Consider the following 55,916-nt stretch of genomic DNA (forward strand, 5'->3'; position numbering starts at 1 on the left):
ATGCTGTGCCCGAAGAGCACCAGCGGCGTGCTGCGAAGAGGAGGCAGATGGCGGACCACCTCCTTGGCGAGGCCCTCCACCGTGGTGACGAACTCCTCCTGTGAGCGGTCCTGGCGCCCGGGGTACTGGATCGCCGACAGGTCGTACCGCTGGGGCAGATGAGCGGCGAAGGGGTGGAAGAAGGTGGCCGCGCCCCCGGCGTGCGGGAAGAAGAGCACATGTGCCGTGGGCTCCGGCACCCGGCGCAGGTCCCGGACCCAGCGGTTCACCCCGTTCACACGTACTCCTGTCGTTCTTGTGGTTCCTGTGGCTCTTGCCGTTCTTACTTACTTACGGTTCCGGTCGTTCCTGACGTTTTTGTGGCTCCCGTGGTTCCTGTCGCTTGCGACGAGGACGCGAATGCGCCGGACGTACGGAGTGAGTAACGCTGCTGAGTACTGATGTCGGGTACCGATGTCATGCCGTCACGCCGGAACCCCGCCGGTCCCGCCCCGTTCATCGAGCGCCGCGGCGCCGGCCGATGCCTGCTCGGCCGCCCTGGCGCGGGCGGCGGCGGCCTGCGCGGCCTGTCCGAGCTGGTCGGCCAGGCGCGCCTGGGCCAGCCAGTTGTACGGGCAGACCGGGCGCAGGTTGATCCGCTCGCTCAGCAGCGTACGGGCCGTGTCGCCGCGCCCACCGCGCAGCGCCGCCTCCAGCAGCGTCTTCTGTACGGCGTCCCGCTGCGCGTGGCTGCCGCCGAAGTCGTTGACGTGGTACCGGATGGGAGCGAGCAGGTCGACGGCTTCCCCGTACCGGCCCTTCCCGTAGGCGATCAGCGCCCGGCAGACCGGAAGTCCGATCCGCACGGTCATCGCATGGTTGGTCACACCGGGCCGCGGGTCGGCGGTCCAGGCTTCCCGGTCCCGTACGAGCTGTTCGGCGTCGGCGATACGGCCCGCGCCCACGTACGCCATGACGGCGTGCACGTCGTTGAAGGCGTAGTACGGCGCGTCCCGGCGGGCCGCCCAGGCGTCGGCGAGCTTCGCCCAGCGCGGGCCGGCGTCGGAGTCGGCCAGCAGCAGCCGCCACAGCAGGGCGGAGGCGTCCAGCAGTTCCATGGCCACCCCCGTCGGCTCGGCGTCGTTGTGCAGGACCGCGTCGTAGATCTCCAGCACCCGCCGGGTGTCGCCCGCCTCCAGGGCGTAGAGACAGTAGTGCCACCAGTTGTGTACGTTGAGGTAGTTGCCACTCGCCCAGTCCTGGGTGCGGGCGTCCAGGAAGCGGATGCCCTGTGCGAAGCGGCCCTGCATCTCGTACGTGTGCACCGCCGCGTGGATGCCCCACACGTCGCGCGGGTGGCGCTCGACGGACGCCAGCGCGACCTCCTCCGAACGGCCGTAGTGGCCGGACTCCTCCAGGCCGAACGCGTACATGCCCAGGATGTGCCCGTACCGCGGATCGTCCTGGTCCCACCCGGTCAGCGCGCCGCCGACGCGGTCGCGCAGCCGGGCCGCGTCCCCGGTGAAGAAATCGATCTGGTGCCCGACCGCCAACGCGAGAACGTCCTGCGGGTGTTCCACGGTGATGTCGCCGAGCACCTGTCCGGCCCGGTGGAGGTCCCCGGCCAGCCAGGAAGTGGCAGCGGCGAGGTGCATGCGCTCACGCGGTGTCGCCCCGGCCGCCGGGTGCACCGTGTCCTGGAACCGCGCGAAGGCGTCCCGGAAGGTGACGGCGTCCTTCTCCTCCGTACCCAGTAGGGCGAGATAGGCGGCGAGGGCCTGGCCCATGACGGAGCGCGGCGAGGTGTCCAGGACCGCCCGGGACTCGGCGGCCACCTCGCCGCGGAAGAGGAGGAGCGCGTCCAGCGCGTTCTCGTAGTGGGCCACGGCCTGCGCGTCGGTCTGCGACATCACGTGGCCGTGCCGGTCGGTCTTCGTCATCTCGTCGGCTCCGTTCGACGCTCTGGCGGCACCCTGGCCCGGGTCCTGATACTCCCCCACCGTGCCCCTCCGCAGACATGCGCGCACATGGGGCGGCGGTGCTCCGGAGTGTCGGCGCTTCGCGGCGTCGCCACCTCCGGGCTTCGAGGCGCGCCGGAGGTGGTGATCCGGCGAGTTGGGGGCACAAGAGGTAAACGATCTTCGCCTGCTCAGGAAACCGGCCGTCAGGAAGCAGGTGACAGGTGGCAGGAAGCAGGTGGTTCGCAGAACTCCGTACAGATCCCATACAGCCCCCGTAGAAAGCCGTAGCCGACCCACAGGAGACAGCGATCCATGGTCACTCCCGTACGCCGGTCCCGCCTCGTGGTCCGCCGGCCCGCCTTCAGCCTGCGCGACCTGGCCGTCGGTTTCGGCCTGGTCGCCATCGGCGTCGTCGGGATCGGTCTCACCGTGAAGACCGCCCTCGGCGGCGCTGCACACCACCCCTTCGCCACCGTGGCCATGGGCACGGCGGCCGTCGTGGCGGCCGTCGCGCTGCTCCGCGTCCGGCGCCGCAGACGTGCCGTCCGTCGCGTGACGGTGAGCCCGGCACGTACGGATCCCGTGGTGGTGGCCGGGAGCGCCGTCCTCCGATCGCCCGCGGTGCCGGAGGCCGAGGACTACACGCGGATGGACGCGGATGAGTTCGAGAGCGCGGTGGCCGGTCTGTGCGAGCGCGACGGCTGCCAGGACGTCCGAGTGGTGGGCGGGGCCAACGACTTGGGCGCGGACGTGGTGGCGACGGCGCCGGACGGCCGTGCCGTCGTCATCCAGTGCAAGCGTTACAGCGCCACGAACAAGGTCGGCTCCCAGGACCTGCAACGCTTCGGCGGCACCTGTTTCGCCGTACACGGGGCCGAGGTCGCGGCATTCGTCACCACCAGCACCTTCACCGACCCGGCGGCCGACTACGCGCGGCAGTGCGGAATCCTCTGCTACGACCTGCGGGCCCTGACCGGCTGGGCCACCGGCACGGGACCGGCTCCGTGGGAATAGCCGGACCGAACTCCTGCCCCAGAGCGTCGGCGCGAGGGCCCGCGCCGGCACCAGGCGTCCCCCGGACACGGCGCACTTCTCTTCCCGAATGACCCGCACCCGTTGTAGCCAACTGACTACTCTGTGTACGTGAGGGTCAGGGTTTCCGCTGCACGACGGTCCGTCTTTCGGGCCGTCGCCGCCGCGCTGCTCGCCCTGTTGTCCGTTCTGGGCACCACACACAACGCGGAGCCGGCCCTTTCGGCTCCGGCCGTGAGCATCGCGGCCGACGATGCCGCCGCGACCGGTCCCGAGACCGACGAGAGCGGCGGAGTGCTCCCCGGACAGCACCGCGTCGCCGGTGCCGCCCGTGTCGGACGGGCGGCCCGGCGCCCCGCTGGGCACTCGCGCATGGCGGACTTCTCGGCCTCCCCTGCCGACGCCGTCCGCCGCCCGCCCCTGAGGCCGCCCTCCTCCGCACCCGAGCGCGCCCTGGTGACCGCCACCTGCTCCCGCCACACGGTCCTGCGCTGCTGAGACGCCCGTTCAGTACGGAACCGCGTAGCTCACCCGGCAGACAGCAGGAGACCGCCATGCCCATCGACCCCACGCGCGCCGTGAACAGCTATCTGCGCGCTCACGCCTTCTCGGCACAACCCCCGCCCCAAGGCACCGGCACCGACTCCGGGACCGCACCCGGCCGGCAACCGGAACCCGACCCGCAATCCGGCCCGGAATCCGGGCCGGAACCCCGGCTCGAGCCGGTCGTCGAGGAACCGGCGACCGACCCGGCCCCCGCCATCCGCCCCGGGCCATTGCCCTCGGGTGACTCCTTCGCCCCCCGCCGCCCGCCCGGCCTGCCGGCCCGCCTTTTGGCCCGGCTGCTGAATGTCAGCACGGACAGCGACTGACAACCGGCGACCGGCTGATCGGCCGACCGGCTCTTTGACCGGTCGGCCGATCAGCCACCGTCCCGCGCAGCATGCGACCGGCAACGTGCAGTCATAGGCAACATATTCCCCTTTGTGCACGAGAGTTGACTGCGCTAACGTCCGCTCGTGTTGATTAACTTGCGTAACATACGCACCACGCGTCACCGCAAACCCGGTGTCCTCGCTGCGACAGCAGCCGTGTTAACCGCCGTGATCGTCACACCCCAGGGGCCCGCGGTCGCCGCGCCCGCCAGGACCGGCCCCACCGAGAGCACCCCCGTCTACTCCTACGACCGCGCCATCCGCGAGACGATCTGGGTGGACACGGGCATCGACGGCGCCGGCACCGGCCGTACGGACCGGGTCGCCGTGGACATCATCCGGCCCCGCGAAGCCGCCGAGCAGGGGCGCCAAGTCCCGGTGATCATGAATGCCAGCCCGTACTACCAGTCCATCGGACGGGGCCCGGAGAGCCAGGTCAAAACGTACGACGCGCAGGGCAACCCCGCCCAGTTCCCGCTTTACTACGACAACTACTTCGTACCCCGCGGCTATGCGGTCGCCCTGGTCGACCTGTCCGGAACCAACCGCTCCGACGGCTGCAACGACGTCGGCGGCCGGGAGGACATCGCCTCGGCGAAGTCGGTCATCGACTGGCTCAACGGCCGGGCGCACGGCTACAGCTCCCGTACCGGAAGCACCGACGTCGACGCCAACTGGACCACCGGCTCGGTCGGCATGATCGGCAAGAGCCACGACGGGGCGGTCGCCAACGGAGTGGCGGCCACCGGCGTCGACGGTCTGGAGACCATCGTCCCCATTTCGGGCCCCACCTCCTGGTACGACTACTACTTCTACAAGGGCGCCTCCACCAACTCCACCGAGGGCATCGCCGGACAGTCCCGCTACGTGCACAGCCCCGAGGCGAAGGCCCGCTGTCAGGCCGTGGACCGCGCGCTCGTCGAAGGCGCGCCGCGCAACGGCAACCGGACCGCCATGTGGGAGGAGCGGGACTTCGTCACCAACGCGCACAAGGTCCGCGCCAGCGTGTTCGCGGTGCACGGCCTCCAGGACCTCAACGTCCGTACGCAGCACCTGAACAAGTGGTGGGACGCGCTCGCCGCCAACGGCGTGGAGCGCAAGATCTGGCTGTCCACGGCCGGTCACAGCGACCCGTTCGACTTCCGTCGCCAGGAGTGGATGTCGACCCTGCACCGCTGGTTCGACCACTACCTGATGGAGTACGACAACGGCATCGACCGTGAGCCGATGGCCGACATCGAGCGTGCGCCCGACCAGTGGACCACCGACCGCGTCTGGCCGCCGAGCGGCACGCGGACGACCACGCTGCGCCCGGTGGCCGGCCCCGTCGCGGGCGTCGGCACGCTGGGTACGGAGGCGGCGCCCGCCGGTGCCACCGCCGAGTTCACCGACGACCCGAAGGTGAAGGAGACCGAGTGGGCGGCGAAGATCGACCAGCCGACGCCCGACAAGGCCGGTTTCACCACTCGGCCGCTCAGCCGTGACCTGCGGCTGTCCGGCCACGGGACGGTGACGGTACGGGTCACCCCGTCGACCGGGTCGGCGACCCTGTCCGCGGTACTGGTCGACATCGGTCCGGCCACCATCCGTAACTACAGCTCCGGAGGGGGCATCACCATGCTTCCCGAGAAGGACTGTGTGGGCAGCGGCAACACCTCCGACACCGGCTGCTTCAAGAAGGGCGTCGCCAACAAGACCGAGGTCGACCGGACGGTCTTCAGCCGCGGCTGGGCCGACCTCGGCCACTACGCCGACTCGCCCCGGCGTGAGGTGGTCCCCGGTAAGCCGTACACCATCACCCTGGATCTCGGCACGGCCGACCATGTGGTCCCGGCCGGTCACCGGCTGGGCCTGATCGTGGCCGGCACGGACGCCGGACTCATCGACGCGCCGTCCACGACGCCCAAGCTGACCGTCGACCTGCACGGCACCTCGGCCGCCCTGCCGCTGGTCGGTGGCTACCCGGCCTCCCTGCGCGGCATGGACACCGCCGGCGCAGGCAATTCCGCCGTCGGCCGTCTGAAGTAACGACCGGGGTGGCCTCTTACGGGGCCACCCCTCACGGCACTCACCCTCACGGCATCCCGCAACCGGCCGACGCCCGCCGGTGCCCCTTGAGAGTCCGTGACTCAGCGGGGACTCAGCGAGCGGTGAAACGGGCCGCCGATTCCCCGCGCAGACGGCCCGGCGGGAGCTTTCGCCCGAAGGCGAGCAGCAGGAGGTCCTGGGCGGCGCCGGTCAGAGGTGGGCCGGTGCCGTAGGACCAGTCCAGGTCCTCGGCACGGAGTTCGACGCCGTCCAGGCCGGCACCGAAGAACTTCGCGGATCGGGGGTGACGGTCCCCAGGAGGATGCGCAGGCGGTCTTCGGGACGCGGCGGTCCAGGCCCAGGGCGACCGTGATGTCCAGGCCGTGCACCACGTCGTGTCCCAGCGCGGACGTGTAGCCTCCGACCGGCGGCTTCCAGGGTGGTCGGCGTTGTCCCTCAGTGCCGCGGCGAGTTCGCGCGTCGAGAGGGCGGCGGCGTCCTTGCGGGCGCACCGGTCGGTCATCCGGTGGAGGCCGCCGCGTGCCCTGACGAGTTCCAGGGCCACCTTGGGAAAGGGGTACCGGAACCCCAGCGACATGTGTGCTGCCACCTCCCGCACCCGCCACCCCGCGCACAGGGACGGCATGTCCCACTGCTCGGGCGACAGACCGTCCAGCAGGTCGGCCAGCTCGCGGCGCTCGGCCGCGATGGCGGCTCTGACGTCCGGCGTCGTCGTCCTCGCCGGTTCCGCCGCTGCCGCCGTTCCCGTCGTTGCCGCCGTTCCCGTCGCCCTCGCGTTCTTCATGAGGCAAGGGTGATCGGCCGGCTTCCCATATGTCCAAGAACTTGTTTTTCTCGTCCCTAGAATGATCAGTTATGGAACTCCGGCAACTCCAGTACTTCGTCGCCGTGGTGGAGGAAGCCAGCTTCACCCGCGCCGCCGCGCGCCTGCACCTGGCACAGCCCGGAGTCAGCGCCCAGATCCGGCAGCTCGAACGGGAACTCGGGCAGCCGCTGCTGGTCCGCTCCGGGCGGTCGGTGACCTTGACGGAGGTGGGCCGGGCGGTGCTGCCGTACGCGCGGGCGATGCTCGCCGCCGCCCAGGGCGTGCGGCAGACCGTGGAGGAGTTCACCGGGCTGCTGCGCGGCCGGGTCGCGGTCGGCATCATCTCCGGCGCCGCTGCCCGGGGGTTCGATGTGGCCTCCGTCCTGGCCGACTTCCACGACGCCCACCCGCAAACCGAGATCTCCCTCGTCGAGGACAGCTCGGAACGGATGCTCGACGCGCTGCGGCACGGTGAGCTGGACATCGCCGCGGTAGGTCTGGCGGAGGAGGCACCGCCGCCCGGCATCTCGTTCCAGGTCGTCATCGACAAACCTCTGGTCGCCGCCGTGGCGCCGGACGACCCTCTCCTGGCGGACCGGGAGCGTACGAGCGTACCGCTGGCCGGGCTCCGCGACCGCCCGCTGATCAGCCTGCCGCGCGGCACCGGCGTGCGCGGCGTACTGGAAAGGGCGTGTGCCCAGGCCGGATTCCAGCCGCGCATCGCCTTCGAGGCGTCCACCCCGTACGTGCTGGCGCGGCTCGCCGCCCGGGGGCTGGGCGTGGCCGTGGTGCCCGAGCTGCCCGACGACATCCAGGCCGGGATCGGGCTCCGGACGCTGACGATCACCCACCCGCGGCCCCGCGGCCGGATCGCCCTGGCCTGGCGGACCGACGACACCCGTACCCCCGTCGCCAGAGCCCTTCTGGCCCAGCTCCGTACGGCTTTTCCTCCGAGCCGGCCCCTACCGCCGCTCTGAGCCCGGAACTTCGCTGCGGCACGTACGACGGAACCGACGCGGTGGTACGGCGGAAACCGACGCGGTACGGCGGGAACCGACGTGACCGGCCGGTCGTTGTTCGGGTCATGCCCCACGTACTTGTTATCGGCATCGACCCGCACGCCGTACCCGGCATGGACGGAGACGCTCTGCGCGCACTGCTCGACGCGGAACTGTCCCGTTTCGGCGAGCATTCCATAGACGCGTCCATGACCCTGGTCGCGCCGGACGCATCGGCCGAGCCGGTGATGGTGGCGGCGCTGACCGAGCGCGACTGGGACGTCGTCGTCATCGGGGGCGGTATACGTAAAACCGAGCCGCTGCTGGCGCTTTTCGAGCACACCGTGAACCTGGTCCGACGGCATGCCCCGAAGGCCGCCATCGCCTTCAACACCAGTGGCGGTGACAGCGTCGAAGCCGCCCAGCGGTGGCTGTGACCGGGCTCCCCCATGCACTCGGGCTACGGGAACTGACGGCGGACGACTGGGCGGTGTGGCGTGCGCTGCGGCTCGCCGCACTCGCCGACGCGCCGTACGCCTTCGCGTCCACGCTCGCGGACTGGCAGGGCGACGGCGACCAGGAGGAGCGATGGCGTGCCCGCCTGGACGGCACGGACTCCTACAACGTCGTCGCGGTGACCGACGGGAAGCCCGTCGGCATGGCCAGTGGCGTTCTCGGCACGCATCACGGCGTTGTGGAGCTGATCTCCCTGTGGGTCGACGGTGCTGCCCGGGGGCGGGCGTCGGGGACCGTCTGGTGCGGGCGGTGGAGCAGTGGGCCGTACGCCGGCGGGCGGACGCGCTGCGGCTCGCGGTCGGGCCCGGCAACGCGTACGCGATCGCGCTGTACCGGCGGCACGGATTCGAGATGGCCGGGCAAACCGGGGGCGCGTCGCCCGGCGGGGGACGGCAACGGGAACATGTGATGGCGAAGTCGCTGCGAGACGCTGTCGGTACGAGGGGCGAGGGCTGATTCAGGCTGCCGAGTTGCCTGCTGGGGCGTTGTGTCCGAGTGGTGTGTCCGAGTGGTGTGTCCGGGTGGTGTGTCCGAGTCGCTCGGGAGCGGTCGCGGTCCGGCCCGACCCTCTGCCTCGGTCACACGAGCAGTTCGTACGCGGCCCGTGCCAGGCTGCTGCCGCGCCGGTAGCGGCGGGTGGCGAAGGCGGCGAGGGCGGTACGGGTGGCCGGGCGGAAGCCCAGGAAGGCTTCCTGGCCAGGGGTGGCGCCGCCGTGGAAGTAGACCGGGCCGTGGTCGGTGGAGTGACGGAACCAGGTGAGGGTGTGGGTGTGGAGATGCCCACGGCCGCGCCGGAGCACGGGCCGCTGCACCGCGCGGAGCGCCTGGCCCAGAGCACGGGGGTCCGACGGGGCCGGAGGTGAGCCTCCAGGTAAGTGAGCAGGTCATCGGGTGTGCCGCGGATGGCTCCCGCCGCGGCGAAGGCCGCGGCGTCGAAGGGCGGAAGCGCCTTGCGCCCGAGACTGTCGTGCCCGGTGGCGTCGGTGACCACGGTGACGAGCCGGGTCGGGGTGACGGGCCCGGTCGCGGCGGCGGCCCGGTCGGGGCGATCTCGGTGGGGTTCTGCCCCGTGCCGTCGAGCCCGGCGCCCTGGGGGCCGAGTCCGGTGTCGGCCAGGCCCAGTGGTGTCAGGACATGGGCGCTCAGCAGCCGGTCGAAAGGGGCGGCAGCCGCGTGCGCGAGGGCGGGGGCCAGGAGCGCCACACCGAAGTTGGAGTAGTGCCAGTGGGTGCCCGGGGCGTGACGCGGACGGCTGCGGGCGAAGGCGTCGAGGAGTTGGCCCGGCGCGTAGTGCACATAGGGATTGGTACGCCAATGGGGCAGCGCCCGGCGGTAGATGTCACGCGGCAGGCGCGGCAGCCCGGACGTATGGGTGATCAGGTGGAAGGGGGTGATGGCGTCACGGTGAACGTGTGGTGCCGGGCTGACGGGCAGATGACGGGTGACCGGGTCGCCCGGGCTCAGCACACCGTCCTCCGCCAGGCGGGCCAGGAGCAGCCCGGTGAAGGTCTTTGAGGCGGAGCCCAGTTCGTAGCGCAGTGCCTCGCGGGCGGGCGCTCCGTACCCGTACGTGGCGGTGCCGGCGGAGACGACGGTGCGCCGGCCGTCCTGGGACAGGGCCAGCACCACGTCGGGAGCCTCGAAGCGCTCGGCGGTCGCGCGCAGTTGACGGGGGCCGATGTACGCGTCGGTCATGGGGCGGAGTCGCTGAGCGCGGTCATGGCCCGGGAGACGGCCATGGTCGAGGCGAAGACCGCGACGAGTGTGGGGTGGTGTACGAGGTCGAAGATCTCGCCGGCGTCCCCGGTGGGCATCGTGTGCTGGACGGGCATGGCTCCCTCCGGGCTCTGCGCGTCCGCGTACCGCTGCCAGATGCCGGTGTCGAGCGCGGGCCGGGGCAGACAGGCGTCGACGACGAGGAGTTCGCCGAGCAGGTCCCAGTGCCGGTGCAGCGCCCACTCCTCGGTCCATACGGGCAGCCACAGGGTGAGGTAGCGGGCTATGTCCTCGGGCAGGTTCCCCAGCCGTTCCCCCCAGTCGGTGAGGTGGAAGACGGTGTGGGTGACGGCGTACGCGATGTGGTGGTCGACCGTCCAGGGCTCGGGGGTGTGGCCGAGCCAGGTACGGCGGACCGCCGCCGGCTCGTCGATGCCGGCCGGCAGGCCCGCGCGGGCGGCGAAACGGGCGATTCCCAGCCGCCGGCTGGGCGGGGCCTCCAGCGCCCGCCAACTGGTCGTACGGCTGACCAGGCGGGCGTGTTCTGCCACCCCGGGGTGGCTGTATCCCAGCTCGCGGAAGGGCACGTACAGCTCCAGCGGCACCGGTGAGAGGGGCTCGTCCCGCTGCATCCAGGCCAGGACCTCGCCGCCTTCGAGGACGTCCTGCCAGGCGAAGTCCAGCAGCCGCCGGATCTGTGCGGCCTGGCGCGATCCGGTGACGCCCTCGCGGGTCAGGATGCGGCCGACCAGTGCCAGTTCACCGACGGGCTTGAGGCGTTCCTTGACCTGACGGGCCGGGGTGTCCCGGTTCAGGCGCAGACGGAAGTGCTCGCGGTGGGCCTCCAGCCAGTTCAGCGCACCGGCACCGACCTGGTGCAGCAGTGGGGCTGTGGTCATCGCGGTCCTTTCCTGGCGGGGTCCTGGCCGAGGTGGGGCGGGGGTGACGGAGGTGCGGGTGAGGGTGACGGCGGTGCCGGGCTCGGGCCCGGGGTCTGGGCGGGACCGGGTCGTCGTCGGAGGTACGGCGTGCCATATGAGCCGCGAGTGTGGCGGCGAAGGCCGTGACGAGGGTGGAGTGGTAGCAGGTACGGAAGGTGTGCTCGGCCTCGTCGGGCTCCGGGGCGTCCACGGTTTCCGGAACGTACACGGTCTCCGGGGAGTCCACGGTTCCCTTGATCTCCGCGACCTCCGGGACAGCGCCGTCGGGCCGCTGCGCCGCCGCCAGCGCCCGCCACGCCTGGGCGACTCCCGGCAGGACGTACGGAGCCGGCGAGGCGGGCGGGACCGGGAGCATGGCCGCGACGGCGAGCAGCTCACCGGTCAGGTCCCAGTGGCCCGCCGCTACCGTGCAGTCCAGCCAGGCCGGCAGCCACAGGGCGAGGTGGTCGCGTACGGCGGCGGCCAGCGCCCGCGGTTCCGCGCCCCAGTTGGTGAGGTGGAAGACGTGGTGCGTGGCGGCGTAGCCGGCGGATGTGGTGAATGCCCACGGTTCGGCCAGCCCGCCCAGCCAGGTCCGTGCCTGGGCCGCTTCGCGGTCGCAGTGCGGCGGGAGTGCGAGCCTGCGCTCGGCGAGGAGTACGGCCAGTGTGCGCGTCGGTTCGCGTTCGGTCAGACGCCAGGCCCGGGTGGTGACGGTTGCGCGCAGGAACGTTTCGAAACGGTCGTGGCGCAGCCCTGCCTCGGCGAAGGCCGCGTACATCTCCAGCGGGTACGTCGCATGCGGCTCGCGCCGTGCCAGTGCGGCGAAGACCTCTCCCGGCCGGTTTCCCGCCAGGCGAAATCCAGGAGCGCGCGGGCCAGGTCGCCGACCCCACCGACCTCCCCGACACCGGTTACCTTGCTGGTCCCGCTGGACTCGCCGGTCCTTCCCGTCCCACCGGTCCCGCCGTCCATCGCACCGGTCCCGCCGTCCGACGCACCGGACCCGCCGCCCGGGGCCAGGTCGCCGAGGCGGGCGATGGAGTGGCTTACCTGCGCCAGCTCGCCCAGGGGGCGCAAGGTCACGTTCCGGTCGTGCTGCGGGCCGGTGGGGTCGTCGGGAAGCCGGAAGCCGTCCCGGTGCCGGTACAGCCAGCCCAGGGCCGCCGCCGCGATCCGCTCCGGTTGGGCGCGTGGGCCACCGTCCACCGGTCCGGCTCTGCGCCCGGTGACCGGTCCGGCGGCCGGCCCGGCGGCGGTCACCGGACCGCCGGCCGCGTGGCCCCCGCCGTGCCCACGAGCAGGGCCTGCGCGACCTGGACGTGGAGGGCCACCCTGGCGTCGTCGCCTCCCATCTGGGCGACGAAGGCGAGGCCGCGGTCCAGGCCCAGCGAGGGCGGAACGTCGTCCATCGTGGCCAGCCAGCGTCCGGCGCCGGCCGCCTGGAACCAGTCGCGGCGGCGTACGGCCCGTACGAAGCCCCGTGCGACGTCCACGACCCGTCCGCCCGCGGCAGCACTCAGCTCGGACGGCAGCGGCAGCCCCGCGAGCGCGGCCACCTGCGCGAGCCGATGGGTCACCCGCGGCCAGGGGTCCGCGGTGACCCAGGACGCGGCGGGCTCGGCGCCGGTCCCGGCAGCGGTGCCGGCCGTGGCACCGGTCAGGCGCAGCGCGCCCAGCAGCCCCCAGTGGTTCCACTCGCTGGACGAGGAGCCCGCGGCCGGCGGAAAGGCCCGGGCCGCCGTGCCGAGGAGCGCGATGTCCGCTTCCGAGGCGGTCTGTCCCAGGAGGGTGCAGGGGGCGAGGACGTCGGCGCCGAGCACCCGCGCCGCCGCGGGCGCCAGCGGATCGTCACTTCGCGTGACCACGGAAGAGAGCAGGTCGAAGTGGTTGCCCCCGCCCGGAGGGCGGAGACAACCACACGCGCGAATTCTTGAACCGTCTCGTCCAGTGCGGTCGAAGCGTTCAGTCCTTCAGGATCTACCGGGCCTTCCGATCTATCGGGCCTGCCGGTCTTTCGGGTCCTTCGGCCACGCTTCTAGCGTTTCGTCGGCCGCGGCGCCGGCGGGGACAGGAGGAATCCCGCTCCGCCGATGAGAAGGACCAGGCATTCCGCGGAGTCGTGGAAGCTGCCATCGGCCTCCACGGGGTTCAGGAGCCCCTCTACGTCTTCTGCCAGCTTCTCCGTACGCGCCGATGTGGTGGACGGTGTTTCAACAGGCAACATAAGATCAACCCCTTGAGAGAATGCCGAATGCCTGTATCGCACTTCTTCCTACGGGTAATTCAACCCCCGTCGGGCAGGCCGGGCAACTCCTGAGCATTCACGGAGCCGCGACGCAGGCCACGATTACGCGAGATACCACAACGCCGATTACCGGGAAGGAAATCAGCGCCACGGAGCACGGAACTCACGCGTCGGCATATCGCACTCGACACCGTGGAATTGCCGGGTCAGCGGTCGAGGACCGTGAGGTCGAGCCGGGCGAGGCGTTCGGGGTCGGCGAGGATGTCCAGGGCCACGACCTTGCCTTGCGCGATCGTGAACGCCATGACCGACAGCGGCCGTCCCTGCGACACCGCCACGACGCCCGCGGCCCCGTTGACCAGCGCGGCCGTGCGGCCTCGGCGAACCGGGCGAAGGTCATCGCCCGGCCGGCCACCGCCGCCGCACCGCGCAGCACCGCGCCCGGCCGCTCCGTCCCGCTGTCGGAGCGCGCCACGACGTCCGGGTCGAGGACCGCGACGAGTGCCTCGAAGTCGCCCCCGCGAGCTGCGGTGAGAAAGGCGTCGACGACTTCGCGCTGGCGGGCGAGGTCGGTATCGGGGGCCGGTGCCGCTCCCTGAACCCGGCGGCGGGCGCGGCTGGCCAGTTGCCGGGCCGCCGTCGGGGTACGTCCGACGATCGGGCCTATCTCGTCGAAGGGCACGGCGAACAGGTCGTGCAGAACGAAGGCGAGCCGCTCGGCGGGGGCCAGCGTCTCCAGGACCACGAGCAGGGCAAGGCCTACCGAGTCGGCGAGCAGCGCCTGCTGCTCCGGGTCGATGCCGTGCACGCCGCTGACGAGCGGGTCGGGGAGCCGTACCTGATCCTCCATCGGTTCCTCGCGCCGTGCGGTGCGGGCGCGCAGCATGTCCAGGCAGACCCGGCCGACCACCGTCGTCAGCCAGCCGCCCAGATTCCCCACGGCACCGGTGTCGGCGCGGCTGAGTTTGATCCAGGTTTCCTGTACGGCGTCGTCCGCCTCGCTCAGCGAGCCGAGCATCCGGTAGGCCACCGCCCGCAGGTGGGTCCGGTGCTCTTCGAACCGCTCCGCCAGAAACCCGGTCTCTCCCGCCCCGTACATCCCACTCGTCTCCGTCGTCCCGCTCATGAATCCCTGCTCCTGCCCTTTGTCCTGCGGTCTCGCCGTCCGTCACAGCACTCCGTCACAGCACTGACGTACGGAACCCGCTCGATGTGACGGGCGGGCGCGGCAAACATAACCGGGCCGACGCCCTCGTCCAGGAGGGGACCGACGCGCTCATATGCACTTCACCTCAAGTGACTTGTCCGACCCGCGGTCGTTGTACGGGCAGCGCAGCGGACAGGAGCGACCGGACCGGAGCGAACGGAAGCGGACGGGAATCCCGCCGACGGGGTACCGGCGGAGGCCGGGACGAGCGGGAAAAGACGGGAAAGACCTGGAGCCGGGCCGGCCCACGGCACGGTCACAGGGCCCGTACGACAGGACAACGGGAGAAAAGGGGCCGATACCGATGACACAGGAACGCCCAGTGGTCGTCACCGGCTGCTCGTCAGGCATCGGCCGGGCCGTGGTCCGGCATCTTCTCGGCCGTGAACACACCGTCTACGCGACGGCGCGAGACATCGGATCCATAGGGGACCTGGCTTCGGACGGAGCGCGGATCCTGCCCGTGGACCTCACCGACGCCGGCGCGATGCGTGAATGCGTACGGCATGTGGAAGCCCGGCACGGCGCGGTATGGGGTCTGGTCAACAATGCCGGGTACGCCCTGACGGGCCCGGTCGAGGAATTGGACATGGATCAGGTGCGCCAGCAGTTCGAGGTGAATGTCTTCGGGCACATCACGATGACGCAACTGGTTCTTCCCGGAATGCGCCGGCGCGGCGAGGGCCGGATCGTCAACATCTCATCGGTGGCGAGTCGCTTCACCCTGCCCGGAGGCGGGTGTTATCACGCCAGCAAACACGCCTTGGCCTCCTTCGGCGATGCGCTGCGCTATGAGGTGTCACCGTTCGGCGTACGGGTGAGCGCCATCGAACCCGCGGTGGTGCGCACCCGGTTCATCGTGACGGCGGTGCGGCTGCTGACCGCCCGCGGGCCGGGAACCGGGGCGTATGCCTCCTTCCGCGATGCCCTGGCCGACTGTTACGCGCGCGTGCAGCGGACTCCGTACCGGTACGGGGCGGTATCCGCCGACAAAGTAGCCCGTGCGGTGGGGCGGGTGCTGGCATCGGATTCTCCGGGACCGCGCCACGTGGTGGGCGCGGCGGCGCGTCTGACGGTGGGGCTCCGGTGGCTGCTGCCGGGGCCGCTGTTCGACGCTGTGGTGCGTGCCCGCTTCCCCGTCCCGCGCCAGGAGGGACGATCATGACCCGGCAGTGGGGTGTACTGGGAGTCCTGTGCCTGGCTCTGCTCCTGCTGGGCGTGGACCAGACGGTCCTCAACGTCGCGCTGCCGCAGATGCAGCGCGATCTCCACCTCGGTTCGGCGCAGTTGCAATGGGTGGTGGGCGCTCACATGCTGGCGCTCGCCGCGGGGGTGCTGGCGGCGGGCAACTGGGGTGACCGGCGGGGGCGGCGCAGGGCGCTGGTGGCGGGCCTGGTGATCTGCGGTCTGGCGTCCGTACTCGGCGCCCTGGCGGACAGCGCAGCGGAGATCATCGCGGCCCGTGCCGTGATGGGGCTCGGCGCGGCCTTCATCATGCCCTCCACCCTGTCCGTACTGGTGCAGGTGTTCCCGCAGCCGGCCCGCCAGCGACTGGCCATCACCATCTGGTCCACCGTCGCCGGGGTGGGTGTCCTTCTCGGGCCGGTGTCGGGCGGCTGGCTGCTGGAGCACTGTTCGTGGCGGGCGTGCTTCTGGGGCACCCTTCCCCTGGTGGTGCTGCCGCTGTGCTGCGTCCCCGTACTGGTGCCGCCCTGCCGCGACGACCAGGCGCCACCACCGGACCCGGCGGGACTCCTGCTGTCCGGGGCGGGCCTGTTCGCCGTCATCTGGAGCTTCATCCAGGCGCCGGTCCTCGGCTGGACCGATCCCCTGGTGGTGGGGGTCGCCGCCCTGGGTGCCACGCTGCTCGCGGCGATGATCTGCTGGGAGCGGCGGGCACCGGCACCGATGCTCCCGCTCGGATTCTTCCGCGACCGCGGCTACGCGGTCGCCGCGACGATGCTCTGCCTGATGTTCTTCACCCTCGTGGGAGCGACCTTCCTCCTCACCTTCTACTTGCAGGGCCTGAAGGCCATGTCCCCTCTGGCCGCCGGGCGGACCCTGCTGGCCGGCGGGCTCGCGGTCGCCGTCGGCGGGCTCGTCTCCGCCGTCCTCGCCCGCCGGACGCGGGCCAGGACGGTGATGGCCGTAGGCATGCTGCTCAACGTGTGCGCCTTCGTCGTCCTGGCCGGGACCACCGCCGGTTCGTCGCTGAGCCGCCTGTACGTGTTCCTGAGCCTGATCGGGCTCGGTGTCGGGCTGGCCGGCGGGCCTGCCACCAGCCTGATCATGCGGGCGGTCCCACAGCGGCGGGCGGGCATCGGAGCGGGGGTGAACGACGCCGTACGCAGTGTGGGCAGCACCTCCGGCGTAGCGGTCGTCGGGTCGGTCTTCAACACCGTCTACTCCTCCCGGATCGCCCGGTCCCCCGGCGCTCCGGTGCCCGCGGGCGCCCGGGACCACCTTCTCGGCGCGCTGGCGCAGGCCGAACGGCTCGTGTCCCGGGCGTCCACGGGCCGGGGGCGGCTGCAGCCGTCCGAGCGCCTGCGGCTCCTGGGGGCGGCCCGGCATCTGGCCGAGGACGCCGCGCAGGCGTTCACCGCCGCGCTGCGCACGACGTCCTGGCTGTCGGCCGGTATCTGCTGCGCGGGGTGTGCCTGGTACTCGGCGCGCTGCCCCGCGGCCGGTCGGCGGCATCACCACCGGCGCCACCGACCCCGCCACAGGCAGCGGCCCCGGTGCCCGCCGAGCAGCCGGACGGGGTGAGGTGATGCGCGGCACGCTCATCGTCAACCCGGCGTCGACCGGGGCCGGCGACGCGGTCCTTCGTGCCGTCCTGGCCGAACTCACTCCCGTGGTGCGCCTGGACGTCGCCGTCACCGCGTGCCCCGGTCACGCCTTTCATCTGGCCCGGGCGGCGCGGCGGGACGGCGTACGGCTGGTCGCGGTGCTCGGCGGGGACGGCACCGTCAACGAGGCCGTCAACGGCCTGCTGGCCGACGGATGGGACGCGGGGCCACACCACCGGCCGGCCGTGCCCGCACTGGGCATCCTCCCGGCCGGAGGGCTCAACGTGGCCGCCCGCGCGCTGGGACTGGGGCGGCATGCGGTGCCGGCCGCCCGACGGCTGGCCGAGGCGGTCGGCCAGGGGCGGCGGACGGTCGTCAATCTGGGAAAGGCGGACCACCGCTATTTCCTCACGGCCGCCGGAGTGGGCTTCGGCGCGGAGCTGATGGCACTCGTCCAACAAGGCCGGCAAGAAAACCGATGCCCACCGGGCCGACGGCAATCAAGGTGGCGGCAACGAGGCCGGGGCGGTGGCCGGTCCGGCGCGTGGAGCCGCTATCTGATGCCCGCGGCACGGCACTTCCTCTCCGGTACCGACCGCAGGGTTCCCGCCCTGTCGGTGGCCCTTCCGCAGGAGGAACCGCAGCAGCGGGCCGAGCGGACGGAGGGGGTCTTCGCGTTGCTGGTGGCCAACACCTCTCCGTACGCGTACATGGGGCGTTGGCCGCTGGCCCCGTGCCCCGCCGCGTCCTTCCAGGACGACCTGGAAGCACTGGCGTTCACGGACCTTTCCACCCACCGTTGCGCGGCTCTCCTGGCCCGGATGCTGCTGCGGCCCCGGCACGAGCACAACGGCAGACCGGTACGGCGTTTCGCCGGCCGGCAGAGCCTGTCGGTCACCGTGACCCGGCCGGTGGCCGTCCATGTGGACGGCGAAGTCCTCACACCACGGCGGGAGGTGCGGTTCTCCTCGACCCGCGGAGCATTGGCCGTCGCCCTGTGACAGACCTTCCCTCCCCTTCCCTCCCCTTCTCCCACCTTCCACCGCCGCCGAACGCCTGCTTGAGAAAAGGACATGGTGAGGAAAATTCCTGAGCACTACTCGCCGGTGAACTCCGGTACCGGTACGAGCGACGCGCCGGGCTCTCGCGCGCGAGGACGGATGCACTCCGGGCGGCCGGGTAGCCGGCAGCAGGGCGTGGAGCTTCCTGGGGCGCTGCGCAGGGACATGCGCCGGTTCGCCGCGCAGCTCAGCGCGCATATCAACGCCCTCTACCCGGACACCAACGCCCTGAACCTCGATGTCACCCGCGAGTTGCTCGGGCTGTCACCGGACCAGGAACTCCCGCCCGCGCTCGCGGGGCACGTCCAGGACCGTGTCCACCGGACGCTGGTGCGGCCGGTGCGCCACCTCGTGGACGCCGGCGGCCAGCGCTGGCGGCCCTATCTGCTGGCGAAGATCATTCACGTGCTCGGGGGCGACAGTGTCTTCTACACGCCTCTCCTGGCAGCCGGTGAACTCATGCACACCGGCTCGCTGATCATCGACGACGTCCAGGACGAGGCACCCGTACGACGGGGCAGAGCCGCTGCCCACACCGTCTACGGCACGCCCACCGCACTCAACGCCGGCACCGCCGCCTTCTTCGCGTTCGACCGGGCGCTGCGCCGGGTTGTGCCGGACGACGTGGTGCTGCGCTGCGCCGTACAGGACGCGTACCTGTCGGCGCTGCGGGCCGCGCACGCCGGTCAGGCCCTGGACATCCTCGGCCTGCGCGAGGAGATGGACACGGCCGTGGCCACCGGGAACGCCGGTCCCCTCCTGGACCAGGTGCGGCTCACCCACCGGCTGAAGTCCGGGGCCCCGGTCCGGGCGGCCTTCCACGTCGGCGCCCTGCTCGTGGGCTCCTCCGCCGAACTGTCCGGGGCGCTGCAACGATTCGGCGAGGCCGTGGGCACCGCGTATCAGATCACCGACGACGTACTGGATCTGCGCGGTGTGGTCCGGGCCGGCGCCCCGACGAAGTCCGTCGCCGAGGACCTGCGCAACGGAAAGGTCACCATGCCGCTGGCCCACGCGGTGGCGTTGCTGCCGCGCCGGGACGTCGAGGCCGTCTGGCACCTCGTCCGGGACGGGCACCTGAGCGAGGACGGCGTCCGGGAGGCGATCGGTGCGCTGGAGACCTGTGGCGCCGTCGACGCATGTGTCGACGAGGCGGAGCGGATGCTGCTGGCGGCCTGGGAACAGGTGAAGCCACTGCTGCCGGGCACCCGGCAGAGCTGCTTCATCCACGCGCTGGCCCGCCATACGGTGCGGCGGGTGCGCGTGGCCTGAACCGGACCAGCGGCGATGGCAGCGGTGGTGAGGGCGAGGGTGATGACGGTGGTGGCCGTACCGTCGCCGGGACGAGCCGTGGGCGGGCGGTCGTCAGCGGTTCCGGCGCCACCGAGGGTCTACCGGGGAAGGCTCGCTCACCCGAAGTCCGCGATGCCGTAGTCGCCTTGGGTGCCGGGGTAGCTGCGTACCTTCGGCGGGTCGTCGTAGTACGAGCGGCGGCGGGCCGGCCCCAGGCGCTGCACCCGGGCCCGGGCCCGGAGCGTCCCCCGGACGAGGTACGGCAGCAGCCGCGGCTCGCGGTACCCGAAAGCCGTACGCAGCGGCGGATCCATGAGGCCGACGACAACCCGGCGCACCACCGGCCGCACCGGCGCCGGGAACCACCGGCCGACCACACCGAGGGCCTGGTCGGCCACCCTGCGACCACTGGGCGCGGTGGCGAACCGGGACCGTTCGTATTCCCTGTTGAATTCTTCGAACTGCGTGTAGTCGGAGGGAATTCCCTGGATGTTCATCCGCTCTCCGACATTGCGGTAGAACCAGAAGGCGGCCAGCTTCTCCTGTTCCAGCAGCGGGCGCCAACCGTAGGCGTCGATCCATCTGATCGGTTCATGGACGAATGCCGAGAGCGTATACAGCATGTCCTCGTTGCTGATGGCGTACCAGCGGTGTGCCCTGTTGATCGTCCGCAGTGCGGTCCTCCCTCCGGGGAGTCGTATCCGTACTTGACCAGAGCCGCCATGAGAACGAGCGTGTCGTCATACCGGCGTTGTCCGGCCCGCGCGAACTGGCATGTGGCGTCCAGCAGTCCGCCGATCCCGGGGACGGCGAAGGTCCGGATCAGTGCCGATTCCAGGGCCCGCTGATAGTCCCAGGGGAATTCCAGGCCCGAACTGATGCGGTAGATCTCCAGGTGGTCACGCATCCCGTCGAGCGTCACGATCCGCCGCGCGTTCCCGTAACGGTCCGCGAATACCCGCACCATGTGAACATCTCCCCATCACGCTCACGAGTTCTTCGGCCGCGCACGGCCTGGGACCTTGGCCCCGACCTCGATCCCGACTTCCGCTGAATCCTAGTAGGATCCGTGAACTTTCCTTTCCGATCGAATGACGAATACACCGACGGCATGGCAGCAGGCCGCGAAACCACATCGCCCCCGGCGGCAGACCCCACCGCTACGCCAACCCGCGCGATCCCCCTGGCCGGCCGCACCGGACTTCCCCTGGGACGGGCCGTGGTCGACACCGGCACGGACACTCATAGCGGTGCCGGCACAGGTACGGGCACAGGATCCGGCGCCGCCGGGTACACCCTCAGCATCGCGCCGTTCACCGGCGCACCGCTGGGCCGTGTGCCGCACTGCGGGCCACGCGACCTGGACCGTGTCTTCTCCCGCGCCCGTACGGTCCAGCGCGCCTGGGCGGAGACCGGCGTACGCGGCCGGGCCGCCGTCCTGCTCCGCTTCCACGACCTGCTGCTGCGCCACCGGGACGACCTGCTCGACCTGATCCAGTACGAAGCGGGCAAGGCGCGCGCCCACGCCTTGGAAGAGGTGATCGACTGCGCCCTGACCACCCGCCATTACGCGCGCCGCGCCCCCGCCCTGCTGCGCCCACGGCGCCGCCGCGGAGCCCTGCCCCTGCTCACACATGTGGTGGAACACCGCCGCCCCCGTGGGGTCGTCGGCGTTCTGGCTCCATGGAACTACCCGCTCACCTTCGCCGTCTGCGACACCGTGCCCGCGCTGCTCGCCGGTAACGCGGTGGTGTGCAAACCCGACGTCCAAGGGGCGTTCACCGCACTGCGGGTACGGGACCTGCTGCACGAGGCGGGACTGCCGCACGGTCTGCACCAGGTCGTCACGGGTCCGGGCGATGAGGTCGGCCCGGCCGTGGTCGCCCGCAGCGATCATGTGACGTTCACCGGCTCCACCACGACGGGCCGCAGCGTCGCCGCCCTGGCCGGGGAACACCTCATCGACTGCACCCTCGAACTCGGCGGCAAGAACGCCTTCATCGTGCTGGACGACGCCGACCTGGACACCGCCGTACGCGGTGCGGTGCGGGCCTGCTTCACCGGTGCCGGTCAACTGTGCATGTCGGCCGAGCGGGTGCTCGTCCACGCCGATCGCAGTGCGGACTTCCTGCGGGCCTTCGCCGCCGCCACCCGCGCGCTGCGCCTGGGCGCCGCCTTCGACTACCGGGCCGACATCGGCTCGCTGGCCTCCGCGGCCCGGCTGCGTACCGTGGACGAACACGTCCGGGACGCGACCGGCAAAGGTGCTTCACTGGTAACGGGCGGGCGTCCCCGGCCGGACGTGGGGCCCTTCTTCTACGAGCCCACGATCCTCACCGGGGTCACCGACGCGATGAGCATGTACGGCCAGGAGGTCTTCGGGCCGGTGGCGGCCGTCGCCTCGTTCCGGGATGAACAGGACGCCGTGGAGCAGGCCAACGCCGGCCGCTTCGGACTCAACGCCAGTATCTGGACCTCCCGTCCCGCCGCGCACGGGCCCTGGCCGCCCGCATCCGGGCCGGTACGGTGAATGTGAACGAACCGTACGCAGCGGCGTACGCCTCCGTCGACGCCCCCATGGGCGGGATGAAGGACTCGGGCGTCGGCCGCCGGCATGGCCGGGACGGCCTGCTGAGCTACACCGAAGCGCAGACCGTCGCCACCCAGCGCCTGCTGCCCCTGACACCGCCGGACACCCTGTCCGGACAGTCCTATGCCACTTTCGTCACACGTCTGCTGCTGCTCGCCAAGCATCTGCGTGCATGAAATCTCAACGGGGCGAACCATGACGACCGGGCGGATGCCGCCCCTCCCGGACACCGGCTCAGTGGGTGGCGAGCCAGGCGATTCCGGCACCGGTCAGGACGAGGGGTACGGCCCATGAGGCCACGGCGACCCGGCGGAGGAGATATCCGGCGACAAAGGCCGTGCCGAGAACGGCGACCGTTCCCACCGTCCCCGGCAGCAGACCGTGGCTGTAGCCGAAGTCGTCGGCATAACGCAGCCACCTGAGCCATCCGAATGTCATTCTCACCCTCCCCTGACGCACCGATCACCGCTCCGCCGGCACGTCACAGCGGCGAAACACGGCGGAACGCGGCGGAACACAGCGGTGCGCAGGGGCGATGCAGCGGGGATCAACGTAACAAGTGGCAGCGCCCGGTTGACGAGCGGGGGACGCCTGCCCTGATGACCGGAGGTGGTCAGCCGCCGCGGTAGTGGTCGGCAACCGCGGCGAAGGCGGCCTTGGGCTCCCAGGGCAGGTCGGGGTAGGTGTCGCCGTGGCGGTCTTCGAGGACCTTGACGACACCGAGGCTGGCGAGGTCAAGATCGTCGCGGGCATCGCCGTCAGGGCGGTGGGGCAGGTTGTGGACCGCGAAGAGGAACACGAAGGCGCTGTCGACACCCTCGCTGTCGAAAATCTCCAGCAGCTCACGCACGTACGCCGCTTGGCCGGCCTCGTCCCGCTCGTACTTCCCGGACAGCCGGAGCGGCGCGCCGGTGGCTTCGTCGTATTCGAGAATTCCCATGCTGCGCGGTGCCATGTCACCCGCGCCGCGCCAGGTGGCGGTCCCGAAGCCGGTGATGGCGACCGGTTTGGGCTGTGCGGCTTCGGGCTGTGCGACCAGGCTGCGTACGCCCTCCCGGAATCGGTCGGCCACCTCCGCGGACCGAATGAGTTCGTACGTCATGAAGTCGAACACATCCCAGTCGACGCCTTCGAACTGTATGACGGCGTACGTGACTTTGCCGTGGAAGCGCTCGCGGACCATCGGCACGGCTTCGCGGAAGAAGGCGTTGAGGCGGGCGGCGACCGCGGCGAATTTCTCGGGCCGACGGGCCGGGTCGCCCAGCAGCCGGCCGAGTCGCTCCTCGGTGCTGTCGCCTTCGAGGAACCCCTGGTTCATGACGCTCAGTTCGACGCCCGCAACGAACACGACCTCGGCTCCCCGCGTCCGGAGTCGCTCGGCCCGCGCCGCACAGTCGGCTAACAGGGTGAGGATCTCATCGGTGGTCAGCTCCAACGGGTAGGGCGAGAACCAGACCTCCAGTCCCAGGTCGGCGGCGCAGCGGGCGGCGAACTCCAGGCGCTCCGGGTCACCGCCGGTGATGTGGACGGCGTTGCAGTGGAGGTCGTCGCGGATGACGGCCAGCTCCCTTGTGACCAGGTCCGGATCGAAGCGCTCCCGGGAGTTGGTGCCCTTGCGGAGGAAGCCGGTGTCGTAGCAGATGCCTTTGGCGCGCATACCTCTGACCTTCCTGTCGGGGCTTGCGGGTTCCCGGAGCACTGCACCGGACCACGCAATCCCGCTGCTCGCGTGCTGATCCGGTTCCGAGGCTGCCGTGCCGCAGGCCCGTTCTCCAGGCCGGACCACGGGCGCACGGGTGTGCGATACGGGCGCGTCGGCGCACCACGGTCAGGCACTCATATGGCGCGTCGGTTCACGCTGCTCCATATGAGTGCCGGGACGGTTTTACGGCAAGGTGGCGGCGGGTGCGAGCTGGTCGGCCGCGAAGTCCTCCGCCGAGCGCGGCGGGCGGCCGAGCACACGCCGGACGCCGTCCCCAGCCCTGCGACGCCTTCCCGGCGGTAGTTGGTGTACAGGTCGCGCAGACCGTCGACGACCGGCGCGGGGACCCCGCGCCGTGCCAGGTCCTCGCGCCAGGCGTCGTCCAACGGGACGTCGACGTACCGTACCCGCCTGCCCAGGGCCGCGCCGAAGCGTATGGCGAGTTCCGGCAGGGTCAGCGCGTGCGGGCCGCTGATCTCGATGTCGCCGCCGACCGGACGGTCCGCGAGGAGTTCGGCGAGCGCGACCTCCGCGATGTCCCGTACGTCCACATACCCCCGGGCACCGGCGGGCCCTGCGGGATCGGCCAGCGTACCGCCGGCGATCGCCGCCGCGGCCGTGAGGAAGTTCTGCAGGAAGCGGTCGGGCCGCAGAACGGTCAGTTCGGGAACACCGGCCCCACGCAGTCGCCCGGCGATGACGTCGTGGTTGCCGGTGACGGCATCCGGTACGGTCCCGGCGCCCGTGAACGCCCGGGCACCGAGCTTGACGATCCGTCGCACGCCCGCCTCCAGGGCCGCCAGGCCAAGGCCCGTCTCGACGGCGATCTGGTCCACGCTGAAGGGGTGCGCCAGGTAAAGCCGTTCAACTCCCGCCACCGCGCGGCGCACGTCGTCCGCGTCTGCGGCGTCCCCGCGGAACACCTCACCGCGCACCTCGCCCAGCGCCCGCGCACCGGCTTCGGAGCGGACGAGGAAGCGTACGTCCTCACGGCCGCGCAGTGCCTCGGTCAGATGGCGCCCGACCCCGCCGTTCGGCGTGGTGATCAAGATTGTCATCCGTTCTCTCCCGCTCCACGTACCCTCAAGATCGTTTCGCTTGGGCAACGGCGTCCGGCCAAGGCGCATTCCCGGTCGGCCGCGGGGGTGCGTGGGGGACTGTCCGATCGGCCGGGGAGGTGCGCGGGGCAACTGCCCGTATCACAGCGGGCGGATCAGCGAAGTGCCCCACCCATAAGGCACCGTGCCTCCTTCGCCCTCCCCCTCTCCCTCACAGCCGCGGGTGAACCGGCCCCTGCGTGTCGCGCAGTGAGGCGACGGTCGCACCGCGCACTCCGCGGAGCGCGATGATCTCGGCGCAGATGGCGACGGCGGTTTCCTCGGGCGTACGGGCGCCGATGGCGAGCCCGATGGGGGACATCAGCCGTTGCAGTTCATCGGCCCCGGCGCCGGCCGCGCGCAGCCGGTCCCGGCGATCCTCGTGCGTACGGCGGCTGCCCATCGCGCCCAGGTAACCGACGTCGGTCCGCAGGGCGGAGAGCACCGCGGGGACGTCGAACTTGGCGTCGTGGGTCAGGACACAGACGGCGTCGCGCGGTCCCAGGCCGGTGCCGACGCGGTCGAGGTAGCGGTGCGGCCAGTCGACGACGATCTCGTCGGCCATCGGGAAGCGGCGGTGGGTGGCGAAGGTTGCACGGGCGTCGCACACAGTGACCCGGTAGCCGAGCAGCTTGGCGGCGCGCGCCAGGGCCGCCGAGAAGTCGACGGCGCCAAGGATGATCATGCGTGGTGGCGGTGTGTAGGTGTCGATGAAGACGGTCGTCGTCACCGAGGGCGCGACCGACCCTGTAGTGGCACCGAGGGTATCGGTGGGGTTGGTGGCGTTGATGGCGTTGGTGGAGTCAGTGGTACCGGTGTATGTACGCAGCGCGTTGACGCCGTCCGCGATCGCCTCCCCGGCGTCCCGCAGCGCCGCACGGACACCGAAGTCCCCGGGGGCGGGCGGGCCGTCGGGCCGTACGAGCGCCTTGGCGCCCGTACCCGGTCCGTCGATCACCGTGACGAGCGCGAAGGGCCGCTCCGCGCGCACGGCGTCAGCCACCAGCAGATGCGTCGCATCCAGCTCCTCGATGAACAGCCGGACCGTGCCACCGCAGGTGAGGCCGACGGCGAAGGCGTCCTCGTCGCTGTAGCCGAAGGTCACCAGCCGGTGGCCGCCTCTCGCCAGGACGTCCAGCGCCTCGGCGACGACCGCGCCTTCCACGCAGCCGCCGGACACGGAGCCCGCCACCTCGCCGTCCTCGGTGACGGCCATGGCGGCGCCGGGCTGCCGCGGGCCGGATCCGGACACCTCCACGACACGGGCGACGGCCACCCGCCTGCCCTCGGCGCGCCAGCGGTCCAGGTCGTCCAGGATCTCTTTCACAGCAGGTCCTCCGCGGTGATCGGCAGGCTGCGGATCCGGCGGCCCGTGGCGTGGTGGACGGCGTTGGCGATCGCGGCGGCGGTGCCGTTGGAGCCGATCTCGCCGATGCCCTTGGCGCCGATGGCGCTGGCGTGCCGGTCCTCGTCCTCGATGAAGGAGACGTCCAGGTCACCGATGTCGGCGTGGACGGGGACGACGTACCCGGCGAGGTTCTTGTGCAGGAAGCGGCCCCGCCCCGGCTCCATGACGGAACGTTCCCGCAGGGCCTGGCCGAGGCCCCAGATGATGCCGCCGGTCAACTGGCTGCGGGCGGCGAGGGGGTTGATGATCCGGCCCGCCGAGTAGACGCCGACACCGCGGGTCATACGGACCAGCCCCAGGTCGGCGTCGACCCGCACCTCGGCGAAGAACGCTCCGTAGACCAGGGCGGAGACCTCCGAGGCGGTGCCGTTGGGGTGGGCACTGGCCTCGGGCGCCCAGTTGCCCTCGGCCTCCAGCGTGTCGATGCCCGCCTGCCGCATTCCCTCGAAGCCGCCCGCGGCCGTCAGCTTCTCCCGCAGGGCGGTGGCCGCCACGTGGACGGCGGAGCCGACACTCATGGTCGTCATGGAACCGAACACCCCGCCGTGCGCGGGCAGATCGCTGCTCCCGTGCCGGACCTCGATGTCCGCGGGGCCGATGCCGAGTGCTTGGGAGGCGACCGCCTGCACCATCGCCGGAATACCCGTGCCGATCTCCTCCGTGCCGGTCTCCACGACGATCCGGCCTCCGGCACCGGCCCGTATCCTGGCCGCGGCGGGCCCCCGGAAGGAGTCCATCACCGCGGTGGCCACGCCCCAGCCGATCAGGTCGTCGCCCTCGCGCAGCGAACCGGCCGGCGGCCGTCCGTCCCAGCCGAAGCGGCGGGCCCCCTCGCGCAGACACTCCACCAGGCGCCGCGAGGAGAACGGGCGGCCCGTCATGGGGTGCACTGTCGGCTCGTTGCGTATCCGCAGCTCCACGGGGTCCATGCCCAGTTCGTACGAGAGCTCGTCCATCGCCGACTCCAGGGCGAACAGACCGACGCCCTCGTTGGGCGAGCGCATCGGGGTCGGCGCGGGCCGGTCGACCTGCTCCACCCTGGCCTTGAGGGCGATGGCAGGGCTGGCGTACAGGCTGCCGGAGCCGGCGGTCGCGGCCTCGATGTGGTAGTCGGCGGCCCGTGTCGTGGCGTTGGTGCTGCGGTGCTCCAGAGCGGTCAGCCGGCCGTCCCGGCGGGCCCCGATCCGTACGCGCTGCCGGGTGGCCGCCTGGTGCCCGCACAGCGTGAAGGTCTGCGCCCTGGTCAGTACGAGCCGGACCGGCCGCCCGGCGACCCGGGCGGCGGCGACGGCCAGCGGCACGGGCTGCTGGAGGAACGCCTTGGACCCGAATCCGCCGCCCACATAGGGCGAGTGGACGGTGACGTTCTGGGGCGCGACGCCGAAGAGGGCCGCGACTGTGCCTTGGGTCAGCGCCACCGCCTGCGTCGACACGTGCAGGGTGAGGCGGTCTTCCTCCCACCACGCCAGTACGGCCGGCGGCTCGATGGCGTTGGCGTGCCGGTCGGAGGTGGTGTACGTGGCGTCGACCACCACGTCCGCGCGCGCCAGGCCCGCTTCGACGTCACCGACGCCCACATCGGGTTCCTCGCGCAGCAGCATCGGCCCCCTGGCTTCGATCTCCGGGGCGGCTCCGAACATGACGGGCTCGACCACGTCCTCGTACGAGGCGTCGACCAGGGAGGCCGCGTACCGGGCCTGCTCCCAGGTGCGGGCCAGGACGACGGCGACCGGCTGTCCTTCGTAGTGGATGCGGTCGTCCTGCATGACCAGCACCGTGTGCCCCATAGGGGGCGAGGGCATGGGGTTCAGGCGCGGCATGTCCTGATGGCGGATGACGCGTACGACGCCGGGGGCGCGCTCGGCCGCCGCCGTGTCCAGGGCGGCCAGCCGGCCGGTGGGTACGGTGGCGGTGACCAGGGCCGCGACCAGCGCATCCGGATGCGGACGGTCGGCGGTGTAGAGGGCCGCTCCGGTCAGTTTGGCGGGACCGTCGGGCCTGCGGAGGCCCTGAGGGGCGGAACCGCCGGGCCTGTGCGGACCCTGAGGGGCTGGATCATCGGGCCTGCGCACCCCCTGAGGGGCGGGTCCGGTCTTTCCGTTCGTCTTCACGCGGCACCTCCCGCGACACGCAGCGCCCGTACCGCCGCGCGCTGCGCCAGCTCGATCTTGTACGCGTTGTCCGGCAGCGGCAAGGCGTCCTCGAAGGATGCCGCCACGGCCGACCGCAGTCCGTCCACGTCACTCAGTGCGACGCCCACCAGCGCGTCCTCGGCGGCCCACAGCCGCCACGGCCGGGGCGCGACACTGCCGAGCGCCAGCCGGGCCCGGTTGATCACCTCACCCTCCACCTCGACGCTGACGGCGACGGAGACCAGGGCGAATTCGTAGGAGGCCCGCTCCCGTACCTTCAGGTACCAGGAGGTGCCGTGGTCCGGCGGGACCTCGACGCCGGTGACCAGCTCGTCGGGCCGCAACCGGGTGTGCAGTTCGGGCCGGTCCTGCGGCAACCGGTGGAATTCGGTCACGGGAATGCGCCGCCGGCCCCTCCGGCCGCTCTCCGTCACGACCACCGCGTCCAGCGCCGCCAGTGCGACCGCCAGGTCGGACGGGTGGGTGGCCGCGCACGCCGGGCTCCAGCCGAACAGCGCGTGCGCACCGGTGTCGCCGCCCGCCAGCGCGGCACAGCCGGAGCCCGGCTCCCGCTTGTTGCACGGCAGGGCGGTATCGGCGCGGAAGTACGGGCAGCGGGTGCGCTGGAGCAGGTTGCCGCCGATGCTCGCCATGTTCCGCAGTTGCGCGGAGGCCGAGCGCAGCAGCGACTCGGTGATCGCCGGGTATCTCCGGGCGACTTCCGGATGGGCGTGTACATCGCTCATACGGGCCAGGGCGCCGAGCCTCAGTCCGTCGTCATCGACGTCGATGCCGTCCAGAGGGAGGCCGTTGATGTCCACCACCCGCTCGGGGCGTTCGATGCCTTCCTTGAGCCAGTTCAGCAGCTCGGTTCCGCCGGCGAGGAGCTGTGTCCCCGGTTCGGTACGGGCCGTCAGCGCCTGCTGAAGGGTGGTGGCCCTCTCGTACGTGAAGGTCTTCATCGGCTGGTGCTCCCCGTTCCGCCGTGTCCAGGGGCAACGGTTCCTGGGACAACAGTCCCGTAGGCAACAGACCCGTGGGCAACAGTCCCGTGGGCAACGGTTCCGGGCACCCCGGCCCCGGGCTGTGCCGCGGCCTCGGTGATCGCCTCGACGATCTGCGGATAGGCGGCGCAGCGGCAGATGTTGCCGCTCATCCATTCCTTGATCTCCTCGGCCGTGTTGGCCCGCCCCTCGGCGATCAGCGCGACCGCCGACATCACCTGGCCCGGGGTGCAGAAGCCGCACTGGAAGGCGTCCTTGTCCAGGAACGCCAGTTGTACGGGATGCATCTGGCCCTGCGGCGCCAGGCCCTCGACCGTGGTGATCCTCTTGCCTTCTGCGGCCCGGGCCAGCGTCATACAGGACAGCACCCGGCGGTCGTCGACCAGGACCGTGCAGGCTCCGCACTCGCCGCGGTCGCACCCCTTTTTGGTGCCGGTCAGACCCGCCCCGTCGCGCAGGACGTCCACGAGTGTGGCCCGGCCGTCCGCGGTGAGGTGGACCGGCCGGCCGTTGACGGTCAGGGACAGCGGCGTGTGATCGCCGCTCGCAGGCATAGCGCTGCCTGCACCGTCCGCGGTATCGGTACCCGTACCCCTGTCGGCGCTGCTACCAGGGTGGTCATCGGTGCCGACACCCGCGTCGGCACCGGTGTGGACATCAGTGGACACCATGCTCCTCGTGTTTCCGCGCTTCCTTGTTGCTTTATTGCTTTATTGCGCTGCTGCGCTGCTGCGCTGCTGCGCTGTTGCCTTGAGTTCCCGGTGCTTCCGTACGACTCGTGGCAGACCACTGTGCGCGGCGGCGCTCACGGCCCGCTGACGACCGGCTGCCGGCCGCTGACGACGGGCTGTCGATCGGCTGGTGATCGGCTGTCAGTGCTCCGGGTTACGGTTCTGACATGCGGTTCGGGGTGCTCGGCCCACTGACGGTGTGGGACGACGAGGGAAAGCCGGTGGCGGTGCCGGGGACGAAGGTCCGGGCACTGCTCGCCGCGCTGCTGGCGTACGGCGGCGGGCCGGTGTCGGCCGACCGGCTCATCGAGGACCTGTGGGGCGAGCGGCTGCCCGGCCGCCCGGCCGGCGCCCTGCAGACGAAGATCTCCCAGCTCCGCGGGGCCCTGGGGAGGGACCGGGTGAGCTACCGCGCGCCCGGCTACGTGCTCCGGCTCGACGACGGCGCGGTGGACGCCGGCCGCTTCCGTACGCTGCTGGAGCAGGCCCGTGCCGACGCCGACCCGGCAGCGCGCGCGGCCGTCTTCACCGAGGCGCTCGCCCTGTGGCGCGGGCCCGCCTACGCCGACTTCGCCGACGCGGCGTTCGTCCGTACGGCCGCGGCGGCGCTGGAGGAGCAGCGGCTGACCGCGCTGGAGGAACGCGCCGAGGCCCGGCTCGAACTGGGCGAACACGGCCCGCTGGCCGATGAGCTGTCCGCGTTGGTGGCCCGGCATCCGCTGCGTGAGCGGCTGCGGGCCGCCCAGATCCAGGCCCTGTACGGGGCGGGCCGGCAGAGCGAGGCGCTCGCCTCCTACCGGGAGCTGAGCACGAGGCTGGCCGAGGAGCTGGGTGTGGACCCCGGCCCCGCGCTCGCCGCGCTGCACCGGTCCGTCCTGACCCAGTCCCTGGAGCCGCCCGCCGCCCGGCCCGCTCCCCGCCTGCTCCTTCGCCCGCTTCCCCGGTCGGTGTACCCACCACCGCACCGTCAACCGCACCGCCTGTAGCCGTCACCGCTCCGCTCCCCACGCCACCTGCCGTACCGGCGAGCCCGTACACATCCCAGTCACCCCACCGACCCCACCCCCTCCATATGCGCCGTACCGACCTCCCCGTCCCGCTCACCGGCCTCATCGGCCGGGAGGTGGCCACGGCCGAGGCGCGCGCCGCGCTGACGGACAGCCGTCTGGTGACGCTCACCGGCCCCGGTGGCGTCGGCAAGACCCGGCTCGCCGTGCAGATCGCCCAAGAACTCGTCGGCTCCTTCCCCGACGGCGTGTGGATGGTCGACCTCACCGGGCAGCGCGGTTCCCTCACCGATCTCATCGAAGTGGTCGCCGCCGAGCTGGGCATCCGTGACGACGGCGTTCCGGCGTCCGGGGGCCGGCGCCTTCTGGGCCCGGCGCCCTCGCCGGTCATCTGGCCGCCGCCCTGTGTGACCGGCGGGCCCTGCTGCTCCTGGACAACTGCGAGCAGATCATCGGGCCGGTCGCCGCGCTGACCGCGCGTCTGCTGAGCGGCGCCCCCGCGCTGCGGGTGCTGGCCACCAGCCGTGAGCCGCTAGGGGTGGCGGGTGAGACGGTACGGGTCGTCCATCCGCTCCCGACCGCCGAGGCCGTACGGCTCTTCGCGGCCCGCGCCGCCGCCGCGTCACCGGGCTTCGCCCTGGACGCCGCCAACTCGGCGGCGGTGGAGGTGATCTGCCGCCGGCTGGACGGTCTTCCGCTGGCCCTGGAACTGGCCGCCACCCGCGTGCGCGCCCTGGGCGTCCATGAGCTGGCCGAGCGGCTCGGCGACCGGTTCCGCGTCCTGACCGGCGGCCACCACGGCGCCCCGGCCCGCCAGCAGACCCTGCGCGCCGTGATCGACTGGAGCTGGGAACTGCTCACCGAGCCCGAGCGCATCGTGCTGCGCCGCCTGGCCGCTCATGTCGACGGCTGCACGCTCCAGGCGGCCGAGGCGGTGTGCGCGGGCGACGGGGTGGCCCGCGAGGACGTCCTCGGCCTGCTGGCCCGTCTGGTCGACCGCTCCCTGGTCGTCATGGCGGAGACCCCCACCGGCGTCCGCTACCGCCTCCTGGAGTCGGTGGCCGCCTATGCCACCGAGCGCCTGCACGATACGAAGGACCACGAAGCCGTACAGGGACGTCATCTCACCTACTACACCGAACTGGCCGAGCAGGCCCAGCCCCTGCTGCACGGCCCCGGCCAGCACCGCTGGCTGCGCCGCCTCGACGCGGAGAGCGCGAACCTGCGCGCGGCGCTGGAGAGCGCCGTACGCCGGGGCGCGGCACGGGCAGCACTGCGTTTGGTGCGGGCACTGCCCTGGTACTGGCTGCTGCGCGGCCGTATGGGCGAGGCCCGCCGTGCCCTGGAGACCGCGCTGACGGCCGAGGGCCCGGCCCCTGTGAGCCTGCGCGCCGAAGTACGCGGCCTGCGGGACGGTTTCGCCCTGCTGGCGGGCGGCCCGGAACCCCTCACCGCCCGCGCGGAACGGGCGTACGCGGAGGCCGGACGGACACCGGCGTCCCACATACCGCCCCCGGCTCCTTCGCGGCACGCCACCGCCCCGTACAAATTCACTGCGTACGAGGAGATATCGGACCCCGTCAGCCGGGCGAGGCTGCGGTGGTTCCACGCGTACGCCCTGGCCTACATCGGCGAGGTGGCCACCAGTGAGGAGCTGACCGATCAGGCGCTGGCAGCGTTCCGTGAGCACGGCGACGACTGGGGGGTGGCCGCCGCCTTCGGCCAGCGCGCCCTGCACGACCTGTTCCGCGGCGACATGCCCGCGCTCGCCAGGGACAGCGAGTACAGCGTCCGGCTGTTCCGCGAACTGGGTGACGGGTGGGGTGAGTTGCAGACCAGCATCCCGCGCGCCGTACTGGCCGAGATCAACGGCGAGTACGCCGAGGTCGCCGAGATCCTGCGGGACGGCCTGCGCATCGCCGAGGAACTGGGCCTGTCCTCCGAGGTCTCCTTCCGCCTCTCGGGGCTGGGCCGTCTGGCCCTGCTGACCAAGGACTGGGACCGGGCCCGGGAACTGCACGAAAAGGCCCGTCGCCTCGCCGTGGAACAGGGCTTCGCCTTCGGTGAGATCTACGCCGAGATAGGACTGGCCATGGGCGCGCGCCGGGCAGGCGATCTGGACGCCGCCGAATCGTATCTGCACCGCGTACGGGAGTGGTACCTCCGCTCGTCGTCGGACCCCGCCAACCCCCTGATCCTGGCCGAGCTGGGCTTCGTCGCCGAGCTGCGCGGCGACCAGGCCGCCGCCCGTGACCTGCACCTCCAGGGGCTGGCCATCGCCCGCTTCAGCAGCGACCCGCGCGCCCTGGCGCTGGCTCTGGAAGGACTGGCGGGCGCCTTCGTCCTCGCGAACCGCCCGGCAACGGCCGCCCGACTGCTGGGCGCCGCCGCGGCAGCCCGTGAGACGGCGGGCGCCCCCCTGCCGCACGCCGAGCGCGGCGACGTCGACCGGATCACCACCGCCGCGACAACCGCCCTGGGCGAGGCCGCCTTCCGCGCCGCTTTCACCGAAGGCACCGAAGAGCCCGTGGACGAACTGGTGACGTGTCTGACCACGACCTGAGCAGAGCCGGAAGCCGACGCGCCGGCTTCCGCCCCGGTTCCGCCCCCGCCATTCCAAACCCCGCGGCCGGTGATGATCTCCAGCCGCTGAGAAACGTGCTGGGCAACGCGCGTGTCGTGGGATTGGGAGAGGCCACACACGGGACGCGGGAGTTCTTCCGGCTCAAGCACCGTCTGCTGGATTTCCTGGTCACGGAGATGGATTTCTCGGTGCCGGCCATGGAGGCGAGCGCATCAGCGGGACCGGCCGTCGACGCCTACGTGCGCCATGGCGTCGGGGACGCGGCAACGGTGCTCACCCGGGCTGGGATTGTGGACGTGGCGTACGTACGAAGTCCTCGCGGTGATTGAGTGGCTGCACGCGTACAACCCCGGCCGGGCCGAAGAAAGGAAAGTCCGCTTCGTGGGGATCGATCCGCAGCGTTGCGGCGCCTCGATCACCGTGCTCGACACCTTCTTGAAGGAGCGCGCACCGGGCCGGATCACCGGGCTCGACGGTGCGCTCGGCGTACTTGCCCACGCCCGTCCAGGTCAGCACCCCGATCCGCAGCGGCGTCCGGTGTGCGCCGCCGACGAGCTGGTCGCATTCCTCATGGCACGGCAACGCGTACTACGCGCTGGCGCTGCTGTTCGGGAAGGGCTCGTTCCGCGCCTTCCGGGTCTGGCCCGGGCCCTGGGCGGGGCCCAGGGCCCGTTCCCGGCATCCGGTTGAGAACAGCGTCGGCAGGGCCGACTCCATGACGGTGGAAGGACATCTCGCCACTGCCGGACACAGCAACCTTCTTCTCGACCTCCGCTCCGCGACGCGCAGTTTCGGTGCTTATGTGCCCCGCTGGAGCTACCGCCTGCACCGGAGGCCGACAGTGCCGGCACGGGAGTACGACGGACTCGCCTACGTCGCCACCACAACCAGCTCGCGGCCCCTGCCGCCCGTCGGAGCCGCGTGGTGAGGGCATCCGTCGCCGATGAGAACTGGTCGTCGCCGATGACGAACTGGTCCCCCGACGTGTTCTCGGCTGCTTCGCCCAGCCGGGCCACGATCTGCGCGTAGCGCTTCGGGCCGAGGTTACCGGCCTTCTCCGTGTCCGTGGCCGGGGCCGTCTGCGCTCCGGACCCGGCCGGAGGCGGGAGGATTGTCAGTGGTGGCTGCCACGATGGCCACATGACTGAGACAGCCACTGAAACAGCAGGTGCAGCCTACGACTGGCAGGGCTTCCTCACGCGGTGGAGCGAGGAGTGGGCGGACGCGTACGACCCGGGAAAAGCGCGGGACGCGGGTGACGAGGAAGCGTGCCGCGCCCGCTGGCTGGGCTTTGCGCCCGCGACGCCCGCACGGATCGCGGCCCTCGAAGAGCGCCTGGGGCACCGGCTCCCGCCGTCGTACCGGACGTTCCTGGAGGTCACCGACGGCTGGCGGCACGCGGGCGGTTTCGTATGGCTGCTGGCGGGCACGGAGGGGGCCTGCTGGTACGAGGACGATGCCGGGCTCGCCGAGATCTTCCAGGAGGACCTGGACGAGGACGCGACGCGGGAGGAGATCCTGGAAGCCACGATCTGGACCCGGGGACTCCAACTGGCCATGGAATCCGACGTCGTGGACGTACTGATGGACCCGGACGATGTGGACGAGCACGGCGAATGGGCGGTGTACACATGGGCGCCCTGGCGGGCCAGCCCTCCGGAACGCCACGTGTCCTTCTGGGAGTACATGCAGGACGCCTACCGGCAGTTCCACAGGCTGCGGGCGTGCGCCGAGGACCGGCCGGAGTTCGTGAACGCCACGACGCAGGAGCTGGACCGGTGCGTGGAAGAGGCCCGGCGGGACGCGCTGCGGGGCGCGTACGAGCAGGCCGAAGGGGCTCTCGCTAAGGCGCAGGAGTTCGGCAGGCCCCGGGCCGGGGCGCTGCGGGACCAGATCAAGTGGCTGCTCGGCGAGCAGTACGCCCGGCACTTCGACGGGCTCGCCGGTGATCCCGTGTACGCGCCGGAGCTGGCGCCCGTGCTGCTCGCCGACCGCGCGAAGCAGTCCTGGGACGCCGACAGCGTGTACGCGCCCCATCCGCCCGTCGGATCGGAGGAGGTGCGCACACTGGAGCACGAGCTGCTGCGGCAGCTACGGGAGGGCAGCTACGCGTACACCGCGACGGGGCCGTTCGGTGACGCCGTGAACAGGGCCCGGGAGCAGGCCCGCTGGGGCGAGACGGACGCGGCCTGGCGGACGCTGCTCGCGGCGCTGCCCGAGTGGCAACCGCTGGGGCCCGATCACCTCGCACCGGTCGGTCTGGTCGCCGACCCGCTGCTCGGCCCCCTCCTGACGCCGGAGCGGGGCCGGGCGCTGCTGGCCACACCCCGGGGCGAGGAGGCGACCGGCGTCGTCGCGGCAGCGGTCGACGAGGACCCCGAAGGTCTTGCGTGGCTTGCGGAGGAGTCGCAGGACGGAGGACGTCAGGCGTACCGCTTCCTCCTGGTGGAGGGCGTGGAGCCCGCCGAGCTGCCCGCCCTCGTCGGCGCCGGGGAGGACACGGCGCTGCGAGCGCCGATGACATGGTGGGACGCGCGCCAGGCATCGCAGCCGAGTGGGGTGTTCTCCTCGTACGACGACAAGGCGGTGGTCGCGGTCGGCCGGGCCGGGCGTGGCTGGAGCTTCGCGTTCGACGGTGACCCGCAGCCGTTCAGCGAGGAGCGGTTCACCTCGCCGGCCGTCGCCGCGTCCCGGCACGGCCGTGCCGCGGTGGTCTGGGCCGCGCCCGACGAGTTCGACAGGGGCGCCCTGTTCCACCTCTCCGTCGCGGAGCACGGCACACAGCGGTATGCGTTCACGGTCCTCGGCGAACGGTGCGAGCGCTTGGGGGAGATACCGCAGGAGCTGGCGCCGGAACGCCTCTTTCCTCAGATCTTCCCTCAGATCCGGGACGGTGGCCAGGACCGGGAACGGCGGGGCGAGGCCGCCGCCCTGGCGGCGATCGCCGCGGCGTTCGGTGTCACGCTGCCCCGTTTCGCCCTGACGCACGGCCGGTTGCACACCTTCACCACCCGCTCCTGGACGCGCCCACCGGGCCCGGGGGAAACGTACGCGGTCATCACCATAGGCTCGTCCCACCCGGGCATCCCCGTCCATGGAGTCCATGGAGAGGAGGACTCCGACTGAACGGCGGCGGGCGTACGGCGCGCGGTGCGCAGCGCGCCGTACGGGGTATGGCGGGTGGCGTATGCCGTACGGACGTACGACGCGGAGGCTGTACGCGTCCCGGTCGTGGGTCGATGCTGGGGAACGCGTGCGCAACGGGAAGGCCGAGTCGTTCCCTGCCGGCGGGAACGGCCTTCCCGCACGGGGAGGCCACCATGCCGATGCTCCTGATCGAGGGTACGTACCGGGTGATCGGGGCCCGGCCGGACGGCGACTCCGTACGGTTCACGCCCGCCGACCCCGCCCAGTGGAACCTGGTCGAAGGCCCCCACCGGGTACGGCACAACAGCACCGGTGCGGCCCAGCTCCGGCTCGACGGCATCGACACGCTGGAGACCCACTACCGGCCGCCCCACGGCGTCGAACTCCACCAGCCCGCGCCCTTCGCCGACCGCGCCACCGACACCCTCATAAGCTGGCTCGGTTTCACCTCGGTACGGCGTGATGCCCAGGGCACCATCACCGCATCCACTCCCGACCGGGCTCCGGGGTACATCCTCACCCGTGGCGCCGATCTCTACGGGCGGTGTGTGGCGCTGGCCGGACGCGGTCCGGCCCCGGGGACGAGCGGCCGGCCGATCCGGGTGGACGTCGCCGCGCTCCAGCAGACCGCCAACCACCACCAGCTCTCCGAGGGCATCGCCTACCCGACGTACTACCGCAACCTCTTCGTCGACCTGCGCGCCGCGCTGACCGATGCCGTCCACCAGGCCCAGAAGGCGGGCGCGGGGCTGTGGCCGTCCGATGTCACGACGGTCGGGGCCGAGATCGACGGGCTGTCCGCGATCACCGACCGTGTGGTCTTCCTGCCCAAACTGTTCCGCCGCCTCGCCGATTACCTCACTCTCGGCGCCGGCGACCCGTCGCTCGCGGGCTTCCGCGCTTTCCTGGACCAGCGGGCGGACCGCGTACTGGTGCTGTCCACCGGGCAGTTCACCGGTTTGAGCACACTCGTCGAGGTCCACGACCGCACCGTACGGCTCACCCGGCCGCCCGAGGACCTGGTGTTCGAGGAGAAGTGAGCAGCGGACGTCGGTACTGCCGGCCCCGGCAGGTCGTCACGGCTGCCCACCGCCTTCGACGAGCCACGATGTTTCAAAGACCGGGAAGCAGTTCCGCTTCCGCGCGGTCCACGGACCGCGGGCTCCAGCGGCTGACCGTTTTGGAGTTCACGACCAGGACGTCCGGAAAGCCGGCCTCGTAAAAACGAAGGTACCCGATGACTCCGACTGTTGTGGTCCGCGCGGCGAGCCACTTGAGCAGGCCCTCCAGATCCCAGAATTCGTCCGGGTGCACCTCTTGGCGCGCGGTCAACGCCCATCCGTGCGGAGCCGGTCGGAGCTCCCCGACAAGAACGCCGCCAATACGCGACGCGGGGCCCCTGGAAGCGAGCAGGGGGTAAGTGTCCGTGCCCGGAATTCCTTCCCCCGCGCAGCCCTCGGTATCGTCACCGGCGTCTTCGCTGGCGTCCAAATGCCGGCGCAGCAGAGCCAGGTCCGGGCCGGGCAAGGAGGCCGGAAGGTCGAGCGCGAGCTGCAATTCATAGAGATCACCCATACGAAAAGACTACGGTCAGCCCCACACGGTCACACGCCTCGGCCCCCGCGCCGTCACACACACCTACCTGCGGGCCGTCACACAGGTCGCCGCACGTCCGACACGCCGGTGGACGACTGCCGTTCCGGCGATCCCGGCGATGCGGATTCCGGGCTCTCGGTGTCGACGCGCAGCAGGGCCAGTACGCCCCAGGTGACCATCACCGCTCCAACGATCTCCGGGACCAGCCACCATCCGGCGCGTACCCGGTCCCCGTACACCAGGATGCCCAGGGCCAGGCTGATGACCGCCTCGCCCAGCGTCAGAGCGGGCTGCGAGGCCACCAACGGGCCGGACTCCATGGCGTTGGCCAGCAGGAACAGGGCGCAGGCCCCCGCCGCCACGAAGGCGTAGGTCTGCCAGCAGGCGAAGAAGGCGCCGGCGCCGTCCCGGTCGAAGGTGTCGGTGGCGGACTTCATCAGGGTCGCGGTCAGGGCGTACCCGATCGCGGAGGCCGAACTGAACAGGGCCGCACGGGCCTTGCCCCGTGGCCGTGGCAGGGCGAAGAGCACACACAGCGCCATGGCACCGACGGTGGTCAGGAGGGTCAGCACCCACATGCCCGGGGCGACCTCGGTCCCTCCCCCGGAGGGCGCCGCGGCGGCCAGCGCCATCCCGAGTCCCGCCGCGACCACGACGGCCGCCACCCAGCCGGCCGTGGGCAGCCGCCGCCGGGCGAGCGCGGCGGCGATCAGGAGGGTAAAGGGCAGTTCGGTGACCAGGATCGGCTGCACCAGCGAGAGCGATCCCAGGGTCAGCGCCAGCGCCTGGCAGGCCGCGGCGCCGACCACCACGGCGATTCCGCCGAGCCACGCCGGGCTGCTCAGCAGATGCCGTACGAACCGGACGCTGAAGGCGTCGTCCGGGGGCACGGTCCGGGCGGCCACCCGCTGGAGCACCGTGCCGGCGGCGTTGCCCACGGCTGCCAGCAGGGCGAACAGCGCGGAGAGCTCGGGTACCACGGGCTTCCTCCAATCGACGCGTCGGCCGCTGGCCCCCTGACCTGTGGCCTGTGGCCTGTGGCCTGTGGCCTGTGGCCGCAACGGTGGCAGAGCGACCAGGCGGGCCGGGACCGCACCACCGTACGAGAACGACGGTCACACGATCAGCCGCGCGCGAAAACCCGGGCTCTCCACGCCCCGCCCTCCCCTATCTTCCCTCCACATCCCCCATACCTCCCACTGCCCACTCCCCTGCGGATGACCGCCCACGACGAACCCATACCTCCCTTCCACGGATTGTCGAGAAAGAAAGCAACACGTCCTTTCGGGTACGCGTAAACTGCCCGCGCCAGCACGGAAATCGCCAGGACGAGCAAAGGAACCTTCGTGGCTCAGAAGATCGTCACGCTCTACATCGACGACCTCACCGGAGAAGAGGCCGAGGACACCGCCACGCACACTTTCTCCCTCGACGGGGTGTCGTACGAGATCGACCTGGGACCGGACAGTTACGAACAGATGCTTCAAGCCTTCGGTCCTTTCGTGAAGGCGGCGCGCCGGACCGGAAAAGCCAAGGGCCCGGCCGCCCGGCGCAGGACGAAGAGCGGTGAAGGCGAGGACACCGCGGCGATTCGCACCTGGGCCAAGGCCAACGGGTACGCCGTGAACGACCGCGGCCGGGTGCCCGCCGAGATTCGCGAGGCTTTCACCCAGGCCCGTTAGTCCCACCATCGAATCCGGCCCGAGCTGCGCACGGACCAGCAGGCCGTACTGCGCGGCTCCGGCCCGGAACCGGTGGTACGGGCCGGGGTAGCAGCGCCCGTATCGGAGGGGTCTGCTCACCCTGCGCACGTCACGGGACGTGTCACCCGACGCGTCCTGTGACGTGTCGCAGGACGCACTGGAGGAGGTGTTCCGAACAGCTCCCCCGCCCCGTATCACGGAGTGCCCGTTCCACCTGGCCCTGCCTCCGGAGCCGGCCGTATCGCGGCCCCGGAGGTGATCCGCCGACGGCCGTCCGGGCGGCCCCGGCGGCTCAGGTGGCTCCAGCGGCTCAAGCGGCTCAAGCGGCCAGTTCGTACGCTTCCAGGCGTTTGATCATGCGGCGGACGATCAGCAGGGGGATGACCCCGAAAATCCCGAATGACATGTCGATCATCTGCCAGTAGAAGGGAATTCCCCGGATCGGTCCGCAGATCAAAGCCAGCGGAATGATTCCGGCACACGCGATCATGCCGAAGTCGATGACCCAGATGTTACGGACCGGATCCCGGTACGGGCCGTAGAAGGCGACCGCGATGACCAGGTGCGCGAAGGCGAGCCAGTCCGTGCCGTACAGCACGAACGGATACTTCGCGTCGGTCGCCTCCAGGCCCTCTCGGACCCTGCTGATCCACTCCATCAGTCCCGGCAGATGCTCGGGAACCGGTGAGATGCCGGACCTCAGCAGATCCTCCGCCCACCACAATTCGGTGACGAGCGGAAAAGCCGTCAGACCGCTCAGCACGAGGCAGACGAGGAAAATTGCCAACCAGATACGAATACGGCGCCGAAGCGCTCTACGGCCCTCCATGATCTGGAGCGTACTCCCGGCTGAACGGCACCCCGACACCGGGTCCGACCAGGCAACTCACCCCTCCCGCGCCGCCAGGTTCATGTGCAGCGGGCCGCGCGGCGGTCGCCATCGATGTGGAATGTCAATGGGCGGCTGAACGTGTTGGTGATACGGCTGGTACGGCTGTTGTGAGTGGCTTCTGACTCATCGGGGGTTTTTCTGCCGGGGCGGTTTCGTGGCTGCGCCGCCCGCCCTTTGTGGCGTCCCTGAGCTGATGGTGTCCGGGCGGCGCCGTTCACTGATCTCGGTGGTGGACGACAGTAATGGTCACGGCGGCGGCGAGGACGGCCCAGACCGCGTAGACCGTCCACGCCCCGCCGGCCGTCCATGGGAAGGGCACCTCGTACGGGCCGGTCCAGGCCAGCCGCTTCCATGCGCTGTAGGGCATCGTGTGATTGAGGACGGCCGACCAACGGCGGTCGTCGCTGGTGACCAGGGGCAGTACCAGGGCGATCACCACCGTGCCGACCACAGCGGTCGCGCTGTGCCGCAGCACCGCGCCGACGGCCATCCCGACGAGGGCTGCGACCGGCGCGAGCAGCGCGGAGGACACGACGAGCCGCAGGGCGCCCGGTTCGCCGATCGGGACGCCGACGTTCCGGCCGGAGAGGATCGCCTGGGAGAGGGCGAAGGAGGCCGCCGCGACGAGCGCGCCGTACACGGTCGTGACGGCCGCGACGACGAGCACCTTGGCCGCCGTCAGCGAGCGGCGTGCCGGGACCGCGGCGAAGGCCGTACGGATCGCGCCGGTGCCGTACTCGCCGGTGACCGTGACGGCGCCGATGGCGCCGACGGCCAGCATCAGGACCGTAGCGGCGTTGGGGGTGAAGGCGTCCCGCAGCGGTCCCCCGGCGGCGACGAAGCCTGCCCGGCCGCTCGCGTCGTACTGGTACCAGTAGAGGTAGTTGTTGTAGGCGGCGCCCACGTTGAAGCCGATCACGGTCAGCGCGCTGATCAGGAGGGACCAGACGGTCGGGCGCAGCGTCCACAGCCGGAGCCATTCGGCGGCGAGGAGGTCGCGGAAGCGGGCGCGGGGCTCGGGGCCCGCGAGGACGGACGTGGTCACCGGGTGCGTCCCCGGCCGGGTCACCGGGTGCGTCCCCGGCTGGGTCACCGAGCGTGTGGTCGGGCGCGGGGTGGGATGTGTCATCGGGCGTCTCCCGCGAGGTACTCGACGCTGTCGGCGGTCAGTTCCATGAAGGCTTCCTCCAGTGACGCGGTACGGGTGGTGAGTTCGTGGAGCGGGACTCCGTGCCGGAAGGCGAGTTCGCCGATCCGGGCCGCGGACAGGCCGGTGACCGTGAGCCGTCCGCCGCCCTCGGTCCGCACCTCCGCGCCCTGGGCCGTCAACGCGTCCGTCAGGGCGGTGGTCCGGGCAGTGGTGCCGGTGGTGTCGGAGATGCCCACCGTGACCGTCAGGCGGGCGCCACGGGCCGCGTACTCCAGGAACTCCGGCAGGCTCTGCGCGGCGATCAGCCGGCCCTTGCCGACCACGACGAGCTGGTCGGCGGTGTTCTCCATCTCGGACATCAGGTGACTGGAGACCAGGACGGTACGGCCCTGGGCGGCCAGCCGGCGGAAGAGGCCGCGCACCCACTTCACGCCCTCCGGGTCGAGCCCGTTGAGCGGCTCGTCGAACAGCAGCACCGGCGGATCGCCGAGCAGCGCGGTGGCGATGCCCAGGCGTTGCCGCATCCCGAGGGAGAACCCGCCGACGCGGCGCCGCGCCGCGCTCGCCAGACCGACTTCCTCCAGCACCTCTGCCACCCGCTTGCGCGGGATGCGGTTGCTGCGGGCCAGTACGGACAGATGGGCGAGCGCGCTGTGTCCGCCGTGCACATCGCCCGCGTCCAGCAGCGCGCCGACGTGCCGCAGCCCGCGCGGCCGGTCCCGGAAGCGGCGGCCGTCCACGGTGACGGTGCCGGCGGTGGGGTCCTGGAGACCCAGGATCAGGCGCAGGGTGGTGCTCTTGCCCGCGCCGTTGGGGCCGAGGAATCCGGTGACCTGCCCGGGTCGCACGGTGAAGGTCAGATCCTGGACGGCCGTGTGGGAGCCGTAGCGCTTGGTGAGTTCGTTGACTTCGATCACCCGGCCCACGGTGCCGCCGGCCGCCTGGGTACGTCATCGGACCGCTGCCGACATTCGCCGGGGCAGATGTCGACCGTGGCTGTACAGCCCTGGGTGTATAGCTATGGCTGTACAGCCCTGGGTGTACAGCTACGGTCCGATGCCCAAGCTGGGGAACGCGCATACGATCGGCGCATGTCAGCCGTGCCGCCCCGCCCCTTGCTCAAACACGTGCCGCCAGGCGTCTGGACCGCGCTGGCCTGGTGCGCGGGCGTGGTGCTGACATTCCTGATGCGCGTCAGACTGCCCGGTGAGTGGGAGCCCGCCATGCGTCCCGGGGCGTACTTCAGCCACCGGTGGCACGGCCTCGCGCTGCTCCTCCTGACCACCGCCGCGGCCACCGCCCTGGCGCTGGTGGGCAGTTGTCTGCTGCGCCGCCGGCCGCTGCCGGCGCTGGCCTCGCTGCTCGCCGCTTCCACCGTCGCCACCATCCCTCTGGGCGTGGGAGAGATTCCCATGGCGCAGTTCCTGGCCGTCGATGTGGCGCTGTACTTCGTCACGGCCACCCATCCGCGCCGGACCGGCGTCACCGCCCTGGTGCTGGCACTGGCCGTACTCGGCGGATACCTGACCACGCGGCTGCTGTCCGGCTGGCCCGTGGGGACCTCGGCGGAGCTGGCGGTGGCGATGACCGCCGTCATCGCCTGCCTGACCGGCCATTCGACACGCCAGGCCCATGAGTACGCCGAGGGGCTGCGCGCCCGTGCCGCGGCGCAGGCCGTCACCGCCGAACGGCTGCGGATCGCCCGCGAGATGCACGACACGGTCGCGCACAGCATCGGCATCATCGCCCTCCAGGCCGGCGCGGCACGGCGGGTCATCGACAACCGGCCGGAGCTGGCGCGCGAGGCGCTGGGCGAGATCGAGACGGCGGGCCGGGAGACGCTGTCGGGCCTGCGGCGGATGCTCGGCGCGCTCCGTCAGGCCGAACCGGTGCGGGCGTCCCGGACCGCGATGCCGGGCGCGGCACTCGATCCGCCATCCAGCCCGGGGTCCGATTCGTCGTTCGCCCCGGGGTCCGATTCATCGCTCGCCCCGGGATCCGGTCCGCTGCCGGGCCTGGCCGACGTCGACCAACTGGCCGCGACGACGACGACGGCCGGCGTACACGTCGAGGTGCGGTGGCGGGGCGAGCGGCGCCCGCTGCCCCCGGAGATCGACATCTCGGCGTACCGCATCATCCAGGAGGCGGTCACCAACGTCGTACGCCACGCGGGCGCCTCCTCTTGTCAGGTGTCCGTCACCTGCCGGGAGGAGGAGGTGTCCATCGAGGTCCTGGACGGCGGCCCCGGCCGTGGCACCGCCTCCGTACCCGGCAGGACCGCACCCGGCACATATACCGGTACCGGCACGTGCGCCAGCATCGGTACGGGCATCAGCACTGGTGCGAGCATCGGTGCCGATACCGGCACCGGATACGGTCTGGCCGGGATGCGCGAGCGGGTCGCGCTGCTGCACGGCGAGTTCTCCGCCCGGCCCCGCCCCCACGGCGGCTTCCGGGTGAGCGCCCGGCTGCCCGTACCGACAGGAGTGAGATGACCGTCCCCGCCGCCTTCCCTGCCGCCGTTCCCGTCCGCGTCGTACTGGCCGACGACCAGCCCCTGATCCGGGCCGCCCTCCAGATGGTCATCACCGAGGCACCCGACCTGGAGTCCGTCGGTGAGGCCGGGACGGGCGCCGAGGCGGTCCGGCTGGCCGAGGAACTGCGCCCCGACGTCGTGGTGATGGACATCCGCATGCCCGGCACGGACGGCATCGAAGCCACCCGGCTGATCACCGAGGGCCCCAGCCGGGCCCAGGTCATCGTCCTGACCACCTTCGACGACGACGAATACGTCTACGGCGCGCTGCGTGCGGGCGCGTCCGGATTCCTCGTCAAGGACATGGCGCTGGACGACATCCTCGCCGCGATCCGTGTCGTGGCCGCCGGGAACGGCCTGATCGCGCCGGGCATCACCCGCCGTCTGATCAAGGAGTTCGCCGGCCGCCCCGCCTCCGCGCCGCCACGGCGGGAGGTCAGCGGCGTCACCGAGCGGGAGCGCGAGGTACTGGCCCTGGTCGGAAGCGGGCTGACCAACGCCGAGATCGCCGGCCGGCTGCACATCAGCGTCGCCACGGCCAAGACGTACGTGACGCGGCTGCTCGCCAAGCTCGGCGCCCGCGACCGGGTCCAGCTCGTCATCATCGCCTACGAAGCGGGCCTGGCGACGGTGCCGGCCCGATGAGTGGCCCGGTGCCCTGGACCCGCACCGTGCCGCCGTGTGATGGTTCCAGAACGGCCTGAGACGGACCCCCGGAGCAGGGCGACCGGATCAAGACACCCGGAGCACGGCATCCGGAGCAAGACATCCGGATCAGGGCCTCGGAGCGCTGCACGCGGGGCCCGCCGCGCCATGAACTGGAGCTCGAACTCGCCTTGTGACGGCGACGGCACCTCACCGGTCCGGTACCCGTACCGGACCGACACCCGTACCGGTACCGGTGAGGCGGCGGCCGTCCCTACGGAACGGAGCCCGTGATGGAGGAATCCGCCATGGAGGTCGGGAGTCGCGGTCCGCGCACCGTCGGCGATGTGATGACCCGTACCGTGATCGCCATCGGGCGCGGCACGCCCTTCAAGGAGATCGTCAGGACGATGGAGCAGTGGAAGGTCAGCGCGCTGCCCGTGGTCGAGGGTGAGAGCCGGGTGGTCGGCGTGGTGTCCGAGGCCGATCTGCTCTCGAAGCAGGAGTTCCGCGACCACACCCCTCCCGCATCGAGCAGATGCGGGTGCTGGAGGCGCTGGTGAAAGCCAGTGGTGTGGTGGCCGAGGAACTGATGACGGCTCCCGCCGTCACCGTGCACGCCGACGCCACGCTCGCCCAGGCCGCCCGCACCATGGCCTGGTACAAGATCAAGCGGATGCCGGTCGTGGACGACGAGGGCAGGCTGGAGGGCGTCGTCAGCCGCAGCGACCTTCTGAAAGTCTTTCTGCGCGAGGACGAGGACATCGCGCGGGAGGTACGGCGCGATGTCCTGCGACAGGTCTTCCGGGGCCGGGCGAAGGACGTCACCGTCCGGGTCGTGGAAGGAGTCGTCACCCTGACCGGAACGGTGTCGGACACCTCGCTCGTCCCGGTGGCCGAGCGCCTGGTGCGGGCGATCGAAGGTGTCGTCGACGTCGAGGTCGGTCTCACGGGCGGTGCCGGGCAGCAGCCGTCTTTGTGACAGGCGCCGACGCGGTACGGGCTTGGTGAGGAGCGACGGTGCGGTACGGATGGCCCGGCCCCGGAAGTGAAGCGGAGGCGTTCAGACGCGCTCCAGCACCACCACGGGAATCTCGCGGTCGGTCTTGCGCTGGTAGTCGTCGTAGGCGGGCCAAGTAGCGGTCATCGTGCGCCACATGTCCGGCTTCTCCTCCGGGTTCGCCGTACGGGCACGGGCGGTGAAACGTTCACCCTTGACCTGCACCTGTACCTCGGGGTCCGCCTGGAGGTTGAGGTACCAGGCGGGCGGGGTGTCGGCGCCTCCGTTGGAGGCCACGACGAGCAGGTCCTGACCGTACTCCTGGTAGATCAGCGGGGTGCTGCGCCGCTCCCCGCTCCTGCGGCCGGTGGTGGTCAGGATCAGGACGGTGGTGTTCTGCCAGTCATGGCCCTCCGCGCCGTCGGTCTCGACATAGCGCTTGACGTGCTCGCTGCCGAACAGCATCCGTGGTCTCCTTCGTTCGTCGGTCTCGTCACCAGCCGGGCAGGGCACGGCTCGGCGTCACCGGCCCGGAACAGTACGGTACGGCTTCACGTCACCGGCCTTCGAAACGGTACGGCTTCGCGTCACCGGCCCGGGGCCGTCCGACGCGTCAGACCGGTCAGGCAAGGGGACGGCCGAGGGGAGAGCTCCCGCCCAAACCACCTACTCCTTCTTGCTAAGTACCGGTAGTCAGCGTTACGGTGTACCAGTACCCAGTAACACTGAACACCTCGGGAAGGAGGTGCCCCATGGCCAAGCTGCTGACGGAGATGCTCAAGGGCACGCTGGACGGCCTCATCCTCGCGTCCCTGTCCGGCCGGCCCGCGTACGGCTACGAGATCACCGCACGGCTGCGGGAACAGGGCTTCTCCGACATCGCCGAAGGCACCGTCTACGCACTGCTTCTGAGGATGGAAAAGCGCGGCCTGGTCGACGTGGAGAAGGTGCCCTCCGAGAAGGGCCCGCCGCGCAAGGTGCACTCCCTGAACGCGCAGGGGCGGGAGTACCTCGAAGAGTTCTGGAGGACATGGAGCTTCCTCACAGAACGACTGGAACAGCTCCGCGAAGGGGGAAAGTAACCATGTCCGATGTTGAAAAGAGCGGTTTCCTCTCGAAGGTGATCGGTCCCAAGAAGCGCTGGCGCGCGTACAAGGCGCGCATCAGGACGCTTCCCTCGGACCACCGGGCCGCGGTCGAGGCGATCGAGAAGTACCTGATGCACTTCGTACCGATCGATGAAGACAGCAATGCGTCGATGTTCGAAGACCTCGCCGACCTGTTTGAGCAGGCTGCGGCGGATGGCACGCCGATCCGCGAGATCGTTGGAGAGGACCCGGCGGAGTTCGCCGAGGCGTTCGCCCAGAACTACTCCGAGGGTGGTTACGTGCCTGCCCGCGCACGGACCAAGCTCACCGACGACATCGCGCGTGCCGCCGCCGGTAACGAGGCCACAGCCGAGGACACGACGGCCTGATCGCGCCGCAGTACATCGCCCTCCAAGGGCTGAGCACCACTTTCATCGACTGCCTGCCCGCGCGGTCGCCGGCCCATGACCGGCCGGCGGCCTCCCGCGCATGCCCGCGGCACCGTCGAGACCGACCAGAGCGTGCAAGGAGATACAGGATGGGAAACGGCAACAACGGCTTCTCCGAAGCAGGGCTCCGCAGACTGCGCGAGGTGCTGGAACGGCATGTGGAGTCCAAGAAGATTCCCGGGCTCGTGGCCCTGGTCGGCCGGGGCGAGGAGACCCATGTCGAGGCGATCGGGACGATGCGCCATGACGGCGGCACCCCCATGCGCCGGGACACCATCTTCCGCATGGCGTCCACGACCAAGCCCGTCGCGGTCGCCGCGACCATGGTTCTGCTGGACGAGTGCCGGCTGCGACTGGACGACCCGATAGACCAGTGGCTGCCCGAACTCGCCGACCGGCGGGTCCTGAAGCGGCCCGACAGCCCGCTGGAGGAGACCGTACCGGCGCGGCGTCCGATCACCGTACGCGACCTGCTCACCTCGACCTGCGGCCTCGGACTGGACATGACGGCGACCGGCTCCCCGATGATGGGCGCGTACTTCGCGCAGAGGGTCTACGGCGAGAACGGATGGATGCTGCCGGCCGTGGAGCCGGACGAGTGGATGCGCCGCCTGGGTGCACTTCCGCTGATGTACCAGCCCGGAGAGCGGTGGCTCTACAACGTCAGCGACGACGTGCTGGGCGTGCTCGTCGCCCGAGTGACCGGCCAGTCCTTCGAGGCGTTCCTGCGCGAGCGCATCTTCGATCCGCTGGGCATGAAGGACACCGGCTTCCACGTGCCCGCTGACAAGATCGACCGGCTGCCGCCCCTGTACGCCCCCGATCCGCAGACCGGGGAGTTCACGGTGGAGGACCCGGCCGAAGGGGGCCACCACAGCCGACCCCCGGCGTTCCAGTCCGGCGGCGGCGGACTGGACTCCACCGTCGACGACTACCACGCCTACTTCCGGATGCTGCTCAACCACGGAATGCACGGCACCGAACGGATCCTGTCCCGGCCCGCGGTCGAGCTGATGACGTCCAACCGCCTCACACCGGAGCAGACTGCCGCCCTGCAGTCCTGGGCCCGCAGCGTCGTCCACCTGTCACATGGTCAGGGGCAGACCGGAGGCTGGGGCTTCGGGATGACGGTGCGCACCTACCGCGGCGACTACGCGCCGATCGGCCAGTTCGGCTGGGACGGCGGAGCCGGCACCACGACATACGCCGACCCGCACAACCAGCTCGTCGGCATCCTGCTCACCCAGACCGGGATGTCCACCCCGGACTCGGCGCGGGCCATGCAGGACTTCTGGACCACCCTCTACCAGGCCATCGACGACTGACCTGCCTACCTGGCCAAAGCATCCGGTCCGGTGGGTTCTGCGACAGCTTCAGCCGGCCGAGCCGGTACGCGCCGATCTCTTCCATCCGCTCCAGCGCGCGGGCAAACGCCGTGCCCGTCGTCCGCGTCGGCGGCCGGCGCAGCGGCCAGCCGTCCTCGACCACACAGCGGGCCAATCGCAAGCGTCCGGTCTCGGTCAGCGGCGCGTTACGGTGGGGCATGAGGGCCTTTCTGGTCGTCGGTGCTTCTCTGCACTTCACCCTCACGGGTGAAGGGAGGCATGTGACTCGTCAAAGCGCCTCCGAGAGGGATGGGATGGGATCAGGGCGGAGATGGTCGTTGACCGCCGAGCCCTGGCAAGTCGCTTCCTGGCCGAGAGCGCTGATCTGTATGGGCAGGGTGCGTCGACTACAGTGCGGTGTGGGCCGTGACTGGCGCTGAGGTGGAGTACCACCGGGGAGCGGTCTGACGAGATGTCGTTGCCGTGCGCCTGGGCGAGTGGTCAGCAACGCCTGGAGGACAATCATGTCCGCGACTCAGACGGCCCAGCTCATGGACGGCACCAGCCTTGCCAAACGCATCGTCGAAGAGGCTGCGGTCAAGGCCACGGAGATTTCGCAGCGCACGGGCACTGCCCCCTGCCTGGCGACGGTACTGGTGGGAGAGGACCCCGCGTCGGTCACGTATGTCCGTATGAAGCGGGCGCGCTGCGCGAAGGCAGGTATCCAGTCTCGGCACATCGGTCTGCCTGCCACCACCACGACCGCCGAGCTGATCGACATCCTGGCCGGGTTGTCCGGCAATCCGGAGGTGCACGGCATCCTGCTCCAGCATCCTTGCGGTCCGCACATCGACGAGCGCGCGGCGTTCGAGGCCATCGCCCCGGAGAAGGATGTCGACGGGGTCACCATGCATTCCTTCGCCGCGATGAGCTTTGGTCTGCCGGGCTTCGTGTCCTGCACGCCGGGCGGGATCATGCGCCTGCTGGAGGCATACGACGTCGACCTCGCCGGCAAGCACGCCGTCGTGGTGGGCCGCAGCGCGATCCTCGGCAAACCGGTGGGCATGCTCCTGCTCGCCAAGGACGCAACGGTGACGTACTGCCACTCGCGGACGGCGGACTTGTCGAGGATGGTCCAGGAAGCCGACGTTGTGGTGGCGGCCGTGGGACGCCCCCGGCTGATCCGGGGGGAGGACATCAAGCCCGGCGCGGTGGTGATCGATGCCGGATACAACCCGGGCAACGTCGGCGATGTGGACTTTGACACCGCCCTCACCCGCGCCCGTCTGATCACTCCGGTGCCCGGCGGCGTCGGGCCGATGACCATCGCCGTCCTGCTCGCACAGACCGTGAACGCCGCCGCAAACCAGTTCGGAATCCAGCACCACTGACCTCGGCGCCGCCGACAATTCCGTGGCAAGTACCCAGTGAGACATCGGCCTGGCGAAGGTCACTGCGACTCTTTCGGACGGCGGGGTGCGGGGATGCCGAGATCGACAAGTGGTCGCTGGACTCGACGTCGCGTCTCATCGCGCTTGGAGCGGAGGAAGGTGAGCGTGAGGTTGATGCCTTCGACCTCGCCAAGCCAGTTCTCGTCCTCGGCCCGCCGGAGGCGGGCAAGAAGGTCGGATTCGAGTTCTTCGAGCCGGTCGAGCATCTTCGGGTTGATGTGGAGCATCGGGCAGCGGATGCAAGCTTCTCTGAACTAACGAGAGCGTCCCGAGATCAGGTGACGGGACACTCACTCCTGAGGGAAGGGGCCGGTATGGGGCCGGAGAACGGCTGCGAACGGCGTGGGTGCTAGTTTCCTTCCCGTGTTAAGACACCAGGACGAGACCAGGGCGGCCTACGACGGAGTCGTCGACTTGTATGCGTCGATGTTCGCCAATCGATTGGAGACGCAGCCGTTCGCGCGGAACATGATCGGCACCTTCGCCGAGCTCGTGCGCGGCACGGGGAACCTTCGGGTAGCCGACGTCGGGTGCGGCCCCGGTCATCTGACGGCCATGCTGCACGACTTGGGGCTGGACGCCTTCGGGTTCGACCTCTCCCCGGCCATGGTCGACCACGCTCGGCGAGCCCAGCCAGCACTGCGGTTCGACGAAGCGCGAATGGAAGCCCTGCCGGTCGAGGACGGCGCGCTCGGCGGAGTGCTGGCCCACTACTCGATGATCCATACCCCACCTGGAGAACTGCCCGCGCTGCTCGCCGAGCAGGTGCGTGTCCTGGCACCAGGGGGCCTGCTCCTGGTGTCCCTCTTCGGGACCGAGGGACCGGAGCCGGTCCGCTTCGACCACAAGGTGACGCCCGCCTACAGCTGGCCGGCGGACCGGTTCGCCGAGCTGCTGGCCGGGGTCGGCCTCGTCACGTTCGCCCGGCTGCTCCACGACCCAGCGACCGAGCGGGGCTTCCTCGACACCCATTTGCTGGCCCGCCGCCCGTAGGGCGTGGGTCGTCGTGGCCTGGGTCGGGGTGGTGTAGATCATCCGCGTGGCTGAGGGTCGTCTAACTTGAAGGTCCTCATTCGTGTCGCGATCTGGCTGAAGCGGGGCATGCCGAGATCGATCACTTGGCGTTGACGGACTTGCTCTGCATCGAGCTGGGTGAGCTTCTCCTCTGCGCCGACGAGGCTGACCTGGAGGCCCTCGACTTCGCCCAGCCATCCTTCCCGCTCCGCCTCGGCGATCCGGGGCGTTCAGGTTGTCGCGGATGTCGATCAGCCGTGACCGCTGGGCTGGATCAGGCCGGAGGAGCGAGCATCTGACACAAGCGTGCTCATGGATGCAGGGGGATCCGAAGGCGCGTGCGCAGGTGCCGATGGACACCTTCCGCTTCTCGAAGTGCGCGAGGAAGGAGTCCCACTCCTCCTCTGTCGGGATCCGGTACTCCTCGCCGGGGCGGCAGGCCCGTCGGCGGGCGATGAACGCCCGGTGGGCCTCGATCGTCTCGGCAGGGTAGACCGCCTTGTATCCGATCGTGGTGTCGATGCTCTTGTGACCGCAGATGACCTGGGCAATATGCGGGGGCAGTCCGTTCATGATGGCATCGGTGACGAAGATCCTTCGAAAGTCGTGGGGAGAGAAGGACAGTGACTCACCTTCGGCGTTGGTCAGCCCGGTCGCGGCCAGCGCATTGATCAGCAGCTTGCGGATCGCGGTCGGTGTGAAAGCGCGGCGCTCGGAGCCGATGCCGCGCTGGAACAGCAGCGGCATCGGCGGGTTCCAGACCTTCTCACGGACGTCATAGGCGGCCACCAGCGGAACCATCCCGCCGGAGCCACGCAGTCGGCTGATGATGGCGCTGAGGACGTCGGCGAGTTCCGGGCTGACCAGCAGGAGTCGCTCGGTGTCGGTCTTGGACGGGGCGATCTGCAGCAGCGGGACGACCTCGCCGGTGGACGGGAGCTGGTACTGGGTGACGCTGTGGTGCGTGAGTTCTAGAAGTTCCTCGTTGCGAACGCCGGTCAGGCGCAGGACCTCGATCGCTGCGAACGCCCAGAAGGCTTCCTCTTCTTCATAGGACAGGTTCCGACGGCGCCCGCTGGAAGTCTCCTCGGCCCACGTGAGGTGGCCTGCGGCCTTGGGAACGATGGCTCTGCGCAGGACCCCGCCGGTGCCGGGGATCAGTTCTCCGGGCTCGGTGTCTCCCGCCGCTTGGAGCAGGCCGGCGGCTTCGCGGCGCCGCCGGTCGGTGGTGCTGACCAGGATGAGGAGGACAGGCAGCCGCTCACGGGTGCGCTGATCCATCCGAGCTTTGCGCCTCTTGCATTCCTTTGCCTTGTGGATCTCGTCGTCGCTGATCGGACAGGGCACGGCCCATGGCCCCCAACGGGCCGGTTCCTCGGCTGCCCATTGCGCGATGTCGAGGTAGAACGCTCGGACGCGAATGAGTTCGTCCTTGGCGTTGAGTCGCGGGCTGGAGACCTCGACGCTCTTGCCGTCGGCGCCGACGACGGTGCGCTTCTTGACCTTCAGATCGTCCTTCCAGGCGCGAGCCACCGCAGGAGGCAGCCGCAGTGTGTCGATTCCCGGCGCCAGAGCTTCGATTCGGGCCCAGAACAGGCCCGCGAGCGTGCGCGAGATCGCGTCCAGGCTGGCGAAGTCCAGCGATGGTTGGCGCTCGCGCAGATAGTCCACGATCACGTCGCGTACCGGTTGGCACTGGATCCGGTAGCGGTCCACCAGCTCTTCGATGCTCAACTGGCCCAGGGCGAGCCCGAAGACACGAATCGTGGCCGGGGCATCCTCGGGGAAGATGCCCATGGCCCGCAGCCGCAGGTAGAAGTCGACCTTCTTCTGTCCGCCGCGGGCGTGCACCTGGCGCTGGGTATCGACGAGCTCCACGCAGTCGCCGACGGTGATGTCGCCGATCCGTCCGCCCTTGCAGGCCAGCAGGGTGGCGATCCGCGTCGCGGCGATCTGCGCATCCTTGCGCGAGCTCGCTGGCCCGGCGGCGGCCAGCTGGTGCAGGCGCGCGAATCCGTCCGGGTCTCGGACTTCGGCCATCACGGAGGCGAGATACCGGTGCGTGCGGGTGAGCATCCAGGGCAGAGCAGGACGGATGACGTCTCCGCAGATCAGCATGAGCAGCCCGGAGGTCAGGTCTTCCCGGTCATGCGACGGTGTGGGCCCGCGCTCGTTCAGCCACCGCTGTGGGAGTTCCGCCCAGGCGGCTCCGCACAAGTTCTCGGCCCCCGTGGCCATCCAGCGCTGCTGCCAGGTTTCCCCGGGTTGGCTCGACAGCCAGTGCAGCAGCTTGGTCACCCCACGGCGGCGTCCGGCTCGGGTGCCGTTCGCCGCCGGAAGGAACGGCGGCGCCGTCAGGCGTCGCAGCGTCTCCTCAGACGACTGCGCGGTCTGGGGCCACACCCGTTCCACGGTCCGGGCCGGGAACTGCTCCCGCAGCCGGCTGTTCCGCGCCTGGGCCTGCTCCGCAGTCGCGTTCGTGATCTCCAACGGCTTGCGCGTCACGTGCTTCACGATGGCTGTCATGACGAGCGCCCGAACAGGACGTCCAGCGACGCCGGGCCGTAGCCCGGTGGCGGCGGCGAAGGCATCGGCTGAATGTTCTTGCGGGCTTGACGTGCGTGGTGAGCCAGCACGCCAGCTACGACCTCGTCCTTGTGCGGCGTCAGATATACCTCTGTGGCGGACAGGTGAGCGTGTCCGAGTACCCACTGCACGTCGGACAGCGTCAGCTTCGGGTCGCGCACCATGCGGGCGGCCGCGCTGTGCCGCAGGTCGTGAAGGGTCCAGTCGGCGCCGAGGGAGGCGTTGACGCGCTCGAACATCCGGTGGGCACCGTGATAGGTCAGGGGCCGGATCGGGTCTCGCCGTGTCCACCACACCGGCTGGGTGCGGCCTCGCGCAACCTGGCCTTGTACCTCCTGCTGGTAGAGGCGCAGCCATACGAATGCGTCCGCCGATGCCGGCACCTGCTGGACCGCCTGCGAGCCCTTGCGCACCACACTGATCAACTGCTGGCCGGGGTCGACATCGCGCTGCCGCATGCCGATCAGTTCCGAAGCCCGCACCCCGGTGGAGATCCAGAAGGCGACCAAGGCCCGGTCGCGGTTGGAGGGCAACGCCGCGAACAGCTTGTTGAGCCATGCTTCCGGAATCGAGCGCGGGATCCGCCGCGGCAGGCTCGGCCGGTAGCGGCCCACCCGCTCGGGCCTCCAGCCGTCCATCGGATTGTGGTGCGCGTGAGCCCGCCCAGAGCGGCGGGACAGATCCAGCGGGAACGGGTTGAGCAGCGGACCGGTCCCCGCATCGCGGTGCACATCGTAGAACCGCCGCAGGACCGTCTCGCTATGCACGACGGTGGCCGGAGCGTACCCGGATCCGGTCGATGGCTTCCCGGTCACCGGGTTCGCGGCACTGGCTCCCCGTACCGCCTGCGGCCCCTGGGCCTTGACCTTCCTGGGTTTGACAGTCTCCTGGATCCAGCAGCTGAAGTCCCGGGCCTCCCGACGGGTCGCCCGATCCCAGGGAACGTCCACGGCCCGCAGGAACCGCCACCACCGCAACAGATCCATCCCGTAGGAACGAACCGTCGACGGCGCTTTCCCAGCCGCCAGCAACTCCTGGAAGTAGACGGCGACCGCCTCGACGGCCGCTCCGTCGGGATCGATCAGCCGATACGGCTCGTACCGGTCGCCGGTCTCCACCAGCCGACCCCACCGGGGAACCACCAGAGCTGCCAAATCCCGTCGGGGAGCATCGTTCATCACGACCGGTGAACGTAGTGCCCAATGACTCCATCCGCCCACTGAACTGGGCAATCTCCAGGCTTCGTTCAGTCAACGGGGCGTGTTCGTGCTGACAGGGGGTGCCGTAGGGGCGTCTGCAGGAGCCGAGTTCGACCTTGCGTCGGTCGAAGTGCTCCTCGAACTCCCCCATTCCTGGTCCGTCGTGTCGCGGTACTCGCCCTCAGGTCGAATCTGGCGGCGGTGGTGCAGATGCTCCTGGTAGTGGCGGACGACGTCCTCGTCGAAGACCGCGACGTAACCACGGGTGGTCTGGATGTTGAGGTGACCCAACAGGGCCGCTCCGATGTGGATCGGCAGGCCGCTGTTGACGAGTTCGGTGGCGAAGATCCTTCGGAAGTCGTGCGGGGTGA

General features: G+C 70.8%; 52 protein-coding genes, 5 pseudogenes and 1 riboswitch (2 of these 58 only partly in view). Of the genes and pseudogenes, 29 read left to right on the forward strand and 28 right to left on the reverse strand.

The window, feature by feature from the left end; translation table 11 throughout:
• A protein-coding gene (locus KGS77_RS00845; RefSeq protein WP_242578069.1) for an alpha/beta fold hydrolase crosses the window boundary here: on the reverse strand, positions 1 to 278 show its start. 481 nt of this gene lie to the left of the window's left edge; only the first 278 of its 759 coding nucleotides appear in the window; it begins with the start codon at positions 276 to 278; the stop codon falls past the left edge of the window.
• A 186-nt stretch (positions 279 to 464) separates the two neighbouring features.
• A complete protein-coding gene (locus tag KGS77_RS00850; RefSeq protein WP_242578072.1) occupies positions 465 to 1,919 on the reverse strand; it encodes a tetratricopeptide repeat protein in 1,455 nt (484 codons plus the stop codon).
• A 333-nt stretch (positions 1,920 to 2,252) separates the two neighbouring features.
• On the opposite strand from KGS77_RS00850, the gene KGS77_RS00855 reads away from it, so the two are divergent.
• From KGS77_RS00855 to KGS77_RS00870, 4 genes are all read left to right on the forward strand, one after another.
• On the forward strand, positions 2,253 to 2,954 hold the full coding sequence (locus KGS77_RS00855) for a restriction endonuclease (protein ID WP_242578073.1): 702 nt from the start codon (positions 2,253 to 2,255) through the stop codon (positions 2,952 to 2,954).
• Positions 2,955 to 3,083: 129 nt separating this feature from the next.
• The gene (locus tag KGS77_RS00860; protein ID WP_242578083.1) at positions 3,084 to 3,470 is read left to right on the forward strand and encodes a hypothetical protein; all 387 of its coding nucleotides are present in this window, start codon (positions 3,084 to 3,086) and stop codon (positions 3,468 to 3,470) included.
• Between the two features lie 56 nt (positions 3,471 to 3,526).
• The gene (locus KGS77_RS00865; RefSeq protein ID WP_242578084.1) at positions 3,527 to 3,844 is read left to right on the forward strand and encodes a hypothetical protein; all 318 of its coding nucleotides are present in this window, start codon (positions 3,527 to 3,529) and stop codon (positions 3,842 to 3,844) included.
• 168 nt (positions 3,845 to 4,012) lie between these two features.
• Entirely contained in the window at positions 4,013 to 5,935 is a 1,923-nt protein-coding gene (locus tag KGS77_RS00870) for a Xaa-Pro dipeptidyl-peptidase (RefSeq protein ID WP_277994302.1), read from the forward strand.
• A 112-nt stretch (positions 5,936 to 6,047) separates the two neighbouring features.
• Here the strand turns inward: KGS77_RS00870 and KGS77_RS00875 are convergent, their stop codons facing one another.
• On the reverse strand, positions 6,048 to 6,740 hold the full coding sequence (locus KGS77_RS00875; protein WP_242578088.1) for a maleylpyruvate isomerase N-terminal domain-containing protein: 693 nt from the start codon (positions 6,738 to 6,740) through the stop codon (positions 6,048 to 6,050).
• A 71-nt stretch (positions 6,741 to 6,811) separates the two neighbouring features.
• On the opposite strand from KGS77_RS00875, the gene KGS77_RS00880 reads away from it, so the two are divergent.
• The 3 genes and pseudogenes from KGS77_RS00880 (at position 6,812) to KGS77_RS00890 (ending at position 8,731) form a co-directional block, all read left to right on the forward strand.
• On the forward strand, positions 6,812 to 7,738 hold the full coding sequence (locus tag KGS77_RS00880) for a LysR family transcriptional regulator (RefSeq protein WP_242578090.1): 927 nt from the start codon (positions 6,812 to 6,814) through the stop codon (positions 7,736 to 7,738).
• A gap of 107 nt (positions 7,739 to 7,845) precedes the next feature.
• Positions 7,846 to 8,196: a hypothetical protein gene (locus KGS77_RS00885; protein ID WP_242578092.1), complete on the forward strand. Its 351-nt coding sequence runs from the start codon at positions 7,846 to 7,848 to the stop codon at positions 8,194 to 8,196.
• A pseudogene (locus KGS77_RS00890) lies at positions 8,193 to 8,731 on the forward strand (GNAT family N-acetyltransferase). Before KGS77_RS00885 ends, KGS77_RS00890 begins: the two are co-directional and overlap by 4 nt.
• A gap of 122 nt (positions 8,732 to 8,853) precedes the next feature.
• Here the strand turns inward: KGS77_RS00890 and KGS77_RS00895 are convergent.
• The 7 genes and pseudogenes from KGS77_RS00895 to KGS77_RS00925 all read right to left on the reverse strand — a co-directional run bounded on the left by KGS77_RS00895 (position 8,854) and on the right by KGS77_RS00925 (position 14,258).
• Positions 8,854 to 9,087 carry a hypothetical protein gene (locus tag KGS77_RS00895; protein ID WP_242578094.1) on the reverse strand — a complete coding sequence of 78 codons (234 nt, stop codon included), beginning with the start codon at positions 9,085 to 9,087 and terminating at the stop codon, positions 8,854 to 8,856.
• A gap of 253 nt (positions 9,088 to 9,340) precedes the next feature.
• Positions 9,341 to 9,970: pseudogene (locus KGS77_RS00900) on the reverse strand (serine hydrolase domain-containing protein); the annotation flags it as partial.
• Positions 9,967 to 10,848 (reverse strand): hypothetical protein, encoded by an 882-nt coding sequence (locus tag KGS77_RS00905; RefSeq protein ID WP_242587232.1) that lies wholly within the window; start codon positions 10,846 to 10,848, stop codon positions 9,967 to 9,969. The gene KGS77_RS00905 and the pseudogene KGS77_RS00900, both read right to left, overlap by 4 nt.
• On the reverse strand, positions 10,751 to 11,692 hold the full coding sequence (locus KGS77_RS00910; RefSeq protein WP_242578095.1) for a hypothetical protein: 942 nt from the start codon (positions 11,690 to 11,692) through the stop codon (positions 10,751 to 10,753). The genes KGS77_RS00905 and KGS77_RS00910 overlap by 98 nt, the downstream gene beginning before the upstream one ends.
• Positions 11,693 to 12,170: 478 nt before the next feature.
• Entirely contained in the window at positions 12,171 to 12,779 is a 609-nt protein-coding gene (locus KGS77_RS00915; RefSeq protein WP_242578097.1) for a hypothetical protein, read from the reverse strand.
• Between the two features lie 170 nt (positions 12,780 to 12,949).
• Complete coding sequence (locus KGS77_RS00920) at positions 12,950 to 13,138, reverse strand: hypothetical protein (RefSeq protein WP_242578099.1); 189 nt, start codon at positions 13,136 to 13,138, stop codon at positions 12,950 to 12,952.
• Between the two features lie 227 nt (positions 13,139 to 13,365).
• Positions 13,366 to 14,258 (reverse strand): annotated as a pseudogene (locus KGS77_RS00925) (sigma-70 family RNA polymerase sigma factor).
• 412 nt (positions 14,259 to 14,670) lie between these two features.
• Here KGS77_RS00925 and KGS77_RS00930 point away from each other — a divergent pair.
• The 4 genes from KGS77_RS00930 to KGS77_RS00945 all read left to right on the forward strand — a co-directional run bounded on the left by KGS77_RS00930 (position 14,671) and on the right by KGS77_RS00945 (position 19,488).
• Complete coding sequence (locus tag KGS77_RS00930) at positions 14,671 to 15,531, forward strand: SDR family oxidoreductase (protein WP_242578102.1); 861 nt, start codon at positions 14,671 to 14,673, stop codon at positions 15,529 to 15,531.
• Positions 15,528 to 17,132, forward strand: coding sequence for an MFS transporter (locus tag KGS77_RS00935; protein ID WP_242578104.1), 1,605 nt, complete (start codon positions 15,528 to 15,530; stop codon positions 17,130 to 17,132). The genes KGS77_RS00930 and KGS77_RS00935 overlap by 4 nt, the downstream gene beginning before the upstream one ends.
• Positions 17,133 to 17,136: 4 nt before the next feature.
• Entirely contained in the window at positions 17,137 to 18,156 is a 1,020-nt protein-coding gene (locus tag KGS77_RS00940; protein WP_242578106.1) for a diacylglycerol kinase family protein, read from the forward strand.
• 195 nt (positions 18,157 to 18,351) lie between these two features.
• Entirely contained in the window at positions 18,352 to 19,488 is a 1,137-nt protein-coding gene (locus tag KGS77_RS00945) for a polyprenyl synthetase family protein (RefSeq protein WP_242578108.1), read from the forward strand.
• A 137-nt stretch (positions 19,489 to 19,625) separates the two neighbouring features.
• Here KGS77_RS00945 and KGS77_RS00950 read toward each other — a convergent pair whose 3' ends face one another.
• Positions 19,626 to 20,210, reverse strand: a complete 585-nt coding sequence (locus KGS77_RS00950; protein ID WP_347404569.1) for an oxygenase MpaB family protein — start codon at positions 20,208 to 20,210, stop codon at positions 19,626 to 19,628.
• A gap of 410 nt (positions 20,211 to 20,620) precedes the next feature.
• Here KGS77_RS00950 and KGS77_RS00955 point away from each other — a divergent pair, with 410 nt between their 5' ends.
• Together KGS77_RS00955 and KGS77_RS34800 are read left to right on the forward strand one after the other, a co-directional pair.
• Positions 20,621 to 22,039, forward strand: a complete 1,419-nt coding sequence (locus KGS77_RS00955) for a succinic semialdehyde dehydrogenase (protein ID WP_347404413.1) — start codon at positions 20,621 to 20,623, stop codon at positions 22,037 to 22,039.
• A 2-nt stretch (positions 22,040 to 22,041) separates the two neighbouring features.
• Positions 22,042 to 22,275, forward strand: coding sequence for an aldehyde dehydrogenase family protein (locus tag KGS77_RS34800; protein WP_347404414.1), 234 nt, complete (start codon positions 22,042 to 22,044; stop codon positions 22,273 to 22,275).
• Positions 22,276 to 22,333: 58 nt separating this feature from the next.
• Here KGS77_RS34800 and KGS77_RS00960 read toward each other — a convergent pair whose 3' ends face one another.
• The 7 genes from KGS77_RS00960 to KGS77_RS00990 form a co-directional block, all read right to left on the reverse strand.
• Entirely contained in the window at positions 22,334 to 22,537 is a 204-nt protein-coding gene (locus KGS77_RS00960; protein ID WP_242578111.1) for a hypothetical protein, read from the reverse strand.
• Between the two features lie 175 nt (positions 22,538 to 22,712).
• On the reverse strand, positions 22,713 to 23,756 hold the full coding sequence (locus KGS77_RS00965; protein WP_242578125.1) for a hypothetical protein: 1,044 nt from the start codon (positions 23,754 to 23,756) through the stop codon (positions 22,713 to 22,715).
• A gap of 179 nt (positions 23,757 to 23,935) precedes the next feature.
• Positions 23,936 to 24,859, reverse strand: a complete 924-nt coding sequence (locus tag KGS77_RS00970) for an NAD(P)H-binding protein (RefSeq protein ID WP_242578127.1) — start codon at positions 24,857 to 24,859, stop codon at positions 23,936 to 23,938.
• 211 nt (positions 24,860 to 25,070) lie between these two features.
• Positions 25,071 to 26,225 (reverse strand): XdhC/CoxI family protein, encoded by a 1,155-nt coding sequence (locus KGS77_RS00975; protein WP_242578130.1) that lies wholly within the window; start codon positions 26,223 to 26,225, stop codon positions 25,071 to 25,073.
• On the reverse strand, positions 26,222 to 28,417 hold the full coding sequence (locus KGS77_RS00980) for a xanthine dehydrogenase family protein molybdopterin-binding subunit (protein WP_242578134.1): 2,196 nt from the start codon (positions 28,415 to 28,417) through the stop codon (positions 26,222 to 26,224). Before KGS77_RS00980 ends, KGS77_RS00975 begins: the two co-directional genes overlap by 4 nt.
• A complete protein-coding gene (locus tag KGS77_RS00985) occupies positions 28,414 to 29,400 on the reverse strand; it encodes a xanthine dehydrogenase family protein subunit M (RefSeq protein WP_242578135.1) in 987 nt (328 codons plus the stop codon). The genes KGS77_RS00980 and KGS77_RS00985 overlap by 4 nt, the downstream gene beginning before the upstream one ends.
• Positions 29,397 to 29,996 carry a (2Fe-2S)-binding protein gene (locus tag KGS77_RS00990; RefSeq protein ID WP_347404415.1) on the reverse strand — a complete coding sequence of 200 codons (600 nt, stop codon included), beginning with the start codon at positions 29,994 to 29,996 and terminating at the stop codon, positions 29,397 to 29,399. Before KGS77_RS00990 ends, KGS77_RS00985 begins: the two co-directional genes overlap by 4 nt.
• Before the next feature lie 344 nt (positions 29,997 to 30,340).
• On the opposite strand from KGS77_RS00990, the gene KGS77_RS34805 reads away from it, so the two are divergent.
• From KGS77_RS34805 to KGS77_RS01015, 7 genes are all read left to right on the forward strand, one after another.
• On the forward strand, positions 30,341 to 31,159 hold the full coding sequence (locus tag KGS77_RS34805; protein WP_347404416.1) for a BTAD domain-containing putative transcriptional regulator: 819 nt from the start codon (positions 30,341 to 30,343) through the stop codon (positions 31,157 to 31,159).
• Between the two features lie 86 nt (positions 31,160 to 31,245).
• On the forward strand, positions 31,246 to 31,653 hold the full coding sequence (locus tag KGS77_RS34810; protein ID WP_347404417.1) for a hypothetical protein: 408 nt from the start codon (positions 31,246 to 31,248) through the stop codon (positions 31,651 to 31,653).
• A gap of 65 nt (positions 31,654 to 31,718) precedes the next feature.
• Positions 31,719 to 33,743 carry a hypothetical protein gene (locus tag KGS77_RS34815; protein WP_347404418.1) on the forward strand — a complete coding sequence of 675 codons (2,025 nt, stop codon included), beginning with the start codon at positions 31,719 to 31,721 and terminating at the stop codon, positions 33,741 to 33,743.
• Positions 33,744 to 33,838: 95 nt separating this feature from the next.
• Positions 33,839 to 34,093 (forward strand): hypothetical protein, encoded by a 255-nt coding sequence (locus tag KGS77_RS01000; protein WP_242587838.1) that lies wholly within the window; start codon positions 33,839 to 33,841, stop codon positions 34,091 to 34,093.
• A complete protein-coding gene (locus KGS77_RS01005) occupies positions 34,011 to 34,454 on the forward strand; it encodes an erythromycin esterase family protein (RefSeq protein ID WP_242578137.1) in 444 nt (147 codons plus the stop codon). The genes KGS77_RS01000 and KGS77_RS01005 overlap by 83 nt, the downstream gene beginning before the upstream one ends.
• Positions 34,455 to 34,904: 450 nt before the next feature.
• The gene (locus KGS77_RS01010; protein ID WP_242578143.1) at positions 34,905 to 36,890 is read left to right on the forward strand and encodes an SMI1/KNR4 family protein; all 1,986 of its coding nucleotides are present in this window, start codon (positions 34,905 to 34,907) and stop codon (positions 36,888 to 36,890) included.
• Between the two features lie 194 nt (positions 36,891 to 37,084).
• Entirely contained in the window at positions 37,085 to 37,951 is an 867-nt protein-coding gene (locus KGS77_RS01015) for a nuclease (protein ID WP_242578151.1), read from the forward strand.
• A gap of 73 nt (positions 37,952 to 38,024) precedes the next feature.
• Here KGS77_RS01015 and KGS77_RS01020 read toward each other — a convergent pair whose 3' ends face one another.
• Both KGS77_RS01020 and KGS77_RS01025 read right to left on the reverse strand, forming a co-directional pair.
• Positions 38,025 to 38,486, reverse strand: a complete 462-nt coding sequence (locus tag KGS77_RS01020) for a hypothetical protein (RefSeq protein WP_242578153.1) — start codon at positions 38,484 to 38,486, stop codon at positions 38,025 to 38,027.
• A gap of 77 nt (positions 38,487 to 38,563) precedes the next feature.
• Positions 38,564 to 39,487, reverse strand: coding sequence for a DMT family transporter (locus KGS77_RS01025; protein ID WP_242578154.1), 924 nt, complete (start codon positions 39,485 to 39,487; stop codon positions 38,564 to 38,566).
• 366 nt (positions 39,488 to 39,853) lie between these two features.
• Here KGS77_RS01025 and KGS77_RS01030 point away from each other — a divergent pair, with 366 nt between their 5' ends.
• A complete protein-coding gene (locus KGS77_RS01030; RefSeq protein WP_242578155.1) occupies positions 39,854 to 40,189 on the forward strand; it encodes an Lsr2 family protein in 336 nt (111 codons plus the stop codon).
• 340 nt (positions 40,190 to 40,529) lie between these two features.
• Here the strand turns inward: KGS77_RS01030 and KGS77_RS01035 are convergent, their stop codons facing one another.
• The 3 genes from KGS77_RS01035 to KGS77_RS01045 all read right to left on the reverse strand — a co-directional run bounded on the left by KGS77_RS01035 (position 40,530) and on the right by KGS77_RS01045 (position 43,169).
• Complete coding sequence (locus tag KGS77_RS01035) at positions 40,530 to 41,039, reverse strand: hypothetical protein (RefSeq protein WP_242578156.1); 510 nt, start codon at positions 41,037 to 41,039, stop codon at positions 40,530 to 40,532.
• Between the two features lie 277 nt (positions 41,040 to 41,316).
• Entirely contained in the window at positions 41,317 to 42,147 is an 831-nt protein-coding gene (locus KGS77_RS01040; RefSeq protein WP_242578157.1) for an ABC transporter permease, read from the reverse strand.
• Between the two features lie 80 nt (positions 42,148 to 42,227).
• Positions 42,228 to 43,169 (reverse strand): ATP-binding cassette domain-containing protein, encoded by a 942-nt coding sequence (locus KGS77_RS01045; protein ID WP_242578163.1) that lies wholly within the window; start codon positions 43,167 to 43,169, stop codon positions 42,228 to 42,230.
• Between the two features lie 174 nt (positions 43,170 to 43,343).
• On the opposite strand from KGS77_RS01045, the gene KGS77_RS01050 reads away from it, so the two are divergent.
• The 3 genes and pseudogenes from KGS77_RS01050 (at position 43,344) to KGS77_RS01060 (ending at position 46,415) form a co-directional block, all read left to right on the forward strand.
• A complete protein-coding gene (locus tag KGS77_RS01050) occupies positions 43,344 to 44,747 on the forward strand; it encodes a sensor histidine kinase (protein WP_242578165.1) in 1,404 nt (467 codons plus the stop codon).
• Positions 44,744 to 45,433, forward strand: coding sequence for a response regulator transcription factor (locus KGS77_RS01055; RefSeq protein ID WP_242578167.1), 690 nt, complete (start codon positions 44,744 to 44,746; stop codon positions 45,431 to 45,433). The genes KGS77_RS01050 and KGS77_RS01055 overlap by 4 nt, the downstream gene beginning before the upstream one ends.
• A gap of 308 nt (positions 45,434 to 45,741) precedes the next feature.
• Positions 45,742 to 46,415, forward strand: a pseudogene (locus tag KGS77_RS01060) (CBS domain-containing protein).
• 81 nt (positions 46,416 to 46,496) lie between these two features.
• Here KGS77_RS01060 and KGS77_RS01065 read toward each other — a convergent pair.
• A complete protein-coding gene (locus KGS77_RS01065; RefSeq protein ID WP_242578168.1) occupies positions 46,497 to 46,898 on the reverse strand; it encodes a nitroreductase family deazaflavin-dependent oxidoreductase in 402 nt (133 codons plus the stop codon).
• A 287-nt stretch (positions 46,899 to 47,185) separates the two neighbouring features.
• On the opposite strand from KGS77_RS01065, the gene KGS77_RS01070 reads away from it, so the two are divergent.
• From KGS77_RS01070 to KGS77_RS01085, 4 genes are all read left to right on the forward strand, one after another.
• Entirely contained in the window at positions 47,186 to 47,515 is a 330-nt protein-coding gene (locus tag KGS77_RS01070) for a PadR family transcriptional regulator (protein WP_242578171.1), read from the forward strand.
• 2 nt (positions 47,516 to 47,517) lie between these two features.
• The gene (locus tag KGS77_RS01075) at positions 47,518 to 47,910 is read left to right on the forward strand and encodes a DUF1048 domain-containing protein (RefSeq protein ID WP_242578173.1); all 393 of its coding nucleotides are present in this window, start codon (positions 47,518 to 47,520) and stop codon (positions 47,908 to 47,910) included.
• Between the two features lie 149 nt (positions 47,911 to 48,059).
• Entirely contained in the window at positions 48,060 to 49,295 is a 1,236-nt protein-coding gene (locus KGS77_RS01080; RefSeq protein ID WP_242578182.1) for a serine hydrolase domain-containing protein, read from the forward strand.
• A gap of 416 nt (positions 49,296 to 49,711) precedes the next feature.
• A riboswitch (ZMP/ZTP riboswitch) is annotated at positions 49,712 to 49,797 on the forward strand.
• 22 nt (positions 49,798 to 49,819) lie between these two features.
• A complete protein-coding gene (locus tag KGS77_RS01085) occupies positions 49,820 to 50,686 on the forward strand; it encodes a bifunctional 5,10-methylenetetrahydrofolate dehydrogenase/5,10-methenyltetrahydrofolate cyclohydrolase (protein ID WP_242578184.1) in 867 nt (288 codons plus the stop codon).
• Positions 50,687 to 50,745: 59 nt separating this feature from the next.
• Here the strand turns inward: KGS77_RS01085 and KGS77_RS01090 are convergent, their stop codons facing one another.
• Positions 50,746 to 50,973: a recombinase gene (locus tag KGS77_RS01090; RefSeq protein ID WP_242578186.1), complete on the reverse strand. Its 228-nt coding sequence runs from the start codon at positions 50,971 to 50,973 to the stop codon at positions 50,746 to 50,748.
• A gap of 136 nt (positions 50,974 to 51,109) precedes the next feature.
• Between KGS77_RS01090 and KGS77_RS01095 the strand changes: the two genes are divergently transcribed.
• Positions 51,110 to 51,739: a class I SAM-dependent methyltransferase gene (locus tag KGS77_RS01095; RefSeq protein ID WP_242587233.1), complete on the forward strand. Its 630-nt coding sequence runs from the start codon at positions 51,110 to 51,112 to the stop codon at positions 51,737 to 51,739.
• Positions 51,740 to 52,306: 567 nt separating this feature from the next.
• Here the strand turns inward: KGS77_RS01095 and KGS77_RS34820 are convergent.
• The 3 genes and pseudogenes from KGS77_RS34820 to KGS77_RS01110 all read right to left on the reverse strand — a co-directional run.
• Positions 52,307 to 54,286, reverse strand: a pseudogene (locus KGS77_RS34820) (site-specific integrase); the annotation flags it as partial.
• On the reverse strand, positions 54,283 to 55,464 hold the full coding sequence (locus KGS77_RS01105; RefSeq protein ID WP_242578188.1) for a site-specific integrase: 1,182 nt from the start codon (positions 55,462 to 55,464) through the stop codon (positions 54,283 to 54,285). The gene KGS77_RS01105 and the pseudogene KGS77_RS34820, both read right to left, overlap by 4 nt.
• 132 nt (positions 55,465 to 55,596) lie before the next feature.
• Positions 55,597 to 55,916, reverse strand: partial view of a site-specific integrase gene (locus tag KGS77_RS01110; protein WP_347404419.1) — the 3' end only. 757 nt of this gene lie beyond the right edge of the window; the window shows 320 of its 1,077 coding nt (coding positions 758-1,077); its start codon lies off the right edge, out of view; its stop codon occupies positions 55,597 to 55,599.

Origin of the sequence: Streptomyces sp. MST-110588 (assembly GCF_022695595.1) — a bacterium.
Classification (GTDB): Bacteria; Actinomycetota; Actinomycetes; order Streptomycetales; family Streptomycetaceae; genus Streptomyces.

Excerpts from the sequence above, each read along its gene's own strand:
- KGS77_RS00920 (WP_242578099.1), bottom strand. The coding sequence starts at position 13,138 with ATGTTGCCTGTTGAAACACCGTCCACCACATCGGCGCGTACGGAGAAG.
- KGS77_RS00880 (WP_242578090.1), top strand. The coding sequence starts at position 6,812 with ATGGAACTCCGGCAACTCCAGTACTTCGTCGCCGTGGTGGAGGAAGCC.
- KGS77_RS00960 (WP_242578111.1), bottom strand. The coding sequence starts at position 22,537 with ATGACATTCGGATGGCTCAGGTGGCTGCGTTATGCCGACGACTTCGGC.
- KGS77_RS34805 (WP_347404416.1), top strand. The coding sequence starts at position 30,341 with ATGCGGTTCGGGGTGCTCGGCCCACTGACGGTGTGGGACGACGAGGGA.
- KGS77_RS01065 (WP_242578168.1), bottom strand. The coding sequence starts at position 46,898 with ATGCTGTTCGGCAGCGAGCACGTCAAGCGCTATGTCGAGACCGACGGC.
- KGS77_RS00990 (WP_347404415.1), bottom strand. The coding sequence starts at position 29,996 with ATGCCTGCGAGCGGCGATCACACGCCGCTGTCCCTGACCGTCAACGGC.
- KGS77_RS34810 (WP_347404417.1), top strand. The coding sequence starts at position 31,246 with ATGCGCCGTACCGACCTCCCCGTCCCGCTCACCGGCCTCATCGGCCGG.
- KGS77_RS01010 (WP_242578143.1), top strand. The coding sequence starts at position 34,905 with ATGACTGAGACAGCCACTGAAACAGCAGGTGCAGCCTACGACTGGCAG.
- KGS77_RS01075 (WP_242578173.1), top strand. The coding sequence starts at position 47,518 with ATGTCCGATGTTGAAAAGAGCGGTTTCCTCTCGAAGGTGATCGGTCCC.
- KGS77_RS00970 (WP_242578127.1), bottom strand. The coding sequence starts at position 24,859 with ATGACAATCTTGATCACCACGCCGAACGGCGGGGTCGGGCGCCATCTG.
- KGS77_RS01070 (WP_242578171.1), top strand. The coding sequence starts at position 47,186 with ATGGCCAAGCTGCTGACGGAGATGCTCAAGGGCACGCTGGACGGCCTC.
- KGS77_RS01050 (WP_242578165.1), top strand. The coding sequence starts at position 43,344 with ATGTCAGCCGTGCCGCCCCGCCCCTTGCTCAAACACGTGCCGCCAGGC.
- KGS77_RS01015 (WP_242578151.1), top strand. The coding sequence starts at position 37,085 with ATGCCGATGCTCCTGATCGAGGGTACGTACCGGGTGATCGGGGCCCGG.
- KGS77_RS01090 (WP_242578186.1), bottom strand. The coding sequence starts at position 50,973 with ATGCTCCACATCAACCCGAAGATGCTCGACCGGCTCGAAGAACTCGAA.
- KGS77_RS00955 (WP_347404413.1), top strand. The coding sequence starts at position 20,621 with ATGGCAGCAGGCCGCGAAACCACATCGCCCCCGGCGGCAGACCCCACC.
- KGS77_RS00965 (WP_242578125.1), bottom strand. The coding sequence starts at position 23,756 with ATGCGCGCCAAAGGCATCTGCTACGACACCGGCTTCCTCCGCAAGGGC.
- KGS77_RS00865 (WP_242578084.1), top strand. The coding sequence starts at position 3,527 with ATGCCCATCGACCCCACGCGCGCCGTGAACAGCTATCTGCGCGCTCAC.
- KGS77_RS00940 (WP_242578106.1), top strand. The coding sequence starts at position 17,137 with ATGCGCGGCACGCTCATCGTCAACCCGGCGTCGACCGGGGCCGGCGAC.
- KGS77_RS00850 (WP_242578072.1), bottom strand. The coding sequence starts at position 1,919 with ATGACGAAGACCGACCGGCACGGCCACGTGATGTCGCAGACCGACGCG.
- KGS77_RS00855 (WP_242578073.1), top strand. The coding sequence starts at position 2,253 with ATGGTCACTCCCGTACGCCGGTCCCGCCTCGTGGTCCGCCGGCCCGCC.
- KGS77_RS00935 (WP_242578104.1), top strand. The coding sequence starts at position 15,528 with ATGACCCGGCAGTGGGGTGTACTGGGAGTCCTGTGCCTGGCTCTGCTC.
- KGS77_RS01005 (WP_242578137.1), top strand. The coding sequence starts at position 34,011 with ATGGCGTCGGGGACGCGGCAACGGTGCTCACCCGGGCTGGGATTGTGG.
- KGS77_RS00985 (WP_242578135.1), bottom strand. The coding sequence starts at position 29,400 with ATGAAGACCTTCACGTACGAGAGGGCCACCACCCTTCAGCAGGCGCTG.
- KGS77_RS00930 (WP_242578102.1), top strand. The coding sequence starts at position 14,671 with ATGACACAGGAACGCCCAGTGGTCGTCACCGGCTGCTCGTCAGGCATC.
- KGS77_RS01080 (WP_242578182.1), top strand. The coding sequence starts at position 48,060 with ATGGGAAACGGCAACAACGGCTTCTCCGAAGCAGGGCTCCGCAGACTG.
- KGS77_RS00910 (WP_242578095.1), bottom strand. The coding sequence starts at position 11,692 with ATGTACGCGGCCTTCGCCGAGGCAGGGCTGCGCCACGACCGTTTCGAA.
- KGS77_RS00875 (WP_242578088.1), bottom strand. The coding sequence starts at position 6,740 with ATGAAGAACGCGAGGGCGACGGGAACGGCGGCAACGACGGGAACGGCG.
- KGS77_RS01020 (WP_242578153.1), bottom strand. The coding sequence starts at position 38,486 with ATGGGTGATCTCTATGAATTGCAGCTCGCGCTCGACCTTCCGGCCTCC.
- KGS77_RS00885 (WP_242578092.1), top strand. The coding sequence starts at position 7,846 with ATGCCCCACGTACTTGTTATCGGCATCGACCCGCACGCCGTACCCGGC.
- KGS77_RS01085 (WP_242578184.1), top strand. The coding sequence starts at position 49,820 with ATGTCCGCGACTCAGACGGCCCAGCTCATGGACGGCACCAGCCTTGCC.
- KGS77_RS01055 (WP_242578167.1), top strand. The coding sequence starts at position 44,744 with ATGACCGTCCCCGCCGCCTTCCCTGCCGCCGTTCCCGTCCGCGTCGTA.
- KGS77_RS01035 (WP_242578156.1), bottom strand. The coding sequence starts at position 41,039 with ATGGAGGGCCGTAGAGCGCTTCGGCGCCGTATTCGTATCTGGTTGGCA.